Source organism: Cupriavidus sp. 291-E7 (assembly GCF_057798835.1).
The window spans coordinates 1-57671 of sequence record NZ_JBYOJV010000014.1 but is presented as its reverse complement, the minus strand read 5'-3'; the positions used below and the strand labels follow the sequence as shown (position 1 = coordinate 57671).

General features: G+C 63.1%; 51 protein-coding genes (1 of these 51 running past the window's edge). 24 read left to right on the top strand and 27 right to left on the bottom strand.

What is annotated here, in order from left to right; all coding sequences use genetic code 11:
• The 5 genes from AC3FLX_RS22910 to AC3FLX_RS22890 form a co-directional block, all read left to right on the top strand.
• Window positions 1-411, top strand: partial view of an Ldh family oxidoreductase gene (locus AC3FLX_RS22910; RefSeq protein WP_488699620.1) — the 3' portion only. The gene continues 633 nt to the left of window position 1, outside the view; only the last 411 of its 1044 coding nucleotides appear in the window; the start codon falls outside the window, past its left edge; its stop codon occupies window positions 409-411.
• A gap of 38 nt (window positions 412-449) precedes the next feature.
• Window positions 450-1418, top strand: a complete 969-nt coding sequence (locus AC3FLX_RS22905; RefSeq protein WP_488699619.1) for a Bug family tripartite tricarboxylate transporter substrate binding protein — start codon at window positions 450-452, stop codon at window positions 1416-1418.
• A gap of 3 nt (window positions 1419-1421) precedes the next feature.
• Window positions 1422-2186 (top strand): MBL fold metallo-hydrolase, encoded by a 765-nt coding sequence (locus AC3FLX_RS22900; protein WP_488699618.1) that lies wholly within the window; start codon window positions 1422-1424, stop codon window positions 2184-2186.
• Window positions 2187-2243: 57 nt separating this feature from the next.
• Window positions 2244-2981 carry an ABC transporter substrate-binding protein gene (locus AC3FLX_RS22895; RefSeq protein WP_488699617.1) on the top strand — a complete coding sequence of 246 codons (738 nt, stop codon included), beginning with the start codon at window positions 2244-2246 and terminating at the stop codon, window positions 2979-2981.
• A gap of 145 nt (window positions 2982-3126) precedes the next feature.
• Window positions 3127-4179: a porin gene (locus AC3FLX_RS22890; RefSeq protein WP_488699616.1), complete on the top strand. Its 1053-nt coding sequence runs from the start codon at window positions 3127-3129 to the stop codon at window positions 4177-4179.
• A 92-nt stretch (window positions 4180-4271) separates the two neighbouring features.
• Here the strand turns inward: AC3FLX_RS22890 and AC3FLX_RS22885 are convergent, their stop codons facing one another.
• Genes AC3FLX_RS22885 through AC3FLX_RS22870 form a run of 4 tightly spaced genes read right to left on the bottom strand, consistent with a single transcriptional unit; the run spans window position 4272 to window position 8229 of the window.
• Entirely contained in the window at window positions 4272-5138 is an 867-nt protein-coding gene (locus AC3FLX_RS22885; RefSeq protein ID WP_488699615.1) for an amidohydrolase family protein, read from the bottom strand.
• Window positions 5139-5142: 4 nt separating this feature from the next.
• Complete coding sequence (locus tag AC3FLX_RS22880) at window positions 5143-6204, bottom strand: isocitrate/isopropylmalate dehydrogenase family protein (protein ID WP_488699614.1); 1062 nt, start codon at window positions 6202-6204, stop codon at window positions 5143-5145.
• A gap of 22 nt (window positions 6205-6226) precedes the next feature.
• Window positions 6227-7237 carry a Bug family tripartite tricarboxylate transporter substrate binding protein gene (locus AC3FLX_RS22875; protein WP_488699613.1) on the bottom strand — a complete coding sequence of 337 codons (1011 nt, stop codon included), beginning with the start codon at window positions 7235-7237 and terminating at the stop codon, window positions 6227-6229.
• A 17-nt stretch (window positions 7238-7254) separates the two neighbouring features.
• Entirely contained in the window at window positions 7255-8229 is a 975-nt protein-coding gene (locus tag AC3FLX_RS22870; RefSeq protein ID WP_488699612.1) for a tripartite tricarboxylate transporter substrate binding protein, read from the bottom strand.
• Between the two features lie 125 nt (window positions 8230-8354).
• On the opposite strand from AC3FLX_RS22870, the gene AC3FLX_RS22865 reads away from it, so the two are divergent.
• A complete protein-coding gene (locus AC3FLX_RS22865) occupies window positions 8355-9308 on the top strand; it encodes a LysR family transcriptional regulator (protein ID WP_488699611.1) in 954 nt (317 codons plus the stop codon).
• A gap of 217 nt (window positions 9309-9525) precedes the next feature.
• Here AC3FLX_RS22865 and AC3FLX_RS22860 read toward each other — a convergent pair whose 3' ends face one another.
• The 3 genes from AC3FLX_RS22860 to AC3FLX_RS22850 form a co-directional block, all read right to left on the bottom strand.
• Window positions 9526-9678 (bottom strand): hypothetical protein, encoded by a 153-nt coding sequence (locus tag AC3FLX_RS22860; protein WP_488699610.1) that lies wholly within the window; start codon window positions 9676-9678, stop codon window positions 9526-9528.
• Between the two features lie 33 nt (window positions 9679-9711).
• Window positions 9712-10902, bottom strand: a complete 1191-nt coding sequence (locus AC3FLX_RS22855) for a DUF4382 domain-containing protein (protein ID WP_488699609.1) — start codon at window positions 10900-10902, stop codon at window positions 9712-9714.
• 239 nt (window positions 10903-11141) lie between these two features.
• Window positions 11142-12662 (bottom strand): DUF1254 domain-containing protein, encoded by a 1521-nt coding sequence (locus tag AC3FLX_RS22850; RefSeq protein WP_488699608.1) that lies wholly within the window; start codon window positions 12660-12662, stop codon window positions 11142-11144.
• A gap of 486 nt (window positions 12663-13148) precedes the next feature.
• Between AC3FLX_RS22850 and AC3FLX_RS22845 the strand changes: the two genes are divergently transcribed.
• The gene (locus AC3FLX_RS22845) at window positions 13149-14381 is read left to right on the top strand and encodes an MFS transporter (protein WP_488699607.1); all 1233 of its coding nucleotides are present in this window, start codon (window positions 13149-13151) and stop codon (window positions 14379-14381) included.
• A gap of 103 nt (window positions 14382-14484) precedes the next feature.
• Window positions 14485-15693 carry a GGDEF domain-containing protein gene (locus AC3FLX_RS22840; protein WP_488699606.1) on the top strand — a complete coding sequence of 403 codons (1209 nt, stop codon included), beginning with the start codon at window positions 14485-14487 and terminating at the stop codon, window positions 15691-15693.
• Window positions 15694-15707: 14 nt separating this feature from the next.
• Here AC3FLX_RS22840 and AC3FLX_RS22835 read toward each other — a convergent pair whose 3' ends face one another.
• Window positions 15708-17417: a sigma-54 interaction domain-containing protein gene (locus AC3FLX_RS22835; RefSeq protein ID WP_488699605.1), complete on the bottom strand. Its 1710-nt coding sequence runs from the start codon at window positions 17415-17417 to the stop codon at window positions 15708-15710.
• Window positions 17418-17593: 176 nt separating this feature from the next.
• Here AC3FLX_RS22835 and AC3FLX_RS22830 point away from each other — a divergent pair, with 176 nt between their 5' ends.
• From AC3FLX_RS22830 to AC3FLX_RS22815, 4 genes are read left to right on the top strand one after another with little or no spacing between them, the layout of a single operon-like run.
• Window positions 17594-19144: an acyl-CoA carboxylase subunit beta gene (locus AC3FLX_RS22830; protein WP_488699604.1), complete on the top strand. Its 1551-nt coding sequence runs from the start codon at window positions 17594-17596 to the stop codon at window positions 19142-19144.
• A gap of 46 nt (window positions 19145-19190) precedes the next feature.
• Window positions 19191-22508 carry an acetyl-CoA carboxylase family protein gene (locus tag AC3FLX_RS22825; RefSeq protein WP_488699603.1) on the top strand — a complete coding sequence of 1106 codons (3318 nt, stop codon included), beginning with the start codon at window positions 19191-19193 and terminating at the stop codon, window positions 22506-22508.
• A gap of 32 nt (window positions 22509-22540) precedes the next feature.
• Complete coding sequence (locus tag AC3FLX_RS22820; RefSeq protein WP_488699602.1) at window positions 22541-25006, top strand: CaiB/BaiF CoA-transferase family protein; 2466 nt, start codon at window positions 22541-22543, stop codon at window positions 25004-25006.
• Window positions 25007-25045: 39 nt separating this feature from the next.
• On the top strand, window positions 25046-26032 hold the full coding sequence (locus tag AC3FLX_RS22815) for a Bug family tripartite tricarboxylate transporter substrate binding protein (RefSeq protein WP_488699601.1): 987 nt from the start codon (window positions 25046-25048) through the stop codon (window positions 26030-26032).
• A gap of 4 nt (window positions 26033-26036) precedes the next feature.
• Here the strand turns inward: AC3FLX_RS22815 and AC3FLX_RS22810 are convergent, their stop codons facing one another.
• Both AC3FLX_RS22810 and AC3FLX_RS22805 read right to left on the bottom strand, forming a co-directional pair.
• Window positions 26037-27635 (bottom strand): GMC oxidoreductase, encoded by a 1599-nt coding sequence (locus tag AC3FLX_RS22810; RefSeq protein WP_488699600.1) that lies wholly within the window; start codon window positions 27633-27635, stop codon window positions 26037-26039.
• Window positions 27632-29608, bottom strand: a complete 1977-nt coding sequence (locus AC3FLX_RS22805) for a preprotein translocase subunit YajC (protein ID WP_488699599.1) — start codon at window positions 29606-29608, stop codon at window positions 27632-27634. The genes AC3FLX_RS22810 and AC3FLX_RS22805 overlap by 4 nt, the downstream gene beginning before the upstream one ends.
• 310 nt (window positions 29609-29918) lie before the next feature.
• Between AC3FLX_RS22805 and AC3FLX_RS22800 the strand changes: the two genes are divergently transcribed.
• Entirely contained in the window at window positions 29919-32342 is a 2424-nt protein-coding gene (locus AC3FLX_RS22800; RefSeq protein ID WP_488699598.1) for a xanthine dehydrogenase family protein molybdopterin-binding subunit, read from the top strand.
• The gene (locus tag AC3FLX_RS22795) at window positions 32324-32782 is read left to right on the top strand and encodes a (2Fe-2S)-binding protein (protein WP_488699597.1); all 459 of its coding nucleotides are present in this window, start codon (window positions 32324-32326) and stop codon (window positions 32780-32782) included. The genes AC3FLX_RS22800 and AC3FLX_RS22795 overlap by 19 nt, the downstream gene beginning before the upstream one ends.
• A gap of 30 nt (window positions 32783-32812) precedes the next feature.
• Here the strand turns inward: AC3FLX_RS22795 and AC3FLX_RS22790 are convergent, their stop codons facing one another.
• Genes AC3FLX_RS22790 through AC3FLX_RS22780 form a run of 3 tightly spaced genes read right to left on the bottom strand, consistent with a single transcriptional unit; the run spans window position 32813 to window position 35555 of the window.
• On the bottom strand, window positions 32813-33613 hold the full coding sequence (locus AC3FLX_RS22790) for an enoyl-CoA hydratase/isomerase family protein (protein WP_488699596.1): 801 nt from the start codon (window positions 33611-33613) through the stop codon (window positions 32813-32815).
• The gene (locus AC3FLX_RS22785) at window positions 33610-34854 is read right to left on the bottom strand and encodes a CaiB/BaiF CoA transferase family protein (protein ID WP_488699595.1); all 1245 of its coding nucleotides are present in this window, start codon (window positions 34852-34854) and stop codon (window positions 33610-33612) included. The genes AC3FLX_RS22790 and AC3FLX_RS22785 overlap by 4 nt, the downstream gene beginning before the upstream one ends.
• 35 nt (window positions 34855-34889) lie before the next feature.
• Window positions 34890-35555, bottom strand: a complete 666-nt coding sequence (locus AC3FLX_RS22780; RefSeq protein ID WP_488699594.1) for a tripartite tricarboxylate transporter substrate-binding protein — start codon at window positions 35553-35555, stop codon at window positions 34890-34892.
• 202 nt (window positions 35556-35757) lie between these two features.
• Between AC3FLX_RS22780 and AC3FLX_RS22775 the strand changes: the two genes are divergently transcribed.
• The 3 genes from AC3FLX_RS22775 to AC3FLX_RS22765 all read left to right on the top strand — a co-directional run bounded on the left by AC3FLX_RS22775 (window position 35758) and on the right by AC3FLX_RS22765 (window position 38936).
• Entirely contained in the window at window positions 35758-36723 is a 966-nt protein-coding gene (locus AC3FLX_RS22775) for a DNA-binding protein (protein WP_488699593.1), read from the top strand.
• Entirely contained in the window at window positions 36720-38210 is a 1491-nt protein-coding gene (locus AC3FLX_RS22770) for a tyrosine-type recombinase/integrase (RefSeq protein ID WP_488699592.1), read from the top strand. The genes AC3FLX_RS22775 and AC3FLX_RS22770 overlap by 4 nt, the downstream gene beginning before the upstream one ends.
• A gap of 87 nt (window positions 38211-38297) precedes the next feature.
• Window positions 38298-38936, top strand: a complete 639-nt coding sequence (locus AC3FLX_RS22765; protein ID WP_488699591.1) for a hypothetical protein — start codon at window positions 38298-38300, stop codon at window positions 38934-38936.
• An 86-nt stretch (window positions 38937-39022) separates the two neighbouring features.
• Here the strand turns inward: AC3FLX_RS22765 and AC3FLX_RS22760 are convergent, their stop codons facing one another.
• Complete coding sequence (locus AC3FLX_RS22760) at window positions 39023-39409, bottom strand: winged helix-turn-helix domain-containing protein (RefSeq protein ID WP_488699590.1); 387 nt, start codon at window positions 39407-39409, stop codon at window positions 39023-39025.
• A 202-nt stretch (window positions 39410-39611) separates the two neighbouring features.
• Between AC3FLX_RS22760 and AC3FLX_RS22755 the strand changes: the two genes are divergently transcribed.
• Window positions 39612-40418, top strand: a complete 807-nt coding sequence (locus AC3FLX_RS22755) for a sulfite exporter TauE/SafE family protein (RefSeq protein ID WP_488699589.1) — start codon at window positions 39612-39614, stop codon at window positions 40416-40418.
• A gap of 29 nt (window positions 40419-40447) precedes the next feature.
• Here the strand turns inward: AC3FLX_RS22755 and AC3FLX_RS22750 are convergent, their stop codons facing one another.
• The 10 genes from AC3FLX_RS22750 to arsD form a co-directional block, all read right to left on the bottom strand.
• A complete protein-coding gene (locus tag AC3FLX_RS22750; protein ID WP_488699588.1) occupies window positions 40448-41629 on the bottom strand; it encodes an MFS transporter in 1182 nt (393 codons plus the stop codon).
• A 17-nt stretch (window positions 41630-41646) separates the two neighbouring features.
• Window positions 41647-42408: an arsenical resistance protein ArsH gene (gene arsH / locus AC3FLX_RS22745; RefSeq protein WP_488699587.1), complete on the bottom strand. Its 762-nt coding sequence runs from the start codon at window positions 42406-42408 to the stop codon at window positions 41647-41649.
• A complete protein-coding gene (gene arsC, locus AC3FLX_RS22740) occupies window positions 42405-42827 on the bottom strand; it encodes an arsenate reductase (glutaredoxin) (protein ID WP_488699586.1) in 423 nt (140 codons plus the stop codon). The genes arsH and arsC overlap by 4 nt, the downstream gene beginning before the upstream one ends.
• 9 nt (window positions 42828-42836) lie before the next feature.
• Window positions 42837-43913 carry an ACR3 family arsenite efflux transporter gene (arsB, locus tag AC3FLX_RS22735; RefSeq protein WP_488699585.1) on the bottom strand — a complete coding sequence of 359 codons (1077 nt, stop codon included), beginning with the start codon at window positions 43911-43913 and terminating at the stop codon, window positions 42837-42839.
• A 3-nt stretch (window positions 43914-43916) separates the two neighbouring features.
• The gene (locus AC3FLX_RS22730) at window positions 43917-44411 is read right to left on the bottom strand and encodes an arsenate reductase ArsC (RefSeq protein ID WP_488699584.1); all 495 of its coding nucleotides are present in this window, start codon (window positions 44409-44411) and stop codon (window positions 43917-43919) included.
• Between the two features lie 41 nt (window positions 44412-44452).
• Complete coding sequence (locus AC3FLX_RS22725; protein ID WP_488699583.1) at window positions 44453-44947, bottom strand: arsenate reductase ArsC; 495 nt, start codon at window positions 44945-44947, stop codon at window positions 44453-44455.
• A gap of 9 nt (window positions 44948-44956) precedes the next feature.
• Window positions 44957-45439, bottom strand: a complete 483-nt coding sequence (locus AC3FLX_RS22720) for an ArsI/CadI family heavy metal resistance metalloenzyme (RefSeq protein ID WP_488699582.1) — start codon at window positions 45437-45439, stop codon at window positions 44957-44959.
• 2 nt (window positions 45440-45441) lie between these two features.
• Window positions 45442-45771: an ArsR/SmtB family transcription factor gene (locus AC3FLX_RS22715; RefSeq protein ID WP_488699581.1), complete on the bottom strand. Its 330-nt coding sequence runs from the start codon at window positions 45769-45771 to the stop codon at window positions 45442-45444.
• A gap of 104 nt (window positions 45772-45875) precedes the next feature.
• Window positions 45876-47636 carry an arsenical pump-driving ATPase gene (arsA, locus tag AC3FLX_RS22710; RefSeq protein ID WP_488699580.1) on the bottom strand — a complete coding sequence of 587 codons (1761 nt, stop codon included), beginning with the start codon at window positions 47634-47636 and terminating at the stop codon, window positions 45876-45878.
• A gap of 11 nt (window positions 47637-47647) precedes the next feature.
• The gene (gene arsD, locus AC3FLX_RS22705; protein WP_488699579.1) at window positions 47648-48127 is read right to left on the bottom strand and encodes an arsenite efflux transporter metallochaperone ArsD; all 480 of its coding nucleotides are present in this window, start codon (window positions 48125-48127) and stop codon (window positions 47648-47650) included.
• Between the two features lie 223 nt (window positions 48128-48350).
• On the opposite strand from arsD, the gene AC3FLX_RS22700 reads away from it, so the two are divergent.
• On the top strand, window positions 48351-49172 hold the full coding sequence (locus tag AC3FLX_RS22700) for a winged helix-turn-helix domain-containing protein (protein ID WP_488699578.1): 822 nt from the start codon (window positions 48351-48353) through the stop codon (window positions 49170-49172).
• Between the two features lie 39 nt (window positions 49173-49211).
• The gene (locus AC3FLX_RS22695) at window positions 49212-49538 is read left to right on the top strand and encodes an ArsR/SmtB family transcription factor (RefSeq protein ID WP_488699577.1); all 327 of its coding nucleotides are present in this window, start codon (window positions 49212-49214) and stop codon (window positions 49536-49538) included.
• A gap of 81 nt (window positions 49539-49619) precedes the next feature.
• Here AC3FLX_RS22695 and AC3FLX_RS22690 read toward each other — a convergent pair whose 3' ends face one another.
• Both AC3FLX_RS22690 and AC3FLX_RS22685 read right to left on the bottom strand, forming a co-directional pair.
• Window positions 49620-52097 (bottom strand): arsenate reductase (azurin) large subunit, encoded by a 2478-nt coding sequence (locus AC3FLX_RS22690; protein WP_488699576.1) that lies wholly within the window; start codon window positions 52095-52097, stop codon window positions 49620-49622.
• Window positions 52098-52118: 21 nt separating this feature from the next.
• A complete protein-coding gene (locus AC3FLX_RS22685; protein ID WP_488699575.1) occupies window positions 52119-52640 on the bottom strand; it encodes an arsenate reductase (azurin) small subunit in 522 nt (173 codons plus the stop codon).
• Window positions 52641-52821: 181 nt separating this feature from the next.
• On the opposite strand from AC3FLX_RS22685, the gene AC3FLX_RS22680 reads away from it, so the two are divergent.
• The 4 genes from AC3FLX_RS22680 (at window position 52822) to AC3FLX_RS22665 (ending at window position 57311) form a co-directional block, all read left to right on the top strand.
• Window positions 52822-53697 carry a substrate-binding domain-containing protein gene (locus AC3FLX_RS22680; protein ID WP_488699574.1) on the top strand — a complete coding sequence of 292 codons (876 nt, stop codon included), beginning with the start codon at window positions 52822-52824 and terminating at the stop codon, window positions 53695-53697.
• A gap of 77 nt (window positions 53698-53774) precedes the next feature.
• Entirely contained in the window at window positions 53775-55157 is a 1383-nt protein-coding gene (locus AC3FLX_RS22675; RefSeq protein ID WP_488699573.1) for a sensor histidine kinase, read from the top strand.
• Window positions 55154-56512 (top strand): sigma-54-dependent transcriptional regulator, encoded by a 1359-nt coding sequence (locus tag AC3FLX_RS22670; protein WP_488699572.1) that lies wholly within the window; start codon window positions 55154-55156, stop codon window positions 56510-56512. Before AC3FLX_RS22675 ends, AC3FLX_RS22670 begins: the two co-directional genes overlap by 4 nt.
• A 130-nt stretch (window positions 56513-56642) precedes the next feature.
• Window positions 56643-57311 carry a hypothetical protein gene (locus tag AC3FLX_RS22665; RefSeq protein ID WP_488699571.1) on the top strand — a complete coding sequence of 223 codons (669 nt, stop codon included), beginning with the start codon at window positions 56643-56645 and terminating at the stop codon, window positions 57309-57311.
• 64 nt (window positions 57312-57375) lie between these two features.
• On the opposite strand, the gene AC3FLX_RS22660 is transcribed toward AC3FLX_RS22665, so the two are convergent.
• The coding region (locus AC3FLX_RS22660) for a Tn3 family transposase (RefSeq protein WP_488699570.1) at window positions 57376-57671 on the bottom strand (296 nt) is incomplete at its 5' end.

Below are 57671 nucleotides of genomic sequence, written 5' to 3'. Positions count from 1 at the left end.
GAGACCACCGATCCGCGTGCCGCGCTTGACGGCTTTCTGCTGCCGATCGGCGGCCACAAGGGCTATGGCCTGGCGCTGCTGGTGGACCTGTTCGCTGGCCTGCTGTCCGATGCCGCCTACCTCACGCATGTGAAGTCGTGGGTCGACGCGCCTGACGAGCCGCAGAACCTCGGCCACTTCTTCATCCTGATCGATACGCGCCGCCTTGGCTCCGCCCAATGGCTGGCTGGCCGCATGAAGGACTTTGCCGCGATCCTGCATGGCAGCGCACCGGCCGAAGCCGGCAAGGCCGTGATCGTGCCGGGCGAGATCGAACTGGACAAGATGGCGCAGCAGCGTGCGCAGGGCATTTCGCTGGACGTGGCGACCGTGGAATTGCTCAAGCAACACGCGGCCAAGCTGGGCGCCTGAGCTTGCAGTCCATCCATAACGATAAACAGGGGACACGCATGCGCTGCAAGATTGCTGCCATCACATTGCTGCTTTCCACCGCCGCGGGCACGGCGCTGGCCCAACCGTGGCCGGCCCGGCCGATCCGCATGGTGGTGCCGTATGCCGCCGGCGGCGCCGCCGACATTACCGCGCGCATCATCGGCCACAAGATGACGGAGACGCTGGGCGTGGCGGTCGTCGTCGAAAATCGTGGCGGCGCCAACGGTGGCATTGGCACCGACTTCGTTGCCAAGTCCGCGCCCGATGGCTATACGCTGCTGCTCGTGGCCAGCGGGCCGATCGTGGTCAATCCGTCGCTGTACCAGAAGGTGCCGTACGACCCGATCAAGGACCTGGCGCCGGTGAGCCAGATCACGAGCTATCAATACGCACTCGTGGTGGCCGCCAACTCGCCCATCAAGAGCGTGCCGGACCTGATCAAGCGCGCCAAGGCCAGCCCGGGCAAGCTCAGCTATGGGTCCACCGGCATCGGCGGTGGCGGTCATCTGGCGGGCGAGCAGCTCGGCACCATGACCGGCACCAGTCTCACCCACGTGCCATACAAGGGCAGTGCGCCCGCGCTGGCCGATCTGCTTGGCGGACAGCTATCGTTCACGTTCGATACCGTCGTCACCGCGACGCCGCAGATTGCCGGCGGCAAGCTGCGTGCGTTCGCAGTCTCCGGAATGAAGCGCGCGAGCGCGTTGCCGCAACTGCCGACCATGAATGAACTCGGCTACAAGGGCTTCGATATCACGCAGTTCCAGGGGCTGTTCGTCCCAGCCAAGACAGATCCCGCAATCATCGAGCGGCTGCATCAGGCCGTGGTGCAGGCGCTCAGGCAGCCCGACGTAATCCGGCGCCTGGGCACCGAGGGCGGCAACGAACTCGTCGGCAGCTCGCCTGCCGAATTCGCCAAACTGATCAAGTCGGATTCAGCGATGTACAGCAAGCTGATCAAGGACGCCAACGTCAAACCGGAGTAATCCATGTATCAAGTCGATGTCCTGATCCAGGGCTTCCCTGGCCGTGCCATTTGTCATGGCGGTCTTGGATGGAGCACCGTGACGCTGCTGCGCGGCAATGGACGCACCATCCTCGTGGATGTGGGCGCGTTCGGCGTGCGCCGGCATCTCCAGCACCAACTGGAGGCGCACGGCGTCAAGGCGGCCGATATCACCGACGTCGTGCTCACTCACGCGCACTATGACCATGCGGTGAACTACATCCTGTTCCCGCGTGCGAAGGTGTGGATCGGTGCCGACGAGCTGCGCTGGGCCGCGGCCCAGCCGCCGGGTTTCAATCCACTGCCCGAGCTTTACGTGCGTGCGCTGGACACCGGCGAGCACGTGCACCGCGTGCAGGCCGATACCGAATTCCTGCCCGGCCTGCGTGCGATTGCCGCGCCCGGCCACACACCCGGTCATCTGCTGTTCTATCTGTCCGCCAATGACATTCCGGTGCTGTTCACCGGCGACGCGGCGAAGAATCGCGCCGAGCTGCTGAGTGGCCGTGTCGATGCCAGCGAAAGCCACGCGGACAGCGAGCGTTCATTGCAAACCATCTGGCGCTGGTGGCGCGAGGTACCCGGCACGATCTTGATCCCGGGCCACGACCTGAGCATGCGGCTGGATAACCACGGGCAACCGGAGTACATCGGCAAGCGGGCCGCTGCAATTGCTGCCTGGTTCTCCGAAAGCCTGTCGCAAGTTACCCATCTCGATCTGACGGGTGCGCCATCTCACGCTGGGTAAGCGCGACCCCTTCCTCCCTTCGTTCCTTCATTCATTCAGGCAGGAGTCTCGAATCTCATGACCGCCATCGATCGCCAGCTCGTCGCCGAACTGGCTCCTACAGGCGTGCTGCGCGCGTCTATCAACGTTGGTAATCCGATCCTCGCAAACCTGGGCGCCGATGGTCAGCCGTTTGGCGTCTCGATCGACCTTGCGCGCGAATTCGCGCGCCGCGTTGGTGTGGACGTCCAACTCGTCGTTTTCGATTCGGCAGGCAAGTCCGTTGACGCCGTGACCAACGAGCAGGCCGACTTCGGCTTCTTCGCGGTCGATCCGGTGCGTGGCGCCGGCATTTCGTTCACGGCCCCTTACGTGTTGATCGAGGGCGCGTACCTGGTGCGCGAGGACTCGCCGTTGCGCGACAACGCCGAGGTCGATCAGCCCGGCCTGCGAGTGACGGTAGGCAAGGGCAGCGCCTATGACCTGTATCTCACGCGCGAACTCAAGCAGGCCGAGATCGTACGCGCGTCCACATCACCGGCCGTGGTCGATACGTTCCTGGAGCAGAACCTGGACGTAGCCGCTGGCGTGCGTCAGCAACTGGAGGCCGATGCCAAACGTGTGCCGCAGCTGCGCCTGCTGCCGGGCCGCTTCATGGTGATCCAGCAGGCAATGGGGTTGCCCAAGGCCCGCAACGCCGCGGCTGTCGAGCTACTGCGCGGATTCGTCGAGGACATGAAGGCCAGTGGTTTCGTTGCGGCCGCGCTCAAGCGGCATGGCATCGAGGGTGCCTCGGTGGCGCCAGCGCAGTCGTAATTTCCCGCTCGGCTACTCACCTGTAGCCCCCCCGATCCGTAGTACCGCCTTCACGCCGCCAGTCGGCGTGGGGGCCGCTTTTTGCCGGAAATCCGGCAAGTTTGTCCATCCGGACCATCAAAACCAAGAAGAGGAGGAGTCCAATATGCGCATGCGTTCCAATTGCCGGAAGCGATGGCTGGCACCGGTTGCGCTGGCGTGCATCAGTGCTTCGGCAAATGCTCAATCCAGTGTCACCCTGTGGGGCATTCTCGATGCCGGCGTCCGTTATTCGACGAATGCCAATCCTGCCAGGAACGGCAAGTTCGAATTGTCCGAAGGCCCCGTGTTCGGTTCGCGCGTGGGTATCAAGGGCGAGGAAGCGCTCGGCGGCGGCAACACCGCGTTCTTCGAACTGGAGAGCGGCATCGACATGGGGACGGGTGCTTCGCTGCAGCCTAGCGCAAGCGCTGGCTATACGCAGCAGTCCACCAATGGTCAGGGGCGCCTGTTCGGCCGGCAAGCCTTTGTCGGGATCGATACGAATTTTGGGGCGATCTCATTCGGCCGCCAGTACTCGGTGGGCTACCAGGCGATGGCCGTAACCCAGCCCTTCGGCAATCCGAACCTCGACAACCTGATCATCGTTGCCAACTACACCGGTAACCGGCAAGACAACGCAGTCAAGTACGAGGTCAAGCTGGGCGATTTCCGCGTGTCGGCTGACTACGCCTTCGGCGAAACGCCTGGCGATACGCGCGCCAATTCTGGTGGCGGCGTCGCACTGAGCTATAACTCGGGAAATGCCAGCGCGGCAGCCACGGTCGTCAGCCTCAACAGCGCCGACGGCAAGGAAACACGCAATGTCTATGGCGTCGGTGGCGGCTATACCCTTGGCCTGTTCAAGGCCACGCTGGGCTATCTCGGCGTGCGTTACCGCACCCAGGACACGCGCAACGATGTGGTGATCGCCGGCCTGACGTACAACCCCAACTCGCCGTGGCGTTTCGGCATCGGCGGCTTCCATGACTGGCAGCGCGACAAGAGCGGCGACCGTACCGCGCTGTACAGCATCGTCGACTACCGCTTCTCGAAGCGGACCACCGCGTATCTGGAAGTGGACTACAACCGCATCACCGGTGCCTATACGCTGATCAAGTCGCAAGGCGCGGTGGGGAACAAGTTCGGCAGCACGCTGGGTCTGCGCCACAGCTTCTGAAGATTTCTGACGATTTCTGAAGTGCCGAGGGCGGAAGCCCTCTCCCGCAGTACGGGAGAGGGCTGAGGTGAGGGCAACAGCGCCTGCGCGACTCAGAAGCCGTACAGACGGGCGGGATTCTCCACCAGCACCTGCTGCCGCAACGATGCCGTCGGCAGCCACTCTCCAATCCCGTGTATCAACGCATCCTCGGGAAATTTTCGATAGGTGCTTTCCTCATGCGCGGCCTTGCCAGCATCGCGCGCCGTATGCGGCCAGTCGCTGCCCCAGAGCATGCGTTCCGGCGCGGCCTGCACGAAGGTGCGCGCCCATGCCGATACCTGTTCCCGATCGGGATGCCCCGAAGCCGCAAGGCGATAGGGCGCCGACAGCTTGACGTATGCATTGCCGTCACGGAGCAACGCAAGCAGTGGCGTGATGCGTGGATCGTCCTGTGCAGTGGTGGCCGGCACCATCGCGAAGTGGTCGAGCACCACCGGCACTGGCAGCGTGGCCAGGCGTTCGGCAAGCGAGGCGATGACATCAAGCGCCGCATAGACCTGCAGATGCCAGCCAAGCGGTGCGATGCGCTCGCTCCAGTTCAGCAGCACGCTGTGCGCGGCGTCGGCATTGCGGGCGCCCGCGCTTTCCAGATTGACACGAAGGCCGCGCACACCGCGCCGATGCAGTGCTCGCAGCGAGCCGTCATCGGCGCTCTCGTCCAGCACCGCCACGCCACGGCCCGCGCCATCGAGCCGGTCGAGGCTGTCGAGCATGCAGCGGTTATCGGTGCCATAGACGCTGGGCTGAACGATGACCACACGCTGCAGGCCATTGCGCGCCAGATGCGCGAGCAGGTCTTCATGCGATGCCAGCGCCGGTGTGTAGTGGCGATCGGCGACCATCGGATAGGTCGCGCGATCACCGATCACATGGGTGTGGCAGTCGCACGCGGCGGCGGGAAAATCGACGGCGGTCATGGCATCAGCCCTGCAGCAGTCGCTGGGCGCAGGCACGGCCGGTTTCGGCGGTGCCCAGACGGCCACCCACATCGCGCGTGGCTTCGCCCGCCTCGATCGTGTGGACCGTTGCGGCGTCGATTGCACGCGCTGCGTTGATGAATGCCGGCAGGTTGTTGCGCTGGCCGTGCCAGCTCAGCAGTTGCGAGGCGGACAGGATCAGCGAGAACGGGTTGGCGATATTCTGGCCCGCGATGTCCGGCGCCGATCCATGCGCCGCCTGGCCCATCGCGTGGTCGCGCCCGGCATTGAGCGAACCGCCCAGGCCGAGGCTGCCCGAGAGTTCTGCGGTCAGGTCGGACAGGATGTCGCCGAACATGTTGGTCGTGACGATCACGTCGAAGCGGCTCGGCGCGCGCACTACGTGCGCCATCATTGCATCGACGATAAAGTCGTCGACGCGCACCTCGGGGAATTCGCGCGCCACCTGATGGCACATGTCCAGGAACATGCCGTCACCGATCTTGAGCACGTTGGCCTTGTGCACGAGCGTCACGTGCCGATCGCGCGTCATTGCGAGTTCGAAGGCGGTACGTGCGATGCGCTCGCAGCATTGCCGCGTGATCCGGCGCAGCGATACCACCACGTCTTGCGTGATCAGCATCTCGCTGCCACCCGATTCGACGTTGCGGTCCGCATAAAAGCCTTCGGTGTTCTCGCGTACGACGATCAGGTCGAACGGTCCGACCTTGTTGTCGAGCCCTGGGTAGGTGCGCGACGGGCGGATGTTGGCGTAGAGATCGAGTTCCTTGCGAAAGAACTTGGACGGATTGATCTCGCCCTTCGCTTCGTCCTTGAAGTCGTAGGTGGCCATCGGTCCGAGCATCAGGCCATCGGCGGCCTTGACCTTTTCGAGCAGCGCGGGTGTCACGGTCGCGCCGTGGCGGCGCAGGCTCTCGTGACCGGCGACGTCGTGTTCGAAAGTCAGGTCAAGACCGAAGCGCGACGAGGCGGCCTCGAGCACTTCAAGCGTGGCGGACATGGTTTCGGGGCCAATGCCATCACCGGGGAGAACGACGATTTTCATGAGGGTACCTTGGAGAGATGCGTTATTCGATATATGCGCCGGTGACCTTCACCAACTGCGCGAACTTCTGGATTTCCGCACGCACGAAGCTGTCGAAGCGTGCCGGCGTGAGCGGTTCAACGGCGCTGCCGTCGGTTTCGAAACGTGCGCGGATCTCGGGTTCGACGATGATCCTGTTGATCTCCGCATTCAGGCGGGCGACCACCGAATCGGGCGTGCTGTGCGGCGCGAAGTAGCCGCCCCACAGGCTGAAATCGAAGCCGGGCAGCACGGTCTCGGCCACGGTGGGCACGTTCGGCAGCGCGGCCATGCGCTTGGGCGATGCCACCGCAAGCGGCTTGATCTTGCCGCCCTTCAGATGCGGCATGATGGCCGAGGCGCTGGAGAAGAAGAACTGCACCTGGCCGCCCATCAGATCCGTAATGGCCTGGCCGGCTCCCTTGTATGGCACGTGCACCATTTCGGTCTTGGTGCCGATGGCCAGTGCCGCGGCGGCGAGGTGACCCGGCGTGGCGGTACCCGACGACCCGTACGACACGCTTCCCGGTTTGCGCCGCGCGAACTGCAGCAGCTCGTTGAGGGTGTTGTATGGGCTGTTGGCCGGTGCCGCCATGATCAGCGGCGCGTTACCGGCCAGCGCGACGGGACGGAAGTCTTTCAGCGTGTCGTAGCCGGGTGCCTTCATCGCCGAGCCGTTGACCGCGATCTCACCAGTCTGGCCGAGCAGCAGCGTATAGCCGTCGGCCTTCGCGCGCGCGGCCAGACGGGTCCCCAGCGCACCGCTGGCGCCTGGCCGGTTGTCGACGACGTTGGGCTGGCCCAGCACGCGCGACAGTTTCTCGCCGATCAGGCGCGCGAACACGTCGCCCTGGCCACCGGGTGCATAGGGCACGATCACCGTGATCGGCTTGGCGGGATAGTCAGCCGCCCAGCCGTTGCCCAGCATGCCGGTGGCAGCCACGGCAGCGCCCGCGCGGAGGAATTGCCTGCGATCCATCGATGCGGGAAGGATGATGGGGGTGGCGATATTCAATGCTTGTCTCCTGATAATCAATGCAACTGCATGGCCGGGTTGCTGGTGACGCCACGCCACAGCATCAGCTCCTTGTTCAACGCTTCTCCGAACGCAGCCGGGGTCAACCGCACCGCCGCGGCGCCTTCCTGCACGAGCCGGCCCTTGACGGGTTCGGCCGCGGCGGAATCATTGACGGCACGATTGAGCGCGTCGATGACCGCGGGCGGTGTCTTTGCCGGCGCGAGCACACCCCACCAGGTACTGATATCGAGGCCGGGCACGCCAGCCTCGGCCAGCGTCGGCACATTCGGGAATAGCGGCGAACGCTGCGCCGTGGTGACGGCGAGCACGGGCACCTTGCCGGCGCGGACATAGGACAGGATGGTCGGCACGGTGGCGAAGAAGACATCGATGCGGCCAGCCAGCAGTTCCACGGTGGCCGGGCCGCTGCCCTTGAACGGCACGTGAGTCATATTGAGGCCGGTCTTCTGACGGAACATTTCGCCGGAAAGATGGTTGATGCTGCCATTGCCGGCCGAACAGAAATTGAGACCTTCGGGCCGCGCCCTGGCGGCGGCAATCAGTTGCGCCACGTTCTGCGCGCCAAGCTGTTTCGACGTGACCACGAGCAGCGGTCCATGTCCGATCATCGCTACTGGCGCGAAATCCTTGATCGGATCGTAGGGCAGCTTCGGCTCGATGGCCGCGTTGGTGGCGAACGTGGACGTGGCGAACAGCAGCGTATAGCCGTCCGGTTTTGCCTTCGCCACGTAGTCGGCGCCGAGTGCGCCGCCGGCGCCGCCGCGATTGTCGACGACCACGGGCTGATGCAACCGGTCGGCCATATTCTTGGCAATGTCGCGCGCGATGCTGTCAGTGCCGCCGCCGGCCGCGAACGGTACGACCAGTGTGATTGGCCGGGAAGGGTAGTCGGTTTGCGCCGCGGCAAGCAGCGGAAGGGCCGCCAGGGCGGCGATGGCGGCCAGTGTTCCGCGAACGGACAAGGGCATGGGTTGTCTCCGTTTTTCTGATCTATGACAGGCGCCGGAAAACCATTCCGGGCTGCGCGGCAATGATCGGTCAACCCGATTTTGTTGTAAATTGCAAATATCGTATCAATTGATGCCGAAACCGGATGAATTTCGATCTTGCCGATTTGCGCGCCTTCGTAGCCGTGGCCGACCTGGGTAGTTTTCGCGCGGCCTCGGTTGCGCTTCATCTTTCGCAGCCGGCGTTGTCGCGGCGTGTGGACAAGCTTGAGCAGGCGCTGGGCTTCCGCCTGTTCGAGCGGACCACGCGCAAGGTCGAGCTAAATGCAATGGGCCGCAGCTTCATTCCGAAGGCGCGCCACGTGATAAACGAACTCGAGAGCGCGCTGCTGGGGATGATGGACCTGTCCGATCGCCTGTACGGCCAGGTCTCGATTGCCTGCATCCCATCGGCTGTAGGGAATTTTCTCGCCGATGTCGTGCAGGAGTTTCACCGGCAGTTCCCGCGAATTCATGTGCGACTGATCGACGAAACAGCGGCGGAGATCCTGCTTGCGGTGGCGCGCTCGGAAGCGGACTTCGGCGTCAGCTACCTTGGCACGCAGGAGCCTGACCTTGAGTTCGAGCCGCTGGTCGAGGAAGCATTCGTGCTGGCCTGCCGGCCCGAGCATCCGCTCGCGCGCCGCAAACAAGTCAGATGGGCGGAGCTGGCCGAGTACGAGTGCGTGACGCTGGCGCCCGGCAGCGGCAACCGGATGCTGATCGACCAGGCGCTGTCGGCCTCGGCCGCACGGCCAAAATGGACGTGCGAGGTGCGCCACGTGCCCGCGCTGGTAAGCCTGATCGTTGCGGGCATCGGCGTGGGCGCGGTGCCACGCTTCGCGGTGTCGGGCGGGATGAACCAGCCGACCCATCTGGTCAGCGTGCCACTGGTGGAGCCGGAAATCGTCCGCACGATCGGCGTGACCAAGCGCCGGGGCCGCCCATTGACACCGGCCGCGCAGGCGTTTCACGATCTGCTGGTGGCGTCATACGGTAATCGACCCACGGAGCGGAAGGCCCGCAAGCGGTCGGGTGAGGGCAGTCGCGGGAAAAGCTGAATCTTGTACCCGGCAAGATTCATCACCGCCGCGCGCTACTGACTTATCGACGAATCGATGAATCAGTTCCACGATGGGCCTTGCGGACTTCCCGGTCGATACAGGGCGTGTTACGAATGGTTGCACTGAAACACGCGCTTCTCGTTTGCACTTGCAATTGCGCAAAGAAAAAAGGCCGACCCAGAGGGTCGGCCTTGGTCTATTGCAACGGACGTAGTCAGCAGTTGCCCTTCTTCGCCTGGCCCGGCGGGCAGTAGTTGTTGCCCGGTCCGCCTTGCGGACGAGCTGCCGGACCTGGGTCGGGTACGTAGTAAGCGCAGCCACCGAGCAGCGTGGCGCCAAGGGTAATCATGACGAGAATGGTTTTCATGGTCGGCAGGGGCTGAAGCCCCTTTTTCGCTGGTTAGAAATTGAAGTTCACGCCGCTCTGGCTTCCGCCAGACACGTTCGCTGCGCTGGTCTGCGTCGCGCCGGACGCGCTGGTTGCCTGCACCGAATACTGTCCGGCAACCGAGGTAGCGGACAGGGCAATCGGCAGCGCCGGGCTGTATGTGCCGATCAGCGGCGCCGCGGCCGGCAGCGCCAGCGAATACGCGCCCGTATCGAGCCTGGCGTTCGTCGAGGCAATCTCGTACGACAGCGAACTGATGGTCTGCAGCGCGCGTACCGATGCCTGCGCCGATGCCGTGGCGGTACCAGAAACGGAGTTGGTCGCGGAGGTGGGTAGGGTGATGGGAGCGGCCGACGTCGATACCGTGGTCGTCGCACTCGCCGTCACCGGCACGGCACGGATAATGCCAGTCGCATGGCCGGATGGCAGCTTGTTGTCGACCACCACTACGTCATAGGTGCCGCCGGTGCTGCTCTGGACGAGCGGCGTCAGGACGAACTGGCCGTTTGCATCGGCCACCGTGCCGCGAATGATCTGGCCATTCTGCTCCGCGTAGACCGTGGCGCCGGCCTGCGCGGCAGGCACGAATCCGGAGATTGTGCCGCTGACGGTCAAAAGCGTGGCGGTTACCACCGGCTTCAGGCTGTACGATCCATTGCCCTGCTGAACAATCGACTTGCATGCATTGAAGTCCAGAATCAGGTCGACCAGCGTGTTCGCGGGTACCGTAAATGGCTGAATGATCTTGAACCCGCTCTGGGTGGCGCTTGGCGTGGCCAGCGGCACTTCGTTCGTCGTGCCCGAGACGACCACGGAGTTGGCCAGGGTATTGCCCTGGTTCGCATTCAGGACCAGGCGTACCTGCTGATACTGGCCGGCCGGCAGAGGCGCACGGCCAATGTCGAACAGAACACCGTTCGTGAGCGAGAGCAGATCGACTTTTTGCGGCGTCGGCAGTGCGATGTCCGTCCAGCCACTGTCGTTGTCACCGGCATTGCTGCTGCTGTTCACCCGCACCTTGTTGACCGTGACAAAGACGTGATCGAAGCCGCAGGACGGGACATCGGTCATGGCCACGTGTAGCGTGCCATTAGTCTGAGTGTTGTCGCTGCCGCCGTCACCGCCACCGCATGCAACGACAATAAAAGGTACCGGCAAGACGGCGATTATTTTCTTTAGATTTAGATGGGTTCTAGTTTTCATGTCCGCCTCTCCTCAGGGCTCGATTGTGCATGCAGCATAGGGGAGGCGAGTTCGCAACAACTCGGCGGCATTGAAACCATCTGTAACGAGAATGAAACAGCTTTGCTTGCTGTTAAACGGGCTACGAAGACCGCGAAGTAGCCCGCCCCCCTCGCTGAATAAGGCGGCTTTGGTTCAGAAGGTGGAAGACGCGGTCTCCGGACTGCCCGGGCAGACCTAGGCGCGGATTCGGGCCTTTCCTACTTGATTTTCTCGATGTCTCCTGGCTTCCAGGTTTGATCGAAAAATGCCTTTTCAGGTGAGTAAAGCCGCAGGATGACGAAGTAACCCTTGCCCGGGACCGTGCGAAGCCAGTTCTTGTCCTTACCCGCGGGTGCCGTCGGGCCGAAATAGAGGTCAGTCGAGCCATCGGGATTCTGCACCGGCTTATCCATCTGGTTCAGCGATGGAAATGACTGGCCATTGTCCAGGCCGGAGGCAGTCGTGCCGTCGTAGACGGTTGCGGACCAGAAGTTCTTGGCCGGAATGTTCGGTGGCAGGTGTAGCGAGTAGGACTGTCCGCCATCGAGGAATTTCCCATCCTTGTCGCGCGACGTGACCGGGTATTTGGCCCCGGCGTTCACGATGTTCTTCACCATGCCCGGGCTGGCGGAATACGCGCTTGTGAAATAGCCAGACCGTTGTTCGAGGTTGGTGTATGTGCGCGCGGACTGGAATGACGTGTCCTCGCCCGCAAACACGTTGACCCACTGCCGGTCCGGGTAATACTTGCCGCCCGGTTCTTGCGCCACCATGTCAGCGATGACGACCTTGCTGATCTTGAAGCCGGTCTGGGCCGCGCGTTCGAGCAGGGCGCGCATTTCCGGCGTCGGCGAGAAAGGCTTGCCTTTCTCGATGCCTATCGTGTGTAGGAAACCCCGCATATCCAGATCGGCAGGATCGACATATTCGCTGTCGATAAAGCGGGACATCATGTCGAAGTAGCTCGCATCGCGCGGAAACAGCAGATTGGCCGGCTTGCTGTTTGCGTCGGGGAACTGCATCGGCTTGGCCGACGCTTTCTGGCCGAGCGGATAAATGCGCGTGGCCGCGATCTGAGCGTTCGGCTTCGACAAATCCTTGGGGTCGGTGAAGAACGTGCGCCAGAAGAGAAATACGTTGTACGTCCGCGAGCGGTACACGAAGGCGCCCTTGGGCAGCGTGTTCTTTGGTGGCTCACCCTTGTAGTCGGGGGGCAGCAGTACGTATATGCCGCCCTTGCCCTTGTCGGGGCCGGCCAGTCCGACGTCGCCCATCCAAGTGCGACCGTCCATTGTCGGGCCTGCCAGGGGCCGCTGGAAGAAATCATCAAGGATGCCTTGCACGCCCTCAGGCGCCTCGACGACCAGCGGGCCATCCTTTTTCAGGTCCAGATATCCCATCGCATAGACCACGTCCGAATTCGGCGTGGTCACCTGTGTGGACGCCTTGATACGCTCCTTCCAGACCGGCAGGACGTTATAGCCCGCGCCGAAAACCTTCTCGGAGTTTTCCTTCATTGCCCAGATGTTGATGGCCGGTAATGCCCAGATATAGGCCTGAGTGGCGCGCTGGAAAATCAACTCGTCACGCAGCAAGCGCGAGGTTTCAGCCGTGGGATAGTCCTTCTCGAATGCCGAGTTGGCCAGGGCGTCGTAGCGCGAAACCTGCGCCGTGGTGTGGCCGGAGATTGCCAACGTGATGGCGGCCATTGCAACTGAAGTCCAGGGAAGTTTTTTCATTGCAGGTCTTCGAATCAAGTTTGCTGTTGGCACATTAACGTTCGTCGTGGCGACGATCGAGCGTGGGAGTCCGAATTGCCGACTCTCGAATACTTCAACAAGCACTCACTAATGTCACTCACCAGAAATGCAGCGGCAGGCGCTTTTTTGAAAGCTTCAGATCGGCTGCGAAATCTTTCAATTTGCAAACCACATCACGCTTTCGGCCCAATCGACAACAATGGATTGCGCCGGGGTTCTCACCACAGGGGGACGTCTGAGACAACACGTTCTTTGCGTATTTCGACAGGACGTGGGTGCTTCCCGATATCGAACGCGCGAACTGACGAATGTGCGATGTGATCCCGATTTCCGCCGATAACATGCGGCCGCCTTCTGCAGGGCAGGCGGCCATTAGTATTCCCGAGCATTCAAATTCCTTGACGATTCAACGAAAATAGCTCTGACGGCTTCCCCCAATGCCGCGCCAAGAAAAAGAGCTACCGCATGTCTCGTCTATCCTCGCTGCGCCCCGTCTTGCCGATTCTCATCGGTGCTTCCGTCATGTTGTCGCTGGCTATGGGGTTGCGCCAAAGCCTGGGAATCTTTGTGCCGCCGCTGACGCGCGATATCGGAATTTCGGTCGGCGATTTCACGATTGCGGTGGCGGTCCAGAATCTGACTTGGGGCTTGTTGCAGCCGTTTGCCGGAGCGCTCGCGGTCAGGAGCGGATTCCGTCCGCTGATGGTCGGCGGATCGTTGCTCTATATCGTCGGCCTGGTGCTGCTGGCCACGTCGCACACGTTATGGGCCGTCATATTGGGCGGCGGTATTTTGATTGGCATGGCGATGGCCGTTACCGGCACGGCTATGGCAATGGCCGCGGCTTCCAGCGCGGTGAATGCCCAGGTGCGGAGTCTCGTGCTGGGATGCGTGTCGGCATCCGGGTCGCTCGGCGCAATGATTGCCGCGCCGCTGGGGCAGAGTATTTCCAGCGAATGGGGCTGGCGCATGGGCCTGGCGTCGTTCGTGATACTGGCGTTGATCATGTTGCCCGCGGCCTGGATTGGTGGCCGGGTGGACAAAGTCCGGGAATCGCCCACGCGGGCGCAAGCGGAGCAGAGCGGACGGCAGGCGTTGATGACGGCGCTGCGGCATCCACCATTTGTGGTCATGGCGCTGGCCTACACCATTTGCGGGATGCAACTGGTGTTTCTGACCACGCATTTGCCGGCCTATCTCGATATCTGCGGCATGGACCCGATGTTGTCGGCCAAGGCGCTCGGACTGATCGGTGGTTTCAATGTGCTGGGCAGCCTGTTCTTCGGATGGGCCGGAGGGCGGGTCAACAAGCTGTTCCTGCTCGGCGGAATCTATATTTGCCGCTCCATCGGCTTTATTTGGTTTTTTCATACCTTGCCGACGCCTGAAAGCACGATGGTGTTTTCGGCGGTCATGGGATTCCTGTGGCTTGGAGTGTCCCCGCTGGTTCAGGGCTGGATTGCGCAGACATTCGGTTTGCGTTGGCAGGCGATGATTGCGGGCGTGGCGTTTTTCAGTCACCAGATCGGCAGTTTCATCGGCGCTTTTGGCGGCGGCTGGCTCTATGACCTGATGCATAACTACTCGATGGCGTGGAAGGTGGGGGCCGCGCTTGGGCTGGCGATGGGGATTATCCAGATTACCTTTGCGTTGATCGGCAGGACACAGACGCCGCGTCTGGTGCCCCAGGCGGAATAGGCGCCTCGGGTTTCACCCGGACGGGGGATACCCAAATGGATCGTGTGCTGGATAATCGATCCGCTCGGGTACCTGGGTTCTTATGTCGAAATCTGCCGTCGCAATGATTGATTCGGTCGACCCGCTGTGGGTGGAGTTTTCCGATCCGCAGCTGGAGCGAGACTTTCAGAAGCATCATCTGCCGCATACCGGAGCATCGCTTCGAACAACGCTGGTATTCTGCGCGTCGTTCTTTCTGGCGTTCGCCCTGACCGATCTGGCGGCGCTCGGGCTTGGCCAACCGTTCTGGATTCTGCTGACGGGCCGCATTCTGGTGGCGGTCACCGCGTTTGGCGGCCTTTGCCTGATTCGCCGGCAGGTCGACTCGATTCAGGCCCATTGGCTGGCAGCCAGTGTCGCGGAAGTCGTCACGCTGGCCATCTTCATGATCGTCGTGTGGTTCCGTCCCGGAGAGCTGTCCTGGCACGCGATGTCGCTCGCGATCATGATGATCGTCATTTACGTGTTCATTCCGAACCGGCTGATATATGCCATCGGTATTGCGCTCACGGCCACCGTCGCCTTTATTGCACTGGCCACGGCCATCGGTAACCTGCGATTTTCCGATGACGTCACGATGTCGATGTTGCTGCTGCTTACCAACAGCTTTGGCATTGTGGCCGCGCGCCGCTATCACCGGTTATGGCGCGATGAATACCGTGCCCTGAGCACGCTGAAAACGCTGTCTATCCGCGACCATCTGACCGGTTGCTTCAATCGCCGGCATTTGCACGACACGCTGCTGCCCGACGCATTGAAATCGGCCAGGGGTGAGCGTCTCTGGCTGACGCTGATGGTGTGCGATATCGATTATTTCAAGCAGATCAACGACTTGTATGGCCACCAGAGTGGCGATGCCGTGCTGGCGCACGTTGCCGCGTTGCTTCAGAAATGCGTGCGCAAGGACCAGGACAGCGTGGTGCGTTATGGCGGTGAAGAATTCCTGATGGTAATGCCCAGGACCGACCACGATACGGCAGCCAGGCTTGCGGAGACCATGCGCATCGAAGTGGCAAAGCACCCGTTGTCGCGGCCCGATGGCCATCAGATATACGCGACGGTCAGTATCGGCGTGCTTGCCGCCGATTTTGCGGTGGTGGAAGACGAAATCACCGAAAGCGCGTTGATCGTCGCGGCCGATACGCTGCTCTACGAAGCCAAGCGGGCGGGCAGGAATACCATCTGCAGCGGACTCTGGACTGAATTGTCGTATGGCACGACGTCCTACTGGGAAGCGCCGGACGAGAATCAGCCCGTATTCCTGACGGAGTGATGCCGCGTCAGCGCTTAATGCCCGCCGCCACGCTCCAGAATCTTGTACAGATGCGAGCGCGAAATCCTGAGCTGTTCGGCCGCCCGCTTCTTGTTGCCGCCGTGGCGGGCAATCGCGTCGAGAACGGCCGCATAGGCAACGTCGTTCATCCCGCCAGTCGCGTCGACAGGTAACGCCGCAATAGGGGAAGAGGGCGGGATCACCGTTCTGACATCCGCATCCGTATCCACACCCACATCGGCCACGGGCTGCGACGGCAAGATGCCGCGTGCCGCATCGCCGCGCGCAAAATCCGCCACTCTTAATAGCCTGCCGTCGCAGAAAACCAGCGCCTCCTCAACCCGTTGCCGCAATTGCCGCACATTGCCGGGCCAGGGTTGCCCGGCCAGATAACGTTGTACGTCGTGTTCGATCCGTGGCGCCGGCATGCCGTTTCGTGTGCAGAACGCTTCCACAAAATGCAGAAGCAGCGCGGGAATATCCTCGCGCCTTTGCCGTAGCGCCGGAATGCGCAGCACCACGCCGCTGAGCCGGTAATACAGGTCCAGGCGGAACCTGCCTGCATCGATCAATGCGGGGATATCGCGATTGGTCGCCGACACCAGGCGAAAATCCACGCGCTTTGGCCGTCCGCTGCCAAGCCGTTCGACCATATGGTCTTCCAGCACTCGCAGCAGCTTGACCTGCATTTCCATCGGGATATCGGCAACTTCATCAAGAAACACCGTGCCGCCAGCCGCCAGTTCGAGTTTGCCGGCCTGTCCCTGGCGTTTGCTGCCGGTGAACGCGCCCGGTGCATGGCCGAACAGTTCGGATTCGATCAGCGTGGCGGGCAGGGCTGCCAGGTTCATGCTGACCAGCGGCCGGGCATCGGGCGATTCCTGGCCGGCGCTGTGGATGGCGCGCGCCACCAGTTCCTTGCCCGTGCCACTCTCGCCAAGGATCAGCACGGGTACGTCCAGCCGTGCCACGGTCTGGATTTCGCGGCGCAGCCGCTGCATCGGCGCGCTTTCGCCAATCAGTCCCAGCGTCGTTTGCTGTTCACGCAGGCCCTCGAACTCGCGCTGGTAGCGCGCCACTTCCGACCGCAGCTCCGAAAGCTCTTTGTGCAGGCGTACCAGTTCCTCGGGTCCCTTGAACATGACCTGGCCAATCGCGCCCACCACGTGGCCGTGCTCGCGGATCGGAATCCGATTGACCACGCGCGTTGCCCCGTTCAACTGCTGTAGCTGGCCGATCTCGGCCTTGCCGGACGTCGCCACGTGCGGCAAGCGCGAGTTCGGAATCACGTCGGCCGCGGGGCTGCCCGTGCCTGCGCCGCGTTCGATGCCAAGAAACTTCTCATGGACCGGACTGATAAAGCGCACCAGCCCCGCCTTGTCGACCACGGTGATGGCCTGGTAGGGATCGTTCAGAAAGTAGTCGAGGATGGCGCCGGCAAAAGGCACGGTGCCAAGAAAGTCGAACAGCGTCGTGTGCGCATCCGCGTTGTGGACCAGGATGACCTGATGCCGCCCATCTTCCAACGACACGCCGATATAGCGCGTGTCACCGGACTCCACGGGAAAAAGCCGGCGGCCATTCACGGCCTCGGTGGCGTGCGCGCTGGCCGATTGCGCGGCGTCGGCCAGGGCTGGATCGGCGCAAACGCCAATGGCGGCAATCCGGGTGCCGTCGATCGAGCAGATCAACGCACCCAGCGGCTGTGTTGTCTCCAAGGACACTGATGTCTCCTGCGATGTCCGTCGTGCGGACACTTTTATGTCGTCGTGGCGGACATCTTAGCCGCGCCCATTTGATTTCTCAATGAAATCAACGGCCCCAAGTGTCCGCGAAGGCTGGCACGGGTCGTGCAAAGTGTCTTGGGAAAGACAAAGACCGAGAAACCGGAGACAAAAGCGTGAGCTGGCAACCCGAAGTCGATGAATTAGCCTACCGCCGCCGGCTGGCCGCCCGGATGGGTGGCGATGACAAAGTGGAGCGCCACAAGCAGGCCGGCAAGCTGACGGTCCGCGAGCGCGTGGACGCCATCGCCGATGCCGGTTCGTTCCGCGAAGTGGGCGGATTGAGCGGAAGCGGACGTTACGACGGTAATGGGCGGCTGGTCGATCTGGTCCCTTCCAATCTGGTGATGGGCCGCGCGCTGGTCGATGGACGTCCGGTGGTGGTGGTCGGCGACGATTTCACCGTGCGCGGCGGCGCCAACGATGGCGCGGTCGGCGACAAGCTCGTGCATGCGGAAAAGATGGCACATGATCTGCGCCTGCCGATGATCCGGCTCGTCGATGGCACCGGCGGTGGCGGCTCCGTGCGCAATATCGAGATCAAGGGCCACACCCTGATTCCCACCATGAAGGTGTGGCAGCACGTGGTGGAAAACATGGCCACGGTGCCGGTGGTTTCGCTGGCCCTGGGTTCGGTGGCGGGCATGGGCGCCGCGCGCGTGGCGTCGAGCCACTACTCCGTGATGGTCAAGGAGACTTCGCAACTGTTCAACGAAGGGCCGCCGTCCGTGGTGGCGCGCGTCGGGCAGACGCTAACCAAGAACGAACTCGGCGGCAGCCAGATTCATACACGCAATGGCGTGGTCGACGACGAAGTGCCTACCGAACACGAGGCTTTCGAGCGCGCCCGCCGCTTCCTGTCCTATCTGCCGGGCTCGGTGCACGAACTGCCGCCGAGCGCGCGGATCGATGACGACCCGGCACGGCGCGACGAATGGCTGCTATCGGCCATTCCGCGCGGCAACGGTGCCGACTATGCCGTTCGTCCCATCGTGCAGACGCTGGTCGATAACGGGTCGTTCTTCGAGATCGGCGCGCAATGGGGCCGCGCCATCGTCACCGGCCTGGCCAGGCTCGACGGCTGGCCGGTGGCCGTGATTGCGAGCGATCCAACCTTTAGTGGCGGAAGCTGGGATAGCGACACAGCCGAGAAGTTCACGCGCTTTGTCGACATGGCTCAGACCTTTCATCTGCCGGTCGTCAATCTCGTGGACACGGTTGGCCTGCAGGTCGGGCTTGAGGCCGAACAGGCCGGCATCATGCGCGCCGGCGTGCGTGCGCTGGCCGCCGTGTATCAGGCCACGGTGCCGTGGTGCTCGGTCATTCTGCGGCGCGCCTACGGCGTGTCGGCGGCGGGGCATCAGCACATGGGGCGCTTCAATTTCCGCTACGCGTGGCCATCGGCCAACTGGGGCGCCTTGCCAATCGAAGGTGGGCTGGAAGTGGCCTACAAGGCCGAGATCGAGGGCGCCGACGACCCCGTGCAGAAGCGTGCGGAGATCGAATTGCGCGTGCGCAGCCTGACGTCGCCATTCCGCAGCGCCGAAGCCTTTGTCATCGAAGACATCATCGACCCGCGCGACACGCGCGCGTTGCTTTGCGAATTCGCCAACCTGGCCGCGCCGCTGCGTGAACCCGGCATCAGCCGCTTCGGCATCCGGCCCTGAGCGCCGGGCAATCAAGACATCAGACACAAAAAAGAGGAGACAACCTTTGAAAAAGCTGCTGATCGCAAACCGCGGCGAGATTGCGCTGCGCATACTGCGTGCCGCCCGCGATCTCGATATCGGAACCGTGGCCGTCTATTCGCAGGACGATGTCAGCGCACGGCATCGCGTGCTGGCCGACCAAGCGGTGGCGCTCGACGGCACCGGACCGGCCGCGTATATCGACATCGCGGGCATCATCGCGGCCGCCAGGGCCACGGGCTGCGATGCCGTGCATCCCGGTTATGGCTTCCTGAGCGAGCGCGCCGATTTTGCGCAGGCATGCAGTGACGCCGGAATCCGCTTCATCGGGCCGGACGTCGAGCATCTTGCGCTGTTCGGTGACAAGGGGCGCGCGCTGGAACTGGCCGCGCAGAGCGATGTGCCAGTCATGCCATCCACGCCCGGCGGCGCCACGCTGGACGATATCGGCCGCTTCTTCGACGCACAGGGCGGCGCGGGCGTGGTCATCAAGGCCGTCGGCGGTGGTGGCGGCCGGGGTATGCGCGTGGTGCGCCGCCGTGAGGATCTGGCCGAAGCCTACGCGCGGTGCCGCTCCGAGGCCGCGTCCGCGTTCGGCATCGATGCACTGTACGCGGAACGGCTGGTCGTGCGCGCGCGCCATATCGAAGTGCAGATTGCCGGCGATGGCACCCATGTCGTTGCGCTGGGCGAGCGCGATTGCACGCTGCAGCGCCGCTTCCAGAAACTGGTGGAGATAGCGCCAAGCCCGGTGCTGAAGCCACACCTGCGCGAGCAGATCATCAAGTCCGCGCTCCGGCTCGCACGGCGCGTCAACTACCGCAGCCTCGGCACGTTCGAATTCCTGGTCGAGGAAACCGAATCGGGCGAGCAGAAGGATTTCGTCTTTATCGAAGCCAATCCGCGCCTGCAGGTCGAGCACACGATCACCGAGCAGGTCACGGGGGTGGATCTGGTTGCGCTGCAGATCGGCCTGGCCGATGGGCGATCGCTGACGGACCTGGGTCTGGACCCCGCATCGCCGCCGCAGCCTAAGGGGTATGCGGTGCAGGTCCGGATCAATGCGGAAATGACCGATGCGCAAGGTCTGGCTCGCCCCGCGCATGGCCGGCTGGAGCGCTTTGATCCGCCTTCCGGCCCCGATGTTCGCCTCGATACCCACGCTTACACCGGCTATGAGCCGTCACCCAATTTCGATACCTTGCTGGCCAAGCTGATCGTCAGCAGCGCGGCGCCGACATTTGGCGCCGTGGTGCGACGCTTGCAGCGCAGTCTGTCCGAGTTCCGGATCGTCGGCGTGCCGACCAACCTGAACCTGCTGCGCGCATTGGTCGAGCGCGACGATTTTCTCTCGCAGGATGTGCATACCCGGCACTTCGAAGCCATCCTGCCAGAGCTTGCGAGCGCCGCCGAAACCCTTGCGGATGCGGGCAAGGCGCAGGATGCCCTGCTGGGCGATACCTCGCGCCCATCGACGCCGCACGCCGCACGCATCGCCGAACCCGAAGCGGAACTTGACGAAGGGTTGGTGGCGATTCGTGCCCCGCTGACGGGCCGCGTGGTGGAGATGTCGGTCCAGCTCAACGACATGGTCAAGCCGGGCCAGACCGTCGCCGTGCTCGATGCGATGAAGATGGAGCACACGATCGTTGCCGAATGCGGCGGCCGCGTGGTCGACCTGCGGCTGGAAAAGAACGCGCTGGCTTCAGAAAACCAGATCCTGATTGTGCTGGAGGCGGGCGAGTCCGCTGGGGAAGCGATCGACGCCGACCACGCCCACGATCCAAATCTGATTCGTGCCGATCTGCAGCGCGTACTGGATCGTCATGCCTATCTGTACGACGATGCTCGCCCCGATGCCGTCGCGCGCCGCCGGTCGCGGGGCCAGCGCACGGCGCGCGAGAATATCGCGGACCTGTGCGACGCCGACACCTTCGTCGAATATGGCGGGCTGGCGCTGGCGGCGCAGGCGTCGCGCCGCAGCAAGGAAGACCTGATCGCCAATGCGCCGGCCGATGGCCTGATCACGGGCATCGGCAGCGTCAACGGCGAACTTGTCGGCAAGGACCGTGCGCGCAGTGCCGTGATGGCGTACGACGCCACCGTGATGGCCGGTACGCAGGGCAAGCGCAACCATATCAAGACCGATCGCATCGTCGAGGTGGCATTGCGTGACGAACTGCCGCTGGTGCTGTTCGGCGAAGGCGGTGGCGGCCGGCCCGGCGATGTCGATTTTCCGTCGGTGTCCGGTCTCTACCAGCCGTCGTTTGCCGCCTTTGCCGAGTTGAGCGGCCAGGTGCCCGTGGTTGGCGTCGTGTCGGGCCGCTGCTTCGCGGGCAATGCGGCGTTCCTGGGCTGCTGCGATGTCATCATCGCCGACAAGTCCGCGAACATCGGCATGGCCGGCCCGGCGATGATCGAGGGCGGCGGCCTTGGCATCTATCGCCCGGAAGACGTAGGCCCGGCGCCCGTGCAGTTTGCCAATGGCGTCATCGACATCCTGGTCGAAAACGAGGCCGAAGCCACGCACGCGGCCAGACACTACCTGTCGATGTTCCAGGGACGCGTCGCGGACTGGAGCGCGCCCAATCCGCTCGACCTCCGCCATGTGGTGCCCGAGAACCGTCTGCGGGTGTACGACACGCGCAAGGCCATCGAAGGTATTGCCGATACCGGCAGCGTGCTGATGCTGCGCGGCGGCTTTGGCTCGGGCATCCATACGGCACTGGCCCGCGTGGAAGGCCGGGCCGTCGGCATCATGGCCAACAACCCGTATCACCTGGGCGGGGCCATCGATGCCGATGCGGCGGACAAGGCGTCGCGCTTCATGCAACTGTGCGACGCGCACGGGTTGCCCATCGTCTCGCTGATCGACACGCCGGGATTCATGGTCGGCCCCGAAGTGGAGGCGCGCGCGCAGGTGCGTCACGTATCGCGCATGTTCCTGACCGCCGCCAAGCTGCGCGTGGCCCTGCTGGCCGTGACATTGCGCAAGGGGTATGGCCTGGGCGCGATGGCAATGGCCGGAGGCGGATTCCGCTCGGCCAGTTTCACGATCTCGTGGCCGACCGGTGAATTCGGGCCGATGGGGCTGGAGGGCGCTGTGCGGCTCGGCTTCAAGAAGGAGCTTGAAGCGGTGCCTGACGGTCCCGAGCGCAAGGCGCTGTTCGACAGGCTGGTGGCGCAATCCTACGAGCGCGGCCACGCGATCAATACGGCCGCGGCCGTGGAAATCGACGCCGTGATCGACCCCGCCGAAACCCGCAAATGGATTGCCCAAGGCATGGCATCGGCCGAGATTCGCGGCCGCAGGGAGCGCCGTGGGTTCGTCGATGCGTGGTAAGCGCACCTTCCGGAACACAGACAGGGAATGCCATGACAACGAATTGTCCTGATCCGGCCCAACTGGCGCTGGGGGGCTTGCGTGTGCTCGAAATCGGCAGCGGACCCGCGGTGGCCTACGCGGGCAAGCTGTTCGCGGATTTTGGTGCCGAGGTCATCAAGGTAGAGTCGCCGGCCGGCGACACCTGGCGGCGAATGCCGCCGCTCGTCAACGTGCCCGGCCATGCGCAGCCAGAGAGCGCCTTGTTCGCCTGGCTCAATACGAACAAGCGCGGTGTGGTTGCCGATGCGGGCGACGCTGAAGACGATGCCTGGCTGGCGCAACTGGCGCTGACCTGCGACGTGGTGCTCGATGCGCGTGCGTTGAGCGAAGGCACCGGCGTGCTGGCGAAACCGGTCTGGCAGACGCGAGAGCAGGGCGGGCACGCGCCGATCGAGATCGTGCTGACCTGGTTTGGCGAAAGCGGTCCGTACAGCGATTTTGCTGGCTCGGAAGCCGTGTGTCGCGCCCTGGCCGGTGCGGTGCACGGCAGCGGACCGGTGGAAGGTCCACCGCATATGCCGCACGACGTGCAGACGGCGATAGCGGTTGGTCTGAGCGTTTTCTCCGCCGCCGTTGCCGCGCTGATCGGCAGCGGGCAGGGCAGCCGCCGCTACGTATTGAGTGCGCACGAGTGCGTGTTCAGCGTCGTCGAGATGGAAGCGGGCATGGTGCAGGACAAGCGTCACCCGCAGCGGCGGCTTGGCGTGAACCGCTTCTGCGGGACGCACCCGGGCGGCATCTACCAGACCGCCGCCGGGTGGATCGGCATCTTCACGCATACCTTGCCGCAGTGGAAGGCGCTTTGCGAAGCAATCGGCCGTAACGATCTGGCTGACGATCCGGCGTACGCAAGCGGCCCGGAACGCATGTCGCGTGCCGACCAGATCGACGCCATTCTGATTCCGGCCTTCCTTGAGCGTACCGCCGAGCAATGGTTCGAGATCCTCGGCGACAAGAAGCATCCGGCCGTGGTCGTGCCCGATATGGCGACGCTACTGAGCCAGACCGTGCACCGCGAGCGTGGTGCGTTCGTGCCGGTGCAGCTCGACGGTGTCGCATTCGAAGGCCCCGTCGTGCCGTTTCCGCTGGAGGAGGCTGGCCCGCTGCCCGGCGGCGCGGCGCCCGCGCTTGGCGCGCACGATGCACATTACCGCCGGGCCGGTCTGGACCATCTGCCGCGCCATCGGCTGGCGCGGACGTCGGGCGAAGAACTGCCGCTGCAAGGGCTGCGTATCGTCGACCTGACGATGGGCTGGGCCGGACCGCTGGCATCGCGGACGCTGGCCGACTTCGGCGCGGAAATCATCAAGGTGGAAAGCACCGGCTACCCCGACTGGTGGCGCGGCGCGATCTTCAATGAGGCGTTCTATCGGGACAGGGTCTACGAGAAGAACACGAACTTCAACCTGATGAACCGCAACAAGCTCGGCATCACGCTGGATCTGACGCAGCCCGAGGGCAAGGCGTTGCTGCTGGACCTGGTGGAACATGCCGATGCGGTGATCGAAAACTACTCGGCCGAAGTGTTGCCCAAGCTCGGACTCGACTACGCCGCACTACGCGCGCGCAACGAGAAGCTGGTGATGCTGTCGATGCCGGCATTCGGCACGGGCAACGCCTGGAGCAACACCCGTGCGTATGGTGGCACGCTCGAACAGGCCAGTGGGCTGCCGCTCTACACAGGGCACGCCGACGGCCCGCCTGCCATGACGTCGTACGCCTATGGCGATCCGGTGGGCGGGCTGAATGGCGGAGCGGCGATCCTGGTGGCGCTGTTCGCCCAACGCACCACGGGCAAGGGGCGGCATATCAACCTCTCGCAAGTCGAAGCGATGTTGCCAATGACGGCGCCCTTCATGATCGAGCAATCGGTCTCGGGCAACGTGTCATCGCGCAACGGTAATCGCCATCCTGTCAACGCGCCGCACGGCATCTATCGCTGCGCTGGCGACGATGCGTGGATGGTGCTGACGGTAGCCGATGCGCAGTGGCCCACGCTGTGTCATGCCATCGGACGGAGCGATCTTGCCTTGGATGCGGCGCTTGCCAAGACGTCGGGCCGCCGTGCGCAGCATGACCGGATCGATGATGCCATCCGCCAGTGGTCCGCGACGCTAGCCCCCGATGCCGCGATGCGGAAGCTTCAGCAGGTGGGCATAGCGGCTGGCGTGGTGCGGCCGATGTCGCAGGTCCTGCAGGATGAACACCTGCGGGCGCGCGGCTTCTGGCAAGAGGTGGAGCGCGCCCACGTCGGCACCTATATCGCCAACACGGCCTGGTTCCGCACGGGGGTTCGGCCCATCGCCACGCGCAGCGTGTCACCCACGCTGGGGCAGCACACCGACGAAGTGCTGGCGCGCGTGCTCGGACTCGCACCCGATCGCCTGGCCGCTCTTGCCAGGGATGGCATTACCGGCCAGGACGCAAAACCAAAGGGCGCCAAAAGCCCGGCGTAGCCACGGCTACGCATTCCAGAACGACAAACAGGAGACACGATGAACAAGCGACAAGTACTGAAAGCCGGCATGGCGATGGTTGCGACCTGCATGATCGCCGGCCCCGCAGCCGCGCAAAGCGCGAACTGGCCGAACAAGCCGATCCGGCTGATCGTCCCATTCCCGGCCGGTTCCTTTACCGATACCGTGGCGCGCATCGTTTCCGAACGGTTGACGAAGTCGCTGGGGCAGCCAGTGGTCGTGGAAAACAAGGCCGGCGCGAACGGCCTGATCGGCGTGGGCGAGGTGGCCCGGTCCGCGCCGGACGGATACACGCTGATGGTCACCAACTCCAGCAGCGTCACGATCAATCCGAGCCTCTACAAGAAGAGTACCTACAAGACGAAGGACTTTGCCCCGGTGACGCTGATTATCGAGGCGCCGTTCATTCTGGTGACCAATCCCGAATGGTCGCAGAAGCATGCCGTCGCAACGGTGCCCGATCTCGTCCGCTACGCCAGCCAGCACCCGGGCAAGATCAGCTACGGCTCCGCCGGACCGGGGAATATCGCGCACCTGAGCTTTGCGATGCTGAACAACCGGGCCAAGGTGTCGACGACGCACGTGCCCTACAAGTCCGCCGCGCAGGCCCAGCTCGCGGTAATCAGCGGTGAACTCGACACGGCGTTCGACACGTGGACCGCGCTGCCGCAGATCAAGGCCGGAAAGCTCAAGCCAATCGCCGTCAGTTCGTCCAGGCGCATGGCCCAGCTTCCCGATGTACCCACCGTGGAGGAGGCCGGTCTCAAGCCATTCAACGCGACGTTCTGGATCGGCATGCTGGCACCGGCGGGCACGCCTCAGCCTATCGTCCAGAAACTGAACGCGATCATGCGCGCTACCCTCGACGATGAGAAGGCCAAGGCGGCCTTGGGCCAGCAAGGCGACGTGGTGATGATCGGGCCGGATGAATATGCGAAGCGCATCGAGAAGGAAGAGGCCGAGTGGGCGGCGGTGATCCAGCGCGAGGCAATCACGCTGGACTGACGCTTTACGCTTCCTGCAGGAGCAGCGCGATATTGCGCTCCGCCAGCGCGGCGATCGTGCGCGACGGGTTGAGTCCCAGCGCCCGCGGCACGATCGCGCCATCCATGACGTAGAGGCCGTCGTAGCCAAAGACCCGTCCATGCGAGTCGACCACGCCGTCTTCGGCCGTTCGTCCCATATTGCATCCACCCAGCGGATGCGGCGTGACCAGGTTATGCAGGAGCCGCCAGGTTGGCGGCACCCAGGGGTTGCCGCCCGTGGCAACCGATAGCTGCCGGTGCGCCTCCACCATCGACTCGATGACCGCTACCGATGACTGGTAGCGCCATTTCATTTCGAGCGTCTGACGCCAGGGCGCGTACCATTTCCGGCGCAGCAGCAGTTGCCCGTCGGCCGGGTCCACGCCCTGGCCGAACCACGGCATCATGGTTTCCAGCGGGTCGCCGTCGTCGATGATGCCGCCGATTTCCCGCCACAAGGCGCGCAACTTGCCACGCGGCATGCGCTGGATCTGGCGGTGGATATAGTTTCGCGCGATGTTCGGTATCCCGCCGTCTTCAACGAACAGCGCCTGCCCGTTCGGTGCGCTACCGTCGAGCAGGTCGATCACTGCCGATATGGTGACGCCGTGCGAGGGAGACACGGTGCGCCCGTCATAGAACGCCGGGGTCACGAAATCACCGTTGTGTGACCAGCCGTGACCAAGCCGCGCGGACAAGCCGGGCAGCGTGCGATGCGTGTCGCGGCAGCGCAATAGCAGCTCCGTGCTACCGATCGAACCGGCGGCCAGAATCACGCGGCTCGCCGTGACTTCACCGGGTATGCGCTCCTCGCGCTCGGGGTCGATCCGGTCGAATCGCACTCGCCAGCCATGCGATAGCGGTTCGAGCCGCTGTACCAGGTGCAAAGGCCGGATTTCCGCGCCATGATCCTCCGCGACGGCCAGATAGTTCAGGTCCAACGTATTCTTGGCCGACACCTGACAACCGACATCGCAGTTGCCGCAGTGCACGCACGTGCCTTGCCAACGGCCGTGACGATTCTGAAAGCGCGTGGAATGCCGGTCTTCGCGCGCATCCGGCAGATCGGCGCGCCAATCGTCGCTGAAGCTGACCGCAAGGGGCAGTTTGCGGAACCGGTCGCCCCAGCCGCACGCTTGCGCGCCTTCGCGCACCAGCAATGCGCGCTCGCTGAGCTGGTTGTCGGGCACGGGCGCCACGGCCAGCATGTCACCGACGGTGTCGTAGTACGGTTTGAGGCCGGCATGGCTGATATCGTCCGGCCAGCCGTGCTCGAACGTTCTTGGCGGCGCTTCGACCGACACGTTGGCATAGATCAGCGAACCGCCGCCCACGCCTGCGCCGGCAATCACCCAGACGTCCGAAAACGTCCGCACATCGGCCCAGCCGTTGTGGCGGTGCGGCGATTTCTGGTTCCAGAGCCACGGATCGTCATCGCCGCGCGGGTAGGTGTCGGGTGTCCAGCGCCGACCGCGTTCCAGCACCAGCACCTTGTGTCCCGCCTGCGCAAGGCGGCATGCCGACACCGCGCCGCCAAATCCGCTGCCGATGATCACCGCATCGTATGTGTATGGGCCGCTCACTGCGCACCTCCATGTCGCCGGATGACGATAGGTGGCTCGGTACGCCGCATGGCGTCCGGCGGCGCGACCTCTCCCTTGGCGGGAACGAAGCGCGGTCCACTGGCGCCAGCGGTCGCCGCCACGCGCCAGGTCCGGCCAAATCCGCCGCGCCGCTCCACACCGTGACCGAGCACCCATCGGCGGCACACTTTCTCCAGCTTGAGCGGATGGATCGTCAGCGTCTCGGCGTCGAAGCGCATGCGCAGAAAACACTTGTAGTCCGCGATGGACTGGGACGAGAACACTTCCTCGGCGTGCAGGCCCCACAACTGGTTGGCGATGACCATCCATATGCCGAACAGCAGTCCGCCCAGGATGCCGCCTGCCAGTACGGTTTCGGCCAGCAGCAACGGCAGGATGAACCAGTCGTCGGTCTGAACGCCGAGCAAGTGCAGGTTGACTCGGGCCAGCACCCAGAACAGCACCGCGGCAAGGCCTACGTGAAACAGGCCGTGCAGCGCACCGGCCAGTCCCGCGAGTGAAATCGCGCTGCGCACGCCGCGCGTCGACAGGGCTGCGAAGAATGCCAGCACGGCAATCGCAAGGAGTACCGATGCCGGGCTGTTTGCCAACGTCTGCCATAGCGCGCGCCACGCGGCGCAGATGCTGTCGAAGCCGATTGGCAGTGCGGCCAGCGTATCCATCAGGCTTCCATGCGGCGGCGAAGCTGGTGCAATCCTGCTGGCGCTCTGGGCCATCCAGTTGAACAGGAAATAGATCGCCGCGAACAACGCGCAGAGTCCGACGTTGCGCACTGGTAGCTGCCAGGCCCGGTTGCGCAGCTTCAGCGAGGTATCCCGATCCGGGTACAGGGAGTCCGCCAATCGATAGCGCTGGCGCGTGCGTCCGATGGCAATCGAGTCGGGCGAGCGCGGCAACTGATGGGTGCCGTGCAGGAACGCGCCGCCACCGCCGCACGTCACGCGCTCGGGCCCTGGGGTACCGGGTTCGGGCGTATAGCGTGCGTAGTGATGCTTGTCGCCAGCGAGTACGGCAACCAGATGTTCGCCGAGCAGACGCTCGATCCTGCTCAGGCTGCGAAAGCGCGGCGTACGGGCTTCGAGTGTCGGCAGGGTCCGCCGCCTTGAGCGCGACAGCCTTTCCATTTCGTCGATCCAGCTCGGCTCAGGCGTGCATAGCACCACGCGATCGCCTGGTGCGAGCTTTTCATGCATCGCCTTGAAGTACTCGTACTGCTGCAGATCCATCTCCGATTCAAGCTGCAGGTCGAGACCCCAGATCCACCAGCCGTGCGGTAACTGCAGCACGTAGTAGCTGGTGCGCTGGCGCGTCTGCCAGCCGCCGATGGCCGCGCCGGTGCAGAACAGTTGCGCAAAGCCACGCAGCCCGTCGTACCAGTCGTGATTGCCAGGCGTGGCGAGCATGAGCGGGGCGCCCGGAATGGGGATCGTCTCTTCGCTGTTTTCCGCACCGTCGACTGGCACCGGCGCTGGAAATGCGGCGCGGAACGGGTCAAGAAAACGCGTGCGATAGCCGCTGTTTGCCGGGGTCGGATACACCTGGTCACCGCCGAGCAGCAATACACCGGCACGCGGCAGCGTCGTGCCTTCGGCTTGCAGACGGACGGGGTGGCTGGCGCATAGCGCCATCGAATAGGTCGAGTGCCAGCCGTCGCCGGTATCGGCCAGGTAATCGATCCAGACACCGTCTTCCGCATCGGCGGCCACGGGAATCGGTGGATTGGTGGCCAACGGGTTCAGCGCCGCCTGTACCGCGCGTGCATCGGCGAATGCACCAATCGTGCGGGCCACGGTGACTCGCGCCGCGGTCATCAGCAACTGCACGGGACTGAGCCAGTTGACCATCGGCTCCTGCGTGTACAGTTCCACGCGGCTCGCTGCCGTATCCGACGAAGATGCGGCGCTTGTGGCCACGGATGGCACCGTAGTGCCAGCTTCGTTGTTCGCAAGCATCGACGACCTCCCGGTTGGCAGATGCCTGCGCAAGCCATGCCCGCGAGGCTGGTGCCCGAATGCTTGTCCTGTTTCAACCTGATTTCAAGCGCGATTCATTCTCTCGGGATCGCACCGGCCCGGTGGCAAGCTCGCCTCGCAGTTATCGTTCGCATCACCTAATATAGGTGATCAAAAGACTTGAAAACTTCGATTTGCAAATCGGAGACAGATGCGGTTTTCCGGGGGGGAAAGCGGGGTCGTCGCGGAGGATGCCGGGTATCGCCGATCGGGCCGACACGTGCCCCGGTCCGGTGCCCGATCACGGATCATGCTGAGTCGCAGATCGTTTCTCCTTGGCGGCGCAGGCGTGGTGGCGGGTGGCGCGCTCGTGGTGGGCTGGATGGTGGCGCGCCCCGATGAACGCCTCGACAGCCAGACGCCGCTACCGGCGCCCGATGGCGCGGTGCCGCTGAACGGCTGGGTCATCGTCGGCACGGACAACAGCGTGACGATCGTCATGAGCAAGGCCGAGATGGGGCAGGGCATCCATACCGGCGCGGCCATGCTGCTGGCCGATGAACTGGGCGCGGACTGGGCGCAGGTGCGCGTGGTGCAGTCGCTCATCGATACCGCATACATCAACCGCGAAAACCTCGGCGCCGGATTGCCTTATCGTCAAGACGACAAGCGCCTGCATGCGGTGCTGGCGCGTGACCTGTCGCGGCGCGTGTCGCGCTACTTCGGCTCGATGGTCACTGGTGGCTCCACGAGTATCCGCGACCTGTGGATGCCAATGCGCGAAGCAGGTGCCTCGGCGCGCGAAATGCTTTGCACGGCTGCGGCGCATAAATGGTCGGTGCCGGTCGATGAATGCGTAGCAAAGGCCGGCAACGTGCGACACGCGTCTTCGGGCCGCTCGGCGACGTTCGGCGAACTCGTCCCGTTGACCCGGAAGCTGCCGCATCCCGAACACCCCAAGCTCAAGGACGCCGCATCGTTCACGCTGATCGGCAAGAACATGCGCCGCATCGAAACCGCGCCCAAGCTCGACGGCAGCCTGCGCTTTGGTATCGACATCGTGGCCGCCGATCTGGCACGCGATATCGGCGCAGCCGCACCGGTTGCCCTGCTTTACGCCAGCGTGCTGATGTGCCCGACGCTCGGCGGCAAGTTCAAAGGCAAGGAAGTCCGGATCGATGGCGTGGCGGGCGTGCACGGCTGCTATCCCGTGGATGGTTTCAACGGCGGCACCGGCGGCATTGCGGTGATCGCCGACAATCCGTTCATCGCCATGCGCGCACTGTGCAATCTGCGCGTGGCGGCGGATCAGTGGGACCACGGCCCCGCCGCGAAAATCAGTAGCGACGATATACGCAAGACGCTGCAGGACGCGCTAGACGATGGTCATCCGCACAAGTATTACGCGGTCGGTGACGCCGAGGCGGCGCTGAAGCGTGGGCAGGAGGGCAAGGACGGCAAGGTGCTGCACATGCAGTACGAGGTGCCATACCTGGCACACGGCGCGCTGGAGCCGATCAATTGCACGGCGCTGGTGCAGGACCGGCGCGCAACGGTATGGGTGTCCACGCAGGTACCGCAGGCCGCGCGCACGGCCGTTGCCAATGCGCTCGATCTCGATGAAGACGACGTCGTCATCCATGAGCGCTTTCTGGGCGGCGCGTTCGGCAGGCGCCTGGAGGTCGACTACGTCGCGCAGGCCGCCGTCATCGCCGCGCACGCCAAAGGCAAGGCGGTACAAACGGTGTGGTCCCGTCCGCAGGATATGGCGCATGACTTCTACCGGCCGACATGCATATCCCGCTTCAGCGGCGCACTCGATGCGAACGGGAAACTCGTGGCATGGCGGGCCGTGTCCGCCAGCCAGTCGGTGTCGGGCCAGTCGCTGGCGCGTACCTATAGCGTGCCAAGCGCCATTGCCCGTGTGTTGCCCGATGCCACGATGGCTGAAGGCGCGTTCGATCAGCCTTACGCATGTGACAACGTGGAAGTCAGCCATCGCCGCGTAGAACTGCCGATCCCGGTCGGCTACTGGCGCTCGGTCGGCCACTCCCATCAGGCGTTCTTCGTCGAATCGTTCCTGGACGAAATGGCTGCTGCGGCAGGCAAGGACCCGATCCAGTTTCGCATCGACATGCTTGCCGCACCCGCGCACCAGCGCCATGTGGCGGTGTTGCGCAAACTCGCTGAATTCTCGGGATGGAAGCGGCCCGCGAAGTGGAAGGACGGGTCAGGCACCGAGTTCGGACGCGGCATGGCCATGCACGAATCGTTTGGCAGCATCGTGGCGCAGGTGGCCGAGGTTCGCAGGGATGGGCCAGGCTGGCGCGTGACCCGTGTGTTCTGCGTCGTCGACTGCGGCGTGGTGGTCAACCCGGATCTGGTGACGCAGCAGATGGAAAGCGGCATCGTCTTCGGCTTGTCCGCAGCGATGCAGCAGGCGATCACGATCCAAAACGGGCAGGTGCAGCAGCACTATTTCAGCGAAGTGCCGCTGATCGACATGGAGACCTGTCCGCAGATCAACACGCATGTCATGACTAGCCCGGACGCCGTGCCATATGGCGTGGGCGAGGCCGGCACGCCGCCGATTGCGCCCGCCGTTGCCAATGCCGTATTCGCGCTGACCGGCAAGCGGATCTACACGCTGCCGCTCGTGGAACCGCCGCCGCTGCCGGCGGGGGAAGAACTGTGGGAGGGCGACCGATGGTGCAAGTGGTGCGAGTCACTGTGAACGGCAAGATCGTCGATGTAGGTTCGGCACCCGAAACGCCACTGCTATGGGTGCTTCGCTGCGAACTGGGCCTGACCGGTACGAAGTTCGGTTGCGGCATCGGCGTGTGCGGCGCTTGCACCGTGTTCGTCGGCAAGGAAGCCAAGCCGGCGTGCCGCGAGGCGATCAAGCAACTGCACGGCGTATCGGTGACGACGATCGAAGGATTGCACGGCCCGGTGGCCGACGCGCTGCGCCGCGCATGGACCGACTGCGACGTCGTGCAGTGCGGCTATTGCCAGAGCGCCCAGCTGATCGCGGCCGCCGCGTTGCTGGCGCGGCGCAAGTCGCCGTCGGACGCCGACATCGATGCCGCGATGAAGGATATTGTTTGCCGCTGCGGTACGTATACGCGCATCCGTCGCGCGATACATCAGGCTGCCGCGGCATTGCGGGGCTAAACCCGCCTTGCGCGCGGCGCCTGGCTTCTTCTATTTCCCGCTCCATTCCGGCGATCGCTTGTCGACGAACGCTTCCACCCCTTCCTTGAAGTCGTTGCTGCCATAGCAGCGCCGCACCAGATCGTCGGTATCGGCCACGGCCGCGACCGTCTGCCTTCGCAACGCCTCCTTGACCACCTGCTGCGTCACCGGGGCGAGCTTGGCCAAGCGTTCGCAGAGCGCCGCGACCTCGGCATCGATTTCGTCGGCGGAATGGATACCTTCCAGAAAGCCGCACGCCAAGGCAGCCTCGGCACCGAGGACCTGCGCCAGCAACAGCATGCGCCGCACCGGCTGCAGGCCCCACGCCGCGCGCAACTTGGCGAGATTCAAGGCCGACAGCGTATTGCCAAGTGTTCGTGCAATCGGCACGCCAAAGCGGGCATTGGGTGTGGCAAGCCGGAAGTCGCAGGCGGTGGCGATGGCAAGGCCGCCGCCCACGCACCAGCCATCGACCACGGCCACGGTTGGCATGGGCAGTTTCTCGACCAGCCCGATGCCTGCATCGATCTGCTCCTCGTAGCGGATGCCATCGTCGCCACTCTGGAATGCGCGGAACTGAGCGATATCGGTGCCGGCGACAAATGCCTCGCCACCGGCGCCGCGCATCACGACCACGCGGATGCCAGCACCGTCGGCGCCCGCCAGGGCGCGGCAATGCTGGCCCAGTTGCTCGTACATGGCCCACGTCATCGCGTTGCGCGCGGCGGGGCGGTCGAATGTCAGCGTGGCGACCTGTCCCAGGACGGAGAGGGTGACCTGGCCGGCCTCCGGCGGCGGGTTCGCGCTCATGCCCCGAACGCGCCGCCCGCGGCCAGCGCCTCCCGTTCGGTGCGTCCGATGCCGAGCTCGGCCAGCACCTCGTCCGTATGCTGGCCCAGTAGCGGCGGATGGCGTCGCACCTGTTGCGGCGTGCCACCCATCTTCACGGCAAAGCCGATGTTCGGGACTTTGCCTTCGATGGGATGGTCGATCTCGATACGCATCTGCCGGTGCTTGCCGTGCTCGCTGTCGAATGCCTGCGGATAGGTCAGGATTGGCCCGGCCGGAATGCCGACTTCCAGCAACGATTCGATCCAGTAATCGCTCGGCTTCTGCGTGAATGTACGTTCCAGCTCCGCGATCAGGTCATGCCGGTTGGCAAGACGCAGCGCCACGGTGGCAAAGCGTTCGTCGGCCAGCAGGTCCTGCCGGTCCAGCGTATTGCAAAGCAGTTGCCAGAGTTTCTGGTTGGTCGCGCCCATCACGAAATGGCCGTCGGAGGATTTCATGGCCTGGTACGGCGCGCTCATGCGGTTGGCGGTGCCAAGCGGCTCCGGTTCGCGGCCCGTGCCCCAATACTCTGAGCTGTCCCAGACCGAGAATGCCAGCGCCGAATCGAACAGCGATGCATCGACGTATTGGCCTTTGCCGGTCTCCTTGGCGCCGATATAGGCGGCCAGCATGCCGTAGGTGGCAAACAGCGCGCAGCCGATATCGGCCACCGGCACGCCGCATTTCACCGGGGCATCGCCAGGGTAGCCGGTCACGCTCATCACGCCCGACATGGCCTGCGCCATCAGGTCGAAGCCGGGACGCTTGGCCCACGGCCCCGATTGGCCAAAGCCAGAAATGCTGACGTAGACCAGCCTGGGATTGATCTTGGCCAGCGTGTCGTAGTCGATGCCGAGCCGCTTCATCACGCCGGGACGGTAGTTTTCGACGAGGATGTCGGCGGACTCCGCCAGACGATAGAGCACCTGGCGGCCTGCCTCGCTCTTGAGGTCCAGCGTGACGCTGCGCTTGTTGCGGTTCATGTTCAGGAACCCCATGCTGTCCGGGCCCTTCATCTTGAAACCCATCGCGCCGCGCGTCTGGTCGCCGCCATCGGGCGGTTCCACCTTGATCACGTCCGCGCCAAGATCGGCCAGCAGCATGCAGGCATACGGACCGGCCATGACCTGGCAGACGTCGAGCACGCGCACGCCGGCCAGCGGCAGGGGGCGGGCGCCATCGTTGGGCGCCGCGTTGGAGGTCGTGTCGGGATTGGTCATCGATAGCTTCCGGAAGAAATCACTGAGGAATGTGGTCAGGCTTCGGCCTTGACGCCGGCCTGCTTCACGACCTTGCCCCACTTGCTTGCCTCCGACGCGATGAACGCGCCGAACTGCTGGCTCGATCCGCCCGAGTCCTCGGCGCCAAAGCTCTTGAGCTTCTCGGCCACATCGGGCATGGCCAGCGCCTTGTTGACGTCCTGGTTCATGCGCTGCACCAGCGCGGGCGACATGCCCTTCGGGCCGACGAGGCCGTACCACGACGCGGCATCGAGGCCGGGGAAGCCCGACTCGGCCAGCGTCGGCACGTTGGGATGGCTGGCGGCGCGCTTCAGGCGCGTCTGGGCGATGGCGATGACCTTGCCCTGTGCGATGAACGGCGTGGCGGCCGTCATCGTGTCGAACGCATAGTCGATCTGGCCGCCGAGCAGGTCGGCAATCAGCGGACCCGAACCCTTGTACGGCACATGGACGACATCGACCTTGGCCTGCAGCCGGAACAGTTCCAGCGCCAGGTGCTGGGCCGAGCCAATGCCCGACGAGCCGAACGAGATCTGGCCCGGCTTCTTGCGGCACAGCTCGACGATCTCGGCCACGGTGGGGTCCCTTTGATTTCCCTGCAATTTGCCAGGGTAGCCACCCCTAGCAACCATGCGGGTTTCCGGGCGACGCTTGCCTAAAATCCCCGTCAAATCAGTCACTTGCTGACTGGTCCTCCTCCCCTGGATTTGAAACGCTGATCGGGCTCCCGCGCGGCCAAACGCACCCTTTGGGTCGTTAGATTCTGTTTTAGCAAGATAATTAGATTTATCCTGTTTTCATTTTCTTGAACCACAGGAATATGCCTTTCCTAACGTTAGGATCGTGTGTAAGATAGGGCCACATTCCCTGCTTTCTATCGCCATGCCCCGCCTCGCCGCCACGCCCGACCAGATCCGCGCCACCGTGCTGGGCATGCTGACCGAGGCCGGGGATGCGGCACCGCCCACCGCCGCCCGCTTTCGCCGCGTGGTGTCGGTGCGCAAGCTGCGCGACCGGCTCGGCGGCGGCGACCCGGCGACGCTGTCGCGCACACTCAATGCCATCGAGGCCGAAGTCGTGCGCGCGGGCCTGGCCGACCTGGCCCTGCCCGAGCTTCCCGCCGAGATTGCCGAAGCGATGCGCGCGCTGTGGCAGGCCGCCGTGGCGGTCCAGTTGGATGACGTGGTGCGCCTGCGGCGCGAGGCGCAACAGACCGCGGAGGCCGCACAGTCCGCCCGCGCCGAGGCCGACCTGCGGGTCGAGCTGCTGCGCCAGGAGCTCAGCGAGGTGCGCGGGCAGCTGGCCGCGCGCGACACCGCGCTGGCCGAAGCCAGCGCTGCCCTCGCGGCCGCCAGCGCGCGGGCCGACGACCACGCGGCACGTCGTGGCGAACTCGAGACGGCACTGGCGACCGTGCAGGCACGTGTGCTGGCGGACGAACGCACCCATGCCGAAGCGATCTCCACCGTCCAGACGCGCTACGAGGCGCTGTCGAAACAGCTCCTGCAGGAAACCGCCCATCAGCGCGACGCGGTGCGCGCCGAGCGGACGCAACTGGCCTCGCAACTCAAGTTCGCCGAGCGGCGCATCGCGGCGCTCGAGGAGGAGCGCGACCGACTCGACGCGGAGCTGATCAGCGAACGCGCGGCGCGCCAGACCGCCGCCGGCGAGGCCAGTGCCCTCAAGGCCGTCACGGCCAGCCAGCGCGCCCAGCTCGATGAACTGCTGCGCGCGACCCTGGCCGCTGCACCGCCCGCGGCGAAGGTGGCGCGCGCGCCGCGATCGATCGGTAAGCCGCCTGGTAAGCCTGACAGCAAGCCCAACAGCAAGCGCCGCAATCAGTCATGAATCCGGCCGACTGGATCGATACCGGTGCGGTGCCACCGCGCCCCTTGCCGGCGACGGTCGACGCGGCGCTCGCCTACCTCGCCGAGACGCTCGGGCATCCGGTCTACGCGCACTGGACCCTCACACGCATCAAGCGCCGCTACGGATCGCTCGCGGACGCCAAGGCCGCGCAGCCGACGGTGCTTACCCTGCTGCTGGCCCACGACGGGGCCGTCGAGTACTGGGAGCGCGGACGCCTGCGCACCGCGCCGGCGGACCAAGCGCCCAGCCCGGAGACGGTCCTCGCCCGGCTGCTGCACACGCACCGCCGCCGCTTCCGCTCCACCACCGCCTCGCCGGGGAGCAAGCCAGGGGTAGTGGCTGCCACAGAGGTGACGGGGATGGTCGCCACGCCATGGCTGGCCGCATTCGGTCATGCCGACCCCGCGTGGCTCGCACGCGCTGGCCGCTTCGCCCAGCCTCAGAGCGCCGCCAACACGCTGGGTGCCGTCGATGACGCGCAGGCGTTGGCGCTCTTTCTGCGCGACCGGACCGGCCGATCGCGCCATACGCTGCGTGCTTATGGCGCCGAGCTACGTCGCCTGATGCGCTGGTGTGGCACGCACGGGCTTGGGCCGTTGTCGGACCTGACGCGCCAGCAACTGCTCGCTTACCGGCACACGTTGCAGCACGGCGAGCCCGGCACGGAGGCCGCGTCGCCACCGCTGTCCGAAGCGACCTGCACGCGCGCACTCGCGGTGGTGGCGAGTCTTTACGGCTACTGGTACGCCACCGGCTACCTGCACGCCAATCCGGCCGCCGGCCTGTCTGCCGGCAGTCGTGCGCGGACCGGTTTTGTGCCGACGCGGCTGATTCCGCCTGCGCTGCTGGACGCGTGCGATGCCTGGCTGGAGGCGAACAGTGCCGACGATGCGTTGCCGGCGTGGCGACGGCGGGCGATCTGGGCGCTGTATCGCTATGCAGGCGTGCGCCTGGCGGAACTGGCCTGGTCGGATGAGACTGCACTGCCCCGCCTGGAGGTCGAAGCGCCCGGGCGGTGGACCCTGTATGTCTGCGGCAAGGGGCGAAAGGTGCGGGCCATTCCGCTGCCGAATCCGTGCGTGGCGGTGCTGCGGGCGTATCGCCGCGCCCGCGGCTTGCCGCCCGAGCCGCCAGCGCACGAGGCATTGCCGGTGGTCCACGGCAACAAGGGGGAAGCGCTCCGGCAGGCCGGCCTCTATCGCGAGGTCAAGGCGATCTTTGCTGACGTGGCCAATGGTCTGCAGGCGCGCGAGCCGGCGCAGGCGTTGCTGCTACGCGCCGCATCGCCGCACTGGTTACGCCATGCCTATGCGCGCACGCTGGTGGTTGACCACCAGGTACCGTTGCCAGCCGCCCAGGCGCTGCTTGGCCACGCCTCAGTGCAGACCACAGCGGCCTATGCCAAGACGGACCTGACGCAGTTGCGGGAATTTGTGGATGCGACGTTTAGTGGCGATACGCCCTAGGTCAAGCAGCAGGCCATAAGCCGTACCGTATTGGCCGACGACGGGTCGCAGTTTCTACTTACTTAGCCGGTTAAAAACCAGTCAACAATGACACGGAAGAAATACGGGATCCAGATCTTTGATGAAACGGGAGCGCCCGTCCTGGAGGTGGGGCCGCATCTGATTCGCGAGTCGCCAAAATTTGCTGAAAAAATCGGGGCGATCGCGGCGTCGTGGGCCCATGCCGAAGTGAACCTGAACTGCTACTTCGCGATCTTGCTGGATACGACACCAGATGAAGCCGCCCGGCATCTGAAAAAGCACAAGAGCGCGGCCAGCGCCACCGCAGGCGCGAGAAAGGTCGCCGAGGAGTCGCTGAGCGGCGCGGAACTAGCCGCGACCATCGCGATCCTGGACAACCTGGACGAAGTCCGTGTGCGGCGCAACCGAATCCAACACGATGTGTGGGCCAAGAAAGGGAGTGACAGTCAGCGGATTTTTGCCATTCACGCAGATCACTACCTTTCGTTCACCACTGCTGTGGTGGCCATTCAAGAGTCCGCAGCCACGCAAAGTGAACAGAATGCACGTGTGATCGCGCTCGCCAACGAATTTGCGGCGCGGGTATCTAGCAGCTTCTCCGTTCAGGAACTCGAGGAACTTGATCACGATGTAGATCTTCTGAGTCAGTCTCTTGTAACGGCCATGTTTTCGCGCATCGCCCGGCGCCTGGAAAACGGGGACTGACATCGCTGACACTGATGTCCGTAGCGCTCACACCTAATAGGCTCGCCTGAGGGCGTTCCGAGACGTCCGGAGTCGGCGGAACGCGATTAACTCAACTCGCCGGTGTCTGGCCGAATTAGGCGAAGCAACTGAGGTAGCCGTTTTTCGATCGCCCGCTGCGCGTCGCGCTCGATGGCTCGGTAGACCTCGAGCACGCGCTGACCCGTCAGGCTGAGTTGCGCTCCGCCGCCGGATGCGCCTCCCCGTTGCTTGAGCACCAGCGGTTCGACAAAGTCGGCATTCATGGCCGCCACAAGCGACCAGACCTTCTGGTAGCTCATGTTCAACCGCCTCCCCGTTTCGGCAATCGAACCGGTTTCGGCTATCCCCTCCAGAACGTCAGCCTTGCCCGGGCCGATGGCCACTGCGTGCTTGATCTCGACCCGAAAACGGGCCTTTTCATGAGCGGGCGATGTCGAGAGCGTTGGTTTCATGGCATCCATTATCGGCGATTCTGGTCAACACGGCCATGCGATATACTTTGGATTCGATATCGTATGGATTAGATATCGCTTGTCGAGCCACCCGTTACATGGTGTGAGAGTGGCTCGTCTAAAACCGGTTCCCTGGCGCGACGCTCGCCGTGCGCCTGGGCTCGGATCTCATTCACGTCATGCCCCTGCGGCAGCAATCAAAATGGCCCACAGTGCATCGAACTCCTCGCAGTCCAAGGCCGCGGCCTTTGTTGGCGGGGGCCTCGTTGGCACCCTTGGCGGACTGATCGGACTGGGTGGCGCCGAGTTCCGGCTTCCACTGCTCATTGGTTTTTACCGTTTCGCCGCGCTGGAAGCCGTGATCCTGAACAAGGCGATGAGCCTGGTGGTAGTGGCGTTTGCCTTGCCTTTCCGGACTCAGGCCGTGTCGGCCGCGCAGGTGCTCTCCCATTGGCCAATCATTCTTAACCTGCTTGCGGGAAGCCTGGTCGGCGCGTGGTGCGGGGCGAGTTGGGCCACGCGCATGCGCTCGGACCTGCTGTACCGGATCATCGCCATTCTGCTCGTCGGCATGGCCGTGGTGCTCTGGACGAGCCATGGGGCTGGGAGCCACCAGGCCTTGTTGCAACCTGGACCCATTCAGTTTGCTGGGGGCGTGGTGGCGGGTTTCGCGATAGGCGTCATGGCTGCCGTCATGGGTGTGGCCGGCGGCGAACTGCTGATTCCAACCCTGACGCTACTTTTTGGCGTCGATCTCAAGCTCGCGGGCAGCCTGAGCCTCGCCATCAGCTTGCCCACGATGCTGGCCGCCTTCGCGCGCTACAGCCGGGACCAGAGCTTTTCGGTGCTGCTCCGCCATCGCGGCTTTGCGGGGCTGATGGCTGCGGGCTCCATCGTCGGTGCCTACCTAGGCGGACTGCTGCTCGGGATGGTACCCACGGACCTGCTGCTGCCACTGCTAGCCGCCATCCTGCTGATCTCAGCCGTCAAGGTCTGGCGTCACACGTAGGCGATGGCTTAGGTTGGCTGGACCGTCACTCAAGCAGGTTGAGCCTGAGCCGATTTCACATCCCGAACGGCAAGTAACATCAGAACGGCTGCAACACCGAGCCCGGACGACAGCCAGAGCGCCTTGGCGCCGGCGATGTCGAGCAGCATGCCGAAGAGCCATGGCGCTAATGCCTGAGCGACACGGGCCGGGACCATCAGAACGCCTTGTCGAAGCCCGTAGCCACCCGGGCCGAAGATGACCAGTGGAAGCGTGCCTTTTGCAATCGTGAGGATGCCGTTGCCTGCGCCGTGTAGAACGCCAAACAGGACGGCGGCCGGCGCGCCCAGCAGGCCAAAAGCCAGTGCGCCGAGCGGGTGCATGGCGGCGGCGATGCGCGCTGATAGCAGTGGGTGAACCTTGCGCAGTAGGCCAAACTCCAGAATGCGCGCTCCGACTTGGGCGGGTCCAATCAGCGCACCGACCAAGACGGCGGTGGCAAGCGTCGCACCGCCGGCCTGAAGTAGTCGAGGCAAATGTGCAGCCATGGCGGTACTGATAAACCAGGTAGCCGCAAAGACAAATGCCAGCGCAAATGAAGCGAACCGTTGCAAAGGTTCCTCTGCCGAAGCGACTACGGTGGACGGTCGAGCCACGGGCCTCTCAATAGCAATCGCGCCACGAGGCATGCTGAGATTCAGGGCGAGTCCCAGCGTCAAATGAAGTGCTGCCCAGGCAAGACACGCGCCTCGCCATCCAACGTGGGCATCCATGTAGGTCGATAGTGGCCAGCCGACAGTGCTCGCGAATCCGGCAATCAGCGTGATGCCGGTGATGGCACCCCGTGAGCGATTGCCATAGAGTGCCACCAATGTTGCAAATGCGGCCTCATAGAGGCCCGCACCCATCCCGACGCCAAGGATTAGCCAGGCGGCGAACAGCCCGATGACACCCTGCGCGAATCCCAGACCCGCGAGTCCGAGGGCAAATATCAGACTGGTGGCCACCAATACCGAGCGCCCACCGGTTCGATCGATCATCCTGCCTGCGGAGGGGCCGATGAGTGCCGACACAATCAGCGCCGCGCTGAACGCCGCAAATACCGTCGGTGCCGACACGCCGAGATCCTTCGCCATCGGCGTCGCCAGCATGGCCGGCAGGTAATACGTCGACCCCCATGCCAGCGTCTGGGCAATGCCCAGCCTGGCGATCACGCTACTGCTCGGCTCCATGGCCATCCTGTTGATTATTATTCGACTTCGCCAGTATCCGTATCACCGACCTGGGCTTCCTGCTCATGACTCATGGCAGCGGCCGCGAGTGTGGTGGCCGTGGCAGGTGCCGCTTCCTTGCGCTCGCTGTAGCGGTCCGTCAGGTAGTCGCTGCGATCGCGAACCAGCAGCGTGAACTTGTAGAGCTCCTCCATGACGTCGACGACGCGGTCATAGTAGGAGGATGGCTTCATGCGGCCATCAGCATCGAATTCCTGGTACGCCTTGGCAACCGACGACTGATTAGGGATGGTCACCATGCGCATCCAGCGCCCCAACACACGCAGGGCATTGACGGCATTGAACGACTGCGAGCCGCCGCTGACCTGCATCACGGCGAGCGTCCGGCCCTGCGTCGGGCGGACGCCGCCCATTTCCAGTGGGAGCCAGTCGATCTGGTTCTTGAACACCGCGGTCAGCGTGCCGTGCCGCTCTGGGCTGCACCACACCTGGCCTTCCGACCATTCCGACAGTTTGCGCAGCTCGACAACCTTGGGGTGGTCGGCGGGGACGCTGTCGGCCATCGGCAGCTCGTGCGGGTCGAATATGCGGGTCTCCGCGCCGAAATGCTGGAGGATTCGTTCGGCTTCCTGCACGAGCAGCCGGCTGTACGACGTCTCGCGCAACGAACCGTAGAGCAGCAGGATACGCGGCGGGTGCGTACTGACGTGTGCCGGCTCCAGTTTGTCCAGATTGGGCGTTTCCAGCACCGCTGGCACGATATTGGGCAAATCCATCATTGGACCCTCCGCCCCTGCGCGTCGATGACGACTTCACCATTCTCCTTGGTGAAGGCGCCTTGCTGTGGCGCGGGCAGAATATCGAGCACCAGTTCCGAGGGGCGGCACAGGCGAATACCGAGTTCGGTCACGACAAACGGCCGGTTGATCAGGATCGGATGGGCCAGCATCGCATCCAGCAACTGATCGTCAGTCAGCGAGGGATCGGACAGGCCGAGTTCCGCGTAAGGCGTGCCTTTCTCGCGGATGGCCTGGCGAACTGTCAGGCCCGCGGCACGGATCATCTGCTGCAGCGTCTGCCGGTCAGGCGGCGAGTTCAGGTATTCAATAACCGTTGGTTCAATGCCCGCATTGCGAATCATCGCCAGCGTATTGCGTGAGGTGCCGCACTCGGGGTTATGGTAGATCGTTACCGACATTCGGATTCCTTAGTTGCTCTTGGTCTCGTACCAGGACTGCGACCGGTTGACGATATTGACGACCAGCAGCATGACCGGCACCTCGATAAGCACCCCCACGACCGTAGCAAGTGCCGCACCCGACTGGAAGCCGAAGAGACTGATGGCGGTTGCCACGGCAAGCTCGAAGAAGTTGCTGGCGCCAATCAGGCTGGACGGACCGGCTACGCAGTGTGCGACGCCCAGCTTGCGGTTCAAGAGGTAGGCGAGCCCGGAATTGAAGAAGACCTGAATCAGGATAGGTACCGCCAGCAGTGCAATGACCAGCGGCTGATCGATGATGGCCTTGCCCTGGAAGGCGAACAGCAGGATCAGCGTCAGAAGCAGTGCCGTAATCGAGTACGGTCCCAACTTGTGGGTAACGCGCTGGAAATAGGCGACGCCTCGACCCAGAAGCATCTTGCGCAGCAATTGCGAGATGATGACCGGCACGACGATGTAGAGCGCCACCGACGTGAGCAACGTGTCCCACGGTACGGTGATAGACGACAAGCCCAGCAGGAGCGCGACAACGGGTGCAAAGGCCACCACCATGATCGCGTCATTCAGCGCAACCTGGGACAACGTGAAGTACGGGTCGCCCTTGCACAACTGACTCCACACGAAGACCATCGCGGTGCAGGGTGCGGCGGCGAGAAGGATCAGGCCAGCCACATAGCTGTCGAGCTGATCGGCGGGCAGCAGCGGCGCAAAGAGGTGGCGCACGAAGATCCAGCCGAGCAAAGCCATCGAAAACGGCTTGACCGCCCAGTTGATGAACAAGGTCACACCGATGCCACGCCAGTGCGATTTCACCTGGCCCAGCGCGCCGAAGTCGATCTTGATCAGCATCGGGATGATCATCACCCAGATGAGGACGCCGACGGGCAGATTGACCTGGGCGTACTCCATGCGCCCGATCGCCTGGAAGACCTCGGGCAGCATCTGCCCCAACGCGATCCCGGCAACGATGCAGAGCGCGACCCAGACGGTCAGATAGCGCTCGAAAAAGCTGATGGCCGGCTTGCCCGCGGCTTGACTGGACGCCGCTACATTCTGACTGCTCATCGTTCAGCTCCCAGCCAGACGTTGCAGCGTCTCTTGAAGTTCGGCGTTGCTCATGTCTTCGATCGGCAGCAGCAGCAACTGCAGCATCCGATAGCCGATCGCCTGGCGCGTGAGTTCGAAGGCCTGACGCTTCTTCGCGTCACCACCTTCGGTGTTCGAGGGATCAGGGTAGCCCCAGTGCACTTTCACGGGGCTGCCCGGCCAGTAGGGGCATTCCTCTTCGGCCGCGCTGTCGCACACGGTGATCACGACCCGCATCTCCGGAGCGTTTTCGCCCACAAACTCGTCCCAGCTCTTGCTGCGAAAGCCACTAACGTCGACACCTGCGTCGCCAAGCACTTCGATGGCGAACGGGTTGATACGACCGCTCGGCGAGCTTCCCGCGCTGTAGGCGCGGACATCACGGCCGAGCTGCTTGGCCAGATGGTTCAACATCCCTTCGCTCAGCACACTGCGGGCCGAGTTGTGGGTGCACAAGATCAAAACGTTGGTAGTCATGGGGCGCGACGTAAGAGTATTGGAGTACGGGCCGGACTGCGTTACTGCTGTCCGATGTCCCGGACGGCCTTCTGGAGCGCAACGGCATCCAGTTTTGGCAGGGGCAATGCCAGGAACAGTTCTATGCGACGCTTGAGCGAAATGGCGGCGTCACTGATGGCTTGCTGCTTCTGCGCATCGGTCCCTTCGCATGCGGCAGGATCGGGAACACCCCAGTGCGCAGTCATCGGCTGGCCCGGCCAGATCGGGCAGACTTCACCCGCCGCCTTGTCGCATACCGTGAAGACGAAATCGAGTTCCGGTGCACCGTCTTGCGAGAACTCGTCCCAGCTTTTGCTGCGAAAACCGTGTGTCTCCATGTCGTAGCGCGCCAGTTGCGCCAGAGCGAGCGGATTCACCGTCCCGGTCGGATGACTCCCCGCCGAGTAGGCACGGAAGCGTCCTCTGCCGAGATGATTCATCAGGCCTTCCGACAGGATCGAGCGTGCCGAATTGCCGGTGCAGATGAACAGCACGTTGTAGATTTTTTCACTCATGGGTCACTCTCAGCAGCAGGACGGCGTGGAGTTGACGGCAACGCCAATCGGCTTGCCCTGGGGCGCACGAGGCGCGCAGCACGCCGATTCTGGCTTGGCGTCTTCGATCTTCCGGGATTCGCCGTACACTGGCACATTCCCAAGGGTGTGAAAATGCTCCCAGGCGATGCCTTGCGGATCGGTCACCCAGTACTTCTCGCTCCGTGCATAGCAGCAGGTGGTCTCGCCTTCGTCGAGCAGTGCCATGTCGGCCGCTTCGGCTCGTGCCTTCAACTCGACCAACTCTTCCGCATCGTCGGTCTGGAATCCGAGGTGGTCCACGCCAGCTTCCGCGCCGCGTGCCGAAATGGCGAAGTTCACGCGCGGATCCTCCAGCATCCACTTGGCGTAGTCTTCTTTCACCACAGCTGGTTCGGTTGCAAAGAGTGCGGAGTAGTAGCGAATGCTCGCAGACAGATCGGTGACGCCGACGTGAACGTGGAAGCGCTTCATGGTTAGGCCTCAATGGCGACAAAACGTTTGGACACGGGAGTGCATGGATTGCCGCTGCAGCAGTTCTCCGTGAGGTAGCCCAGCAGTGCGTTCATGGTCTCGAAGTTGGCCATATAAATGATCCAGCGCCCGTCCTGACGGCTAGCAAGCAGGCCGGCGCGATGCAATTCCTTCAGATGGAAGGACAGCGACGACGCCGGCATTTCCATCAGCTCCGCAATCCGGCCGGCAGCCAGCCCTTCCGGCCCAGCCTGGACCAACAGTCGGAATACGGACAGACGAATCGAATGGGCAAGCGCAGCGAGCGCTTCGAGAACATGATCGGTTTCCATGATTCGACTATATTGGAAATATAAAATAAATCAAAGTGAATTTTCTGTGACGGCAGCAGACGCGCTCCAAGCGCCCGCTGCCCCGCAAGTGCTCATATCGGCGCTTATGCCGACTCCTGATTGACCAGATGCTCCAGGCCAGCGACGCCGACGGGAAGTTCGGCGAGCCACGGGATCAGGGCACACTCTTGCGCCAGATCCTTGGCAACACGTTGGATGAAGGGCACTTCATAGTCCCCGCGTTGGCTCAGCATGGGGTGAGTCGTCCCGCTTGCCAGGAGCGATTGATTGATGACCCACGCATACGGGTTGATGCCCGCGCGGGCGAGATCTTCCGAAAGGCGCTCTGCCTCGTGCACGGGTGTGGCTTCCGGCAGGGTAACAATGAGCACGCGGGTATAGTCAGGATCGCGCAGTCGTGGCAACAACTGCCGGACGGCCTCGGGCATGTCGCCCTGCGTGCGCATGACTTCCTTGTGGTACGCCTCCGCCGCGTCGAGCAACAGGATGGTGTGGCCTGTGGGGGCGGTATCCAGCACGACGAATCCGTCCTTGCCTTCGTCGACAGTGCGCGCGAAGGCTCTGAAAACTGCAATCTCCTCGGTACACGGTGAGCGCAGGTCTTCTTCCAGCATGGCGCGTGCGGCGCCATCGAGTTGCTGCCCAGCCTTGCCGAGAACCTCTTCCGTGTACTGCCTGACTTCTTCCGTTGGATCAATTCGGCTCACCGTCAAGCCTGGCACCGCACCATCGATCGTGGCCGCAATGTGTGCGGCCGGGTCCGTTGTCGATAGCACGACTCGGTGTCCCATCTTGGCCAGCGCCACGGCCACCGCAGCCGCCACCGTGGTCTTGCCCACGCCACCTTTGCCCATCGTCATGATGACGCCGTGGCCAGCGGAGGCCATGCGCTCGACCAGTCCACCCGCGCCAGGCGGCAAGTCGATGGCGGGTCTGTCGTGAACGGTTGGGGATGCCACCGTCTCCGGGTGGGCCATTTCGCGCAGTGCGTCTAATCCCACCGTGCCGCGTGGCAGGAAGGGAATGCGTGCCTGAGGCAATGCGGCGAGCGCCACCGGCATATTGGCCAGTGATTCAGCCGCCCGCAGCGCCATTGCCGTCGCAATGGGGTCCCCGGAGGTCGCGTCGGAGAATAGGCCGTTGATGACCAACTCCTGATTTCCTATGCCGAGGGCAGCCAGTTCGGCGTGCGTGCGTTCGGCTTCTCGCAACGATGCGATATCGGCACGTGCGACCAGCACGACGGTCGTCTCGTTGGCACTGGAGAGCCGATCGACTGTCGCGGCATAAAGCGCCTTCTGTTTCTCCAGGCCGGCTAGCGGTCCCAGACAGGAAGCGCCGCCGGTCGAGGACGAGATGAACTCGTCCCAAGCGGACGGCAGCGTCAGCAGACGCAGCGTGTGGCCGGTGGGGGCCGTGTCAAAGATGACATGATCAAACTCGGCTGTGCCAGACGGGTCGCCCAGCAGCTTCGAGAATTCATCGAATGCGGCAATCTCAACAGTACACGCGCCGGAGAATTGTTCCTCCATGCTCTGGATGGCCGCCGCAGGCAAGATGCCCCGGTAAGGCGCCACCATGCGCTCGCGGTAGGCGTGTGCCGCGGCTTCAGGGTCGATATTCAGGGCGCACAGGCCGGGCGCTCCGGGGATCGCGGTCGGCACTTGGCTTAAGGACACGCCCAGCACCTCGTCGAGATTGGAGGCCGGGTCCGTGCTCACGATGAGCACGGATTTACCCGCCTCGGCCAGAGCTAGGCCTGTGGCACAAGACAGCGAGGTCTTGCCGACCCCGCCTTTCCCCGTGAAGAACAGGTAACGAGTCCGTGTCGATGGGAGAGCCATGGCACGCTCCGTTAGCAGCAGCCGGATCCGGGCGTGCATTCGCCCACACGGACACGCGGCTTGTCACTGGAGGCCACCGCAAGGTCAAGCTTCTGTGCCAGGTGCAGGCGCGAGGGATACATGCCGGTGGAGACAATGCGCCCGTCGACCGTAATGATCGGCAGTCGGTCCATGCCGCCCTCCATCTCCTTGACGATGGCTGGGTTGGCCGCGAATGCCTGGGGCTCCTGACCAAGGTTATGTCGGGCGACTGTGACGCCTTGTGCTTCGAGCCATTTCAGGTCAGCGGCAAACTGCGCCAGGACGGCGTCCACATACACCCCACAGACACCAGTTGGGCAGCACATGGCAGGGTCAAACACTTCCAGGGTCTTCATGATGACTTCCTCTTCGAACGCGGCTTCAGGCGCGGACAGCGCGGGCGCGAGTGACCGGCCACGCAGCGATAACTTCCATGTTTCCAATATTATCAAAATATTGATCGTTTTCATTGCGGTAGATCAGATGGCGTCCAGGTTTCACTAAGAGTCTCATGAGGCATATTTGACCGCTATGCCCCCTGTCGCCTGAAACGGCTGGCCGCGACTTGTCGCAAGTCGAAAGTCGTTCTACAAATTATTTACATAGTTCTAGAACCATCGAGGTTTGGTCCCTAGCCATGACAGCGAGTCGGCGGTAGCGCGCGAGACGCCACCGACTGGCGGGAATCTGCGAATGACCCCCAACCTCACGAATGACGAGGCATGCATGCGGGCAAGCGTATTGGCGATTGAGGACGATGCCGCTAGTGCAGAGATGTTGAGCGCTACGCTGCTGCGAGGCGGTTACTTTGCGCTGCGTGTGGCAGACACACAGATGGCGGCGCCTTTGATGGCCAGCGTTCCGCCTGACCTGATCGTATTGAGTCATACGTTGCCGGGTAACTCGGCCATCGAATTTTTGCGGGGCTTGCGGAAAAGCGGTCGTAGCAGGCGAGTGCCCGTTCTCATGTTGTCCACGCGAGGTTCGGACGAAGACTGCATTGAGGCGCTGGAGGCTGGAGCGGACGACTACCTGCTCAAGCCCATCGCGCCGAACGTACTGCTCACCCGCATCAGGGCGGCACTCCGCCGGCATGTGCCCCAGCTCTTCGGAGAGCTTGTGACCGTTCACGGGCTGACACTGGACCCGCGGTGTCACCGCGCATATGTCGTCGTGAAAAGAGCAGAGGTTTTGTTGAAGGTCGGCCCCACCGAGTTCAAGCTGTTGCATTACCTGCTAGCGAACCCTGAAAAAGTGCACAGCCGTATCACGCTGCTTGACCGAGTCTGGGGCGGCCATTCTTCGCTCGAGGAGCGGACGGTAGATGTGCATATCAAGCGCCTACGCACGATCCTCAAGCCCTACGGTTATGCCCCCATCATCGAGACGGTGCGCGGCAGTGGCTACCGGCTATCGGCGCAAGGCATGATTGACGCTGACCACCGGGCTCCCGGAGCCTCAGCAGTCAAGGCGGCAAGCGCTGGCGGTGCGTCCGCCGTGGCGCCATGCCGATGACGGTAGAATCAACCATTCGATTTGATCGTCCTCGTGCCCATGAAGGAAAAAGAAGCCATTCAAGCCTTGTCGGCATTGGCACAATCCTCACGTCTCAGCATCTTTCGCCGGCTCGTTGTAGCCGGGCCGGAGGGACTGAGCGTCGGTGTCATTCAAGAAGAACTCAAGCTGGCCGGCGCGACATTGTCATTTCACCTGAAGGAACTGACGCACGCCGGGCTCGTGTCCTCTCGCCAGGAAGGGCGATTTGTGTACTACGCGCCCGAGATTGGGCGCATGAACTCGCTGATCGATTTCCTGACCGAGAACTGCTGCCAGGGCGTGGATTCGGCCGCCTGCAAGCCTGGCAAGAAGATCAAATGCTAGCCCTGGTGGGCTGAAACGTGGAATGCCAGGGAGCTGCGCCCAACGCGCGCGGCTCTCCTGGCTCACCTTGTCGTGGGTCGACTACACATAGCGGCGATCTTTGAAGCTGACCTTGCGCTTGTAGTCTTCCATGGACCCGACCCTGCGGATATCCGCCCAGGTGCCCTTGTAGTACGGCACGATGTTGCGGTCGGTCCAGTCTGTCGTCACATCCCCCTGAATGCCGTTGACATAGCCGAAGACCATGAAGGTCTGTCCGGACTTAGCAGATGGCACGGGGTAAGCCATGGCATAGGTCGAACCGAAGTCATTGAAGACTTCGACCACGTCACCCGGCTCGATGCCCAGAGACTTGGCGTCACCCGGATTCAGCTCGATATACGCCATGGGATATCGCCCCTTGACGAATTCGTTGTACTGGTCGTGGTACGCGGTCTGCCAGATCTCATTGTTGCGGCCATTGTTGATCCAGAACTTGTACTTGCCCTTCAGGTCTGCCACGGTCTTCGGTAACCCTGGCCACGGGGACGGCTTGAACTCCGCCTTCCCGTCCTTGGTATCGAACTTGCCATCGGTATAGAGCATCTCCGTGCCGACCAGCTTGCCGTTGGCGTATTCCTTGATCGGGAGTTGGACGCCATTGTTCCCCATGGCGCGCAGACGCTCATAGGTCGCGAGATTGCCAGTGGGGCCACCCTGGCTGTCAATGGGGCCGGCGCCTGGCTGGCCTGCTTGCCGGAAGCCGTCATTGAAAGCATCCTCTTCCGTCTTCCACGCGAAGCCGTCATATCGCTTGGCAGCATCTGCGTTGCCGGCCTTCTCGTACATGGCCTTCAGGGTGTTCGCAATCCGCGCGGCGATGAGGCAATCGGGCAGTGCCGATCCCGGCGGGTCCATGAAGCGTTCGGACAGGCGGATTCGCCGCTCCCCGTTCATTGACGTCAGATTCATTTCCCCTGGGTGGGCGGCAGGCAGCATGACGTGCGCCGCCTCGGCCAGCTTGGTCGGGTAGAGATTGATGCTGGTCACAAACAGACCGCCCTTGCGGGTTGCCTCATAGATGACATCGGCCATCTGGTCTGGCGTGGCGCCGCGCGTCTTCGACATGGCTTCCTTCACCATCTGTGATCGGCGCAGAACGGCTTCACGCAACGCCTGGGCATTGTTGCTGGTCTGAAAGTTGTTGCACGCCCACCAGGTCATCATCCGACCCTTGCCCTTGATGAGTTCCTGATCGATGTAGATCTTGCCCTTGCCGGGATATGGCGGTCTCGTGTACCCCTCCTGGTGGCCGCCCATGCGCACGACGCCCGTGCCGCGCCGCCCGACGTTGTGCGTGGCCAGGACCAGGTCAACGAGAGCGGATTGGATCAGGTAGTTGTCGTTGCCCCAGATGATGCCTTTCTCATAGGCGTGCATCGTTCGCGGCCTCTGACCACTCGCCTTGGGCTTGTATGCCCATTCCGCCGCCTTCACGAGATTCTCTTGCGGGATGCCGGTGATGCGCGACGTCTCTTCGAGGGAGAGCCGGTTTGCCTTGATGGCGCCGTCGAACCCGTGCGTGTAGGTGTCGATGAATGGTCGATCGATCCATCCCTTGTCGACCACATAGGTGAAGAGTCCATTGAAGAGCGCGACATCCGTTCCGGGTTGCAGATCCACATGCAGGACGTTGTCCTTGCCCGCCACTTGTTCTGCGATCGCCACCGTCGGGGAGCGACGGGGATCTACCAAAATGATCTTTGCCTTCTCCAGAGTCTCACCAGGAAAGCGCGTTTTGCGCTTCTCGACGGTGCCGCCTTGCAGGTTCGGCACCCAGTGATTCAGGAAGTAGTTGGTCTGCGTCTCGTAGGCGTTCGTGCCGATCGCCATGATCACGTCCGCCAACTCCGCATCCTCATATGAGTTGTTGAGCTCGCCGATGCCCATCTCACGCGTGGCGTGGCACTCGGAGTTGTAGGCCGGGCGGTTGTGGATACGGACCATCTGCGTCTGGATTGCGGAGAACATCAGCTTCCCGGTTCCCCAGGTGTTCTCGAAGCCGCCGCCCGCACCGCCATGGTCAAAGCACGAGAAGACGACACCATCCGGCCCATCGCGATCAAGCACGCGCTTCATGACGCCAGCGTACACGGCCATGGCATTGTCCCAATCCGTCTCCAGCCATTGATCGGCAAGATAGATCATCGGACTATGCAACCGGTCCCGTCCGATGCCATCGGGCGTGTACATGTATGACGCCATCTTCCCGCCACGCGTCGAACTCAAGCCGCTGTTCACCACGCAGGCCTTGTCGGGAACAATCATGATGTTGTGGCGCGATCCGTCGGCGTTTGTGACGACGTTCGTCATGGCAGGGGTCAGCGTCAGGGAAAGCGGTGGCACCTGTTTGCGAAAATCGGTGCCCAAGGCGTTTTGGCTGGGGGCGCGTCCGCCTTCCGAGCCCTCAGGCCATTTGTAGACGTGATAGCCACACCCGACAATGCAGAAGTGGCACGTCATGTTGGTTTTCTGTGCGTTGACGGGTGGCAGGGTCAACCGGTCTTTTGTGGTGGGCATGGTTGTCTCCGGTATCGCTGGTCACAGAATGTTGGCTTGACGCCCGTAGATGAGCCCATCGATACCCACCGCGGAGATACTGCCGCTTTGCGCGTCGTACATGAGCTGCACACGGGGAAGGTTCTCTGTCGCCTGCCCGCAGATCATCTGGCCGGACTTCTCGGCATCGAACATGCTGAAGTGGCACGGGCACTTAAATGTTCGCGTCGCCTGGTCGTACGTGACGGGGCAACCCATGTGCGTGCACTGGGTGCTATAGGCGACGATATCTTTGTCCGGGCCAACACCGCCCGGCACCGGGGTTCCCATCTTGATCGCGGCGCATGGAGACGCAGCATCCGGATAGCTGAATGGCACCGGCTGATTGACGGCCATCTTGCCAACCGTGCCCACGGTGCGCCGCGGGTATGGCAGGAGCGTTCGGCTGGTGTCGGGGGCTGGTGGCGCGGCGGCCTCGGCGTGGGACAGCGGCCCGACTGCGCCTGCAGCCGCACCAATGCCACTGATTTTCAGGAAGGTGCGCCGGGAAACGTTCTCCGTCATGGTCTCCTCCATTTCTTCTGGAAACTGCTACCGTTTGAGTTGTGCAGCAGCGTTTGCTTGGCAAAAGACATGCCCGGAGCCCAAGTTACTGATTTCCTTGGGGTTTCCGTGGCTGCACGATAGAAGGCATGAAGCCGACGTCACGGCTCGGAAACTTGCTGCAGTGCGAGGAGACACCGAAATGTTACGAAACCGAAACGTCACTCGGCGCGCGGTACTGCGTGGCTTGATGGCTTACGGCGTGGCACCGTTCTCGCTTGCCATCGGGCGCGACCCAGACTTGCTGCGGTTTGGGACCACGCCGGTGTTTCTGAATGACCGCGTCGAGACGACCAGGCGCTGGCAGCAATACCTCGAAACAGCGACCGGCAAGCGCGTTCAGTTTGTTCAACGAGGGTCCTATGGCGAGATCCTGGAGTTGCTGATGCGGGACGAACTCGATGTGGCGTGGGTCTGCGGGTATCCATACGTGATGGCGAAGGATCGGTTGACCCTACTTGCCACGCCGCTCTACCACGGCAAGCCTCTCTATCAGTCCTATGTCATCGTTCCCGAATCGGATCGGGCGACGCAAACCATTGGCGATCTGGCGGGGAAGATCTACGCCTTCAGTGATCCACTCTCCAATAGCGGCTACCTCGTCCCGCGAATTGAGCTGCTGTCGCGCGGGACCAGTCCGGACCGGTTCTTCAAGAAGACGTTCTTTACCTTCAGTCATCGCAAGGTGGTCGATGCAGTCCGGTTAGGACTGGCCAACGGTGGATCGGTCGACGGCTATGTATGGGATACCTTGGCCGCCCAGCAACCGGAAGCCGTGCAGGGTGTGCGAGTGGCATGGCGATCGAAGGAGTTCGGCTTTCCACCGTTAGTCGTCAGAAAATCCCTTGCAGCTGAAGACGCAACGATACTCAAGGATGCGTTCATCACAATGGGGCGATCGGAAGGTGGGCGCGATGTGTTGGGGCGGCTAAACCTTGATGGCTTCGCAAACGAGCCTGACAGCATCTTCGACACCATTGCACAAATGGCACACACGGCAAACACGTCGAGAACGTGATGGGCGTTCGTGATCTCAGTTATCGCTACCGGATTCCTCTCGCGCTAACGGCCGTCATCCTGGCTACGGAGTGCGTGGTGACGCTGACCCTGCTTCTGCAGGGGTTGTCGGACGCACGACAAGATTTGCGAGCCGGGGCCACGAATCTCGTTGCCGTGCTGTCCAGATCGTTACGGGATCCCTTGTTGCGCGACGATGTGTGGCAGGCCTTCGAGGTGATCCGCACGCCCATTGAGGCGCGTGACGCGGATAACGCGCTCGAGAGTATTACGGTGACCGACAATGCAGCACGCGTCTTCGTATCGACTGACACCACGACGTTTCCAATGACGACAAAGCTGGCGGCGCTGCCGCCTCCGGCGAAGGCGCTCCTCACGGAGCCTAATGGCAAGACAGGCGTGCATTACACGGGAGCCGGCTGGTTGTTCGTCGATGATGTTGTGGCCTCCGGGAATGTCGTGGCTGACGACGGTTCCAACCTGGGACGCGTCGTGGTGGTGTATGACGCCGAGAAAATATCGTCGCGTTTGCGCAAGACCTTGCTCCAACTCTTCGCGGTGACCTTGCCAGGACTCGTCGTTCTCATCGCGATTGGCTGGATATGGGGAAAGCGTATTGTGGCGCCACTATCTCGACTGTCATACGCCTTGCAGCGGGTTGGCAAGGATCCCCCAGGACACATCGCATCCATGGTTGACAAGGAGGGACATGCCGAGATCGCGCTGTTGAACGCGCGCTTCACGGACATGCTGACAGGCCTTGCAGAGAAAGAGCGCCTGGAAAAAGAAATCCTGACCTCCGAGCGGCTCGCCGCAGTGGGCCGGGTCGCGGCAGGCATTGCACATGAAATCAACAATCCGTTGGGCGGCATGCTCAATGCGGTGGACACATTGGCCACGCATGGCAGCCCGGATGCCTTCACAAACAAGACGCTTGGGCTCCTCGAGCGCGGGCTGAACCAGATCCGTACCACGGTGGGCGCGTTGCTTGTTGAAGCGCGATTGGACTCTCCGGCGATGTCGCCGTCCGACTGGGAGGATTTGAGAATGCTGGTTGCCCCGCAGATTGACGCCCGTCATGGAACGCTAATTTGGCAGGTCAGTCTGGCTGAGCCTGTTCCGCTTCAGTCGCACTACGTCAGGCAGCTATCGCTGAATCTCTTGCTTAATTCCGTCAAGGCCATCGGCGATAACGGTAGGATCTGGTTTCGTGCTGACGTAGAAGACGGAAGCTTGCGCATCAGGGTAGCGAACGATGGCGAGCCGATTCCACCGGAACGCATGGAGCATTTGTTTGAGCCCTATTCGATGGTTCAACACGAAGGTGGCCGCCGCTCCTATCCTATTGGCCTGTGGGTCTGTTACCAGGTCACGACCACACTCAATGGCGCGATTCAGGCAGTGAACGATGACGGTGTGACGTGCTTTGACGTGACGATCCCGATTGATGGAGCTGCATGATGAGCGTCAGTTCTCCGAGGTTGTGCCTCATCGAGGATGATCCGATCATGGGCGAGTCCGTGGCGGACCGCTTCAGCCTCGAAGGATTCGTCCTGGATTGGTACCGCACGGGCGAAGCCGCCCTCGAAGCGATCCGATCACGGCGCTACAGCGCAGTGATCAGCGATATCCGTCTGCCGGATATTTCCGGAGATCAGGTGTTCAAGAGAGTCGCCGAACAGGCCACTTTCGTACCGCCGTTCATCTTCATTACGGCTTTCGCGAGCGTGGAGCAGGCAGTCGAGATCCTGAAGCACGGCGCAACAGACTATGTCACCAAGCCGTTTGACATCAGCGAACTGGTAAAAAAGGTCTGCCTGACAATCGGGCACCGCGCGAACGATGCCCGGACATCTTCCGAGTCGCCCTTAGGGGTGTCCGAGCCGATGCTGGCACTGGCCGACACGCTGCCCCGCGTCGCGAAGCGGGCACGCATCACCCTGATCACTGGCGAGTCGGGTGTTGGCAAGGAGGTGCTCGCCCATTGGCTTCACGAACTCGGCGGAAAAGTCGAGGCGCCGTTTGTGGCGGTCAACTGTGGTGCCATCCCCGAGACGCTTCTGGAAGCCGAGTTCTTTGGCGCGGAGCGTGGCGCCTACACCGGGCTGGATCGGGCCAGAAAAGGGCTATTCGAGCAGGCCATTGGTGGAACGCTCTTCCTTGATGAAATCGGAGACCTGCCGCACGCCATGCAGGTCAAGCTGCTACGCGCCATCCAGGAGCAACAGATCCGGCGGCTCGGGTCGGACAAGGTGGTACCGGTCGACTTACGCATCGTATGTGCAACCAATCGCGACTTGCACAGCCTCGTAAAGGAAGGTCGATTCCGGGAGGATTTGTACTATCGGGTCAACGTCGTGAACCTGAGCATCCCACCGTTGCGCGAACGACCGGCGGACGTGTTGTGGCTCGCCAGAAAGATTCTCTCATCCCAGGCCGAAAGACTCAGCGAACCCACCAAGACCCTGTCGCCGGCGGCGCAAGCCGCGCTCCTTGCTCACGGCTGGCCTGGCAACGTGCGTGAGCTGAGCAACCGACTGGAACGCGCCTGCGTCCTTAGCACGGAATCCGTGATTAGCGAGCGGGAGCTTTTTGAGGATGGCGCCGAGCGAGCTCAGGGATCGAGCGGCATGCAGTCGCTGGAAGACTTCCTCTCAGACGCTGAGCGTTGCTACATCGAGGCCGTGCTGAAGCGCGAGGGTGGACGAATTGCGCATAGCGCGGCCGTCCTTGGCGTGTCCCGCAAGACGCTATGGGAAAAGATGAAGCGGTTGGGCATCCGCACTGCGGATCCCGACGCGTCCGGGCCGTCATGAGAGGGTGGACGACTGCTAGGCTTGGCGGTCCCCGCGACTAGCTCGCGTCCGTCGGCAAACCACTACCTGCTGCGGGTCTTGTTTATTTCCATATTTCGCATATAGTCGAAATAAAGGCGCGGAGACAGTTATGGGCAGCAAAGGGCACATTCAGATCGGCGCTCGTCAATCGGACCGGGAAGGATTGCAGTGTGGCGCGATGGAAGGCTTGCACTTGGTGATGGCGCATCGACGAGTTGCCGCCGCCCGGACAGTGCCATTGGTGCACGTGCCTGGCTTCCCGCCGGCGTTTGACAGCCTCTTTCAGGCAGACCTCGCCCGCGCGTTTCAGATGGAAACCGGGTACGTGACGTCCGCGATCGCGCTGACCCGTACGAATGATGCCGAATTCGAACTGGAAGGATTGGGGGTCACCGACGGCTCGTCGGCTGTTGTCCTTGCCATGGAGATGGACGATCTGATCAAACCTGGGTTGGGATGTGACTGGCAAACGCGATTGCTTCGCTTCCGAAATAGTCTTGCCGACCAAGGTTCGAAGCTCTTTGTCGCGTTAGCCACGCAGCGCGAGGCGGACGGAGTGCTTGGAAATTTGACAAACCTCAGGAGGCGCCTCGTTTTGAATGGCGTCAAACGATACTGCCATGTCGAGGGGATCGGCTTCCTCGGCTCTATACAGGGTGCTACTACCACTAAGACCCGGCAGAAGCGGCAACCTGACAAGCCGTTCGCCACCGTCCTTGCCCGCAGACTCGCCTCGACATCGTTCTTTTGCTGCGGTGCCTTTCGTATCGGTGGCTAGAGCGATCGGTATTCGAGACACCGCATCGAGGTGTCAGTGCTGGGCAACGCGTCTGTGGTCTAGATCATGCTGTACGCCACGTCGACGGTACGGTCTGCGCGCTTGTCGCACTCGGCAGTAGCCGGTGCGCGTAGCGTGCAATCGGAAAATCGAAGGTGCCGCGCAAATTGATGCCTTCCAGCCGAGTTGGCGCGATCTGGCGCAGGTCCTCGGCACGCATAGATTCGCCGCCGATAGCCTCTATCGCCTCCAGAGCATTCTGCATGTGCAGCGTGTTCCAAGCCATCACGGCATTGGTCAGCAACGTCAACGAAGACGAGACCGCTGCCAGCGATGCATCGTGCCGAGCCAACTCCAGGG

Coding starts and splice junctions, on each gene's coding strand:
- AC3FLX_RS22905 (WP_488699619.1), top strand. CDS start 450: ATGCGCTGCAAGATTGCTGCCATCACATTGCTGCTTTCCACCGCCGCG.
- AC3FLX_RS22900 (WP_488699618.1), top strand. CDS start 1,422: ATGTATCAAGTCGATGTCCTGATCCAGGGCTTCCCTGGCCGTGCCATT.
- AC3FLX_RS22895 (WP_488699617.1), top strand. CDS start 2,244: ATGACCGCCATCGATCGCCAGCTCGTCGCCGAACTGGCTCCTACAGGC.
- AC3FLX_RS22890 (WP_488699616.1), top strand. CDS start 3,127: ATGCGCATGCGTTCCAATTGCCGGAAGCGATGGCTGGCACCGGTTGCG.
- AC3FLX_RS22885 (WP_488699615.1), bottom strand. CDS start 5,138: ATGACCGCCGTCGATTTTCCCGCCGCCGCGTGCGACTGCCACACCCAT.
- AC3FLX_RS22880 (WP_488699614.1), bottom strand. CDS start 6,204: ATGAAAATCGTCGTTCTCCCCGGTGATGGCATTGGCCCCGAAACCATG.
- AC3FLX_RS22870 (WP_488699612.1), bottom strand. CDS start 8,229: ATGCCCTTGTCCGTTCGCGGAACACTGGCCGCCATCGCCGCCCTGGCG.
- AC3FLX_RS22865 (WP_488699611.1), top strand. CDS start 8,355: ATGAATTTCGATCTTGCCGATTTGCGCGCCTTCGTAGCCGTGGCCGAC.
- AC3FLX_RS22860 (WP_488699610.1), bottom strand. CDS start 9,678: ATGAAAACCATTCTCGTCATGATTACCCTTGGCGCCACGCTGCTCGGT.
- AC3FLX_RS22855 (WP_488699609.1), bottom strand. CDS start 10,902: ATGAAAACTAGAACCCATCTAAATCTAAAGAAAATAATCGCCGTCTTG.
- AC3FLX_RS22850 (WP_488699608.1), bottom strand. CDS start 12,662: ATGAAAAAACTTCCCTGGACTTCAGTTGCAATGGCCGCCATCACGTTG.
- AC3FLX_RS22845 (WP_488699607.1), top strand. CDS start 13,149: ATGTCTCGTCTATCCTCGCTGCGCCCCGTCTTGCCGATTCTCATCGGT.
- AC3FLX_RS22840 (WP_488699606.1), top strand. CDS start 14,485: ATGATTGATTCGGTCGACCCGCTGTGGGTGGAGTTTTCCGATCCGCAG.
- AC3FLX_RS22820 (WP_488699602.1), top strand. CDS start 22,541: ATGACAACGAATTGTCCTGATCCGGCCCAACTGGCGCTGGGGGGCTTG.
- AC3FLX_RS22815 (WP_488699601.1), top strand. CDS start 25,046: ATGAACAAGCGACAAGTACTGAAAGCCGGCATGGCGATGGTTGCGACC.
- AC3FLX_RS22805 (WP_488699599.1), bottom strand. CDS start 29,608: ATGCTTGCGAACAACGAAGCTGGCACTACGGTGCCATCCGTGGCCACA.
- AC3FLX_RS22800 (WP_488699598.1), top strand. CDS start 29,919: ATGCTGAGTCGCAGATCGTTTCTCCTTGGCGGCGCAGGCGTGGTGGCG.
- AC3FLX_RS22790 (WP_488699596.1), bottom strand. CDS start 33,613: ATGAGCGCGAACCCGCCGCCGGAGGCCGGCCAGGTCACCCTCTCCGTC.
- AC3FLX_RS22785 (WP_488699595.1), bottom strand. CDS start 34,854: ATGACCAATCCCGACACGACCTCCAACGCGGCGCCCAACGATGGCGCC.
- AC3FLX_RS22775 (WP_488699593.1), top strand. CDS start 35,758: ATGCCCCGCCTCGCCGCCACGCCCGACCAGATCCGCGCCACCGTGCTG.
- AC3FLX_RS22770 (WP_488699592.1), top strand. CDS start 36,720: ATGAATCCGGCCGACTGGATCGATACCGGTGCGGTGCCACCGCGCCCC.
- AC3FLX_RS22765 (WP_488699591.1), top strand. CDS start 38,298: ATGACACGGAAGAAATACGGGATCCAGATCTTTGATGAAACGGGAGCG.
- AC3FLX_RS22760 (WP_488699590.1), bottom strand. CDS start 39,409: ATGAAACCAACGCTCTCGACATCGCCCGCTCATGAAAAGGCCCGTTTT.
- AC3FLX_RS22755 (WP_488699589.1), top strand. CDS start 39,612: ATGGCCCACAGTGCATCGAACTCCTCGCAGTCCAAGGCCGCGGCCTTT.
- AC3FLX_RS22750 (WP_488699588.1), bottom strand. CDS start 41,629: ATGGAGCCGAGCAGTAGCGTGATCGCCAGGCTGGGCATTGCCCAGACG.
- arsH (WP_488699587.1), bottom strand. CDS start 42,408: ATGATGGATTTGCCCAATATCGTGCCAGCGGTGCTGGAAACGCCCAAT.
- arsC (WP_488699586.1), bottom strand. CDS start 42,827: ATGTCGGTAACGATCTACCATAACCCCGAGTGCGGCACCTCACGCAAT.
- arsB (WP_488699585.1), bottom strand. CDS start 43,913: ATGAGCAGTCAGAATGTAGCGGCGTCCAGTCAAGCCGCGGGCAAGCCG.
- AC3FLX_RS22730 (WP_488699584.1), bottom strand. CDS start 44,411: ATGACTACCAACGTTTTGATCTTGTGCACCCACAACTCGGCCCGCAGT.
- AC3FLX_RS22725 (WP_488699583.1), bottom strand. CDS start 44,947: ATGAGTGAAAAAATCTACAACGTGCTGTTCATCTGCACCGGCAATTCG.
- AC3FLX_RS22720 (WP_488699582.1), bottom strand. CDS start 45,439: ATGAAGCGCTTCCACGTTCACGTCGGCGTCACCGATCTGTCTGCGAGC.
- AC3FLX_RS22715 (WP_488699581.1), bottom strand. CDS start 45,771: ATGGAAACCGATCATGTTCTCGAAGCGCTCGCTGCGCTTGCCCATTCG.
- arsA (WP_488699580.1), bottom strand. CDS start 47,636: ATGGCTCTCCCATCGACACGGACTCGTTACCTGTTCTTCACGGGGAAA.
- arsD (WP_488699579.1), bottom strand. CDS start 48,127: ATGAAAACGATCAATATTTTGATAATATTGGAAACATGGAAGTTATCG.
- AC3FLX_RS22700 (WP_488699578.1), top strand. CDS start 48,351: ATGACCCCCAACCTCACGAATGACGAGGCATGCATGCGGGCAAGCGTA.
- AC3FLX_RS22695 (WP_488699577.1), top strand. CDS start 49,212: ATGAAGGAAAAAGAAGCCATTCAAGCCTTGTCGGCATTGGCACAATCC.
- AC3FLX_RS22690 (WP_488699576.1), bottom strand. CDS start 52,097: ATGCCCACCACAAAAGACCGGTTGACCCTGCCACCCGTCAACGCACAG.
- AC3FLX_RS22685 (WP_488699575.1), bottom strand. CDS start 52,640: ATGACGGAGAACGTTTCCCGGCGCACCTTCCTGAAAATCAGTGGCATT.
- AC3FLX_RS22680 (WP_488699574.1), top strand. CDS start 52,822: ATGTTACGAAACCGAAACGTCACTCGGCGCGCGGTACTGCGTGGCTTG.
- AC3FLX_RS22670 (WP_488699572.1), top strand. CDS start 55,154: ATGATGAGCGTCAGTTCTCCGAGGTTGTGCCTCATCGAGGATGATCCG.
- AC3FLX_RS22665 (WP_488699571.1), top strand. CDS start 56,643: ATGGGCAGCAAAGGGCACATTCAGATCGGCGCTCGTCAATCGGACCGG.